This is a genomic window from Candidatus Clostridium stratigraminis (assembly GCF_045310675.1).
Classification (GTDB): domain Bacteria; phylum Bacillota; class Clostridia; order Clostridiales; family Clostridiaceae; genus Clostridium_AT; species Clostridium_AT stratigraminis.
The window spans coordinates 173015-230685 of sequence record NZ_JBJHZZ010000003.1; the positions used below are offsets into that span (position 1 = coordinate 173015).

Sequence of the window (57671 nt, forward strand, 5' to 3'; positions counted from 1 at the left end):
AGCTTTTAAGGTTTGGTTCTTGTCAGCACCCATGGAAACTTGTGCAACATAAACATAACCATAGCTCATAGCCATCATTCCAAGATCTTTCTTCTTAGTGTTCTTTCCGCTTGCAGCGAATTTAGCTATAGCAGCTGTTGGAGTAGCCTTTGAAGATTGTCCCCCAGTATTGGAGTAAACTTCTGTATCAAATACAAATACATTTACATCTTCTCCTGATGCTAGGACGTGGTCTAATCCGCCGTATCCAATATCGTAAGCCCAACCGTCTCCACCAAAGATCCAGTTTGATCTCTTAATAAAGAAGTCTTTATTCTCATATAAATCATTTAATAATGAACAATCGCCTTTTTCAGCTTCAAGTAAAGCAGTTAATTTATCAGCTCTTTCTCTTGTTCCTTCTCCATTTTCAAGATTTGCTATAAAGTCTTCTAAAGCTGCCTTAAGTTCTGCACTAATGCTTCCTTTAATTGCTTCAGCTGCTGTATTAGCCAATCTGTCTCTTACTTGTTTTACACCAAGATACATTCCAAGACCAAACTCAGCATTATCTTCAAATAGTGAATTTGCCCATGCAGGACCATGTCCTAAATGGTTCTTAGTATATGGAGTTGCAGGTGCTGATGCTCCCCAAATTGATGAACATCCAGTAGCATTAGCTATCATCATTCTGTCACCAAATAATTGAGTTACAAGTCTAGCATAACCTGTTTCTAAGCATCCAGCACAAGCTCCTGAGAATTCAAGTAATGGCTGTTCGAATTGACTGCCTTTTACAGTTAACTTATTCATTGGGTTTTTCTTAGGTGATACTCCCATAGCAAAATCCCATGCTTCTACTTTATCTAATTGAGTGTCTAGCGGCTTCATAATAAGAGCCTTCTCTTTTGCTGGGCATATATCAGCACAGTTTCCACAGCCTGTACAATCAAGTGGTGATACAGATATATTGAATTTAAGTCCCTTTGCTCCAGTTGCATCTTTTGCATTAAATTCAGCTGGTGCTGCTGCCATTTCTTCATCATTAACAAGTACTGGCCTTATTGCAGCATGAGGACATACAAAGGCACATTGATTACATTGAATACAATTGTCAATTTGCCATTCTGGAACGCTAATAGCAATTCCTCTCTTTTCATAAGCAGCAGTACCCATTGGGAAAGTACCATCTTCCATTCCTATGAAAGCACTTACAGGAAGCTTGTCTCCATCTTGTCTATTCATTGGATTTACAATTTTGCTTATAAATTCAGGAACTTTAGCAGTTGCAGCTGCTTCTTCTTGCGCCTCAGCCCAGGAAGCAGGAACATCTATTTTAACGATTGATAGAGCGCCCTTATCAATAGCAGCGTTGTTCATATCAACAACTTTTTGTCCTTTCTTACCATAGGAAGTTACAACAGCATCTTTTAAATATTTTATAGCATCATCTACTGGAATTACATTAGCAATTTTAAAGAAAGCTGATTGCATTATCATGTTAATTCTTCCGCCAAGACCTATTTCTTGTGCTATCTTAACAGCATTTAGTGTATAGAATTCAATGTTGTTTTCAGCTATGAACTTCTTATAGGAAGCAGGTAAATGCTCTTCTATTTCTTCTGGGGTCCAGATAGTATTTAATAAGAATTTACCGCCTTTTTTAAGTCCTTCTAAAACGTTATATTTAAACACATAGGATTGATTATGACAAGCAACGAAATCAGCTTTGTTTATTAAGTATGGGGACTTGATTGGTGTCTTACCAAATCTTAAGTGTGATACTGTTATACCGCCTGATTTCTTTGAGTCATATGCAAAGTATCCTTGTGCATACATGTCAGTATGGTCTCCAATGATCTTAATAGCACTCTTGTTAGCTCCGACAGTACCGTCTGATCCAAGGCCCCAGAATTTACAAGCCTTTGTCCCTGCTGGAGTTGTATCGATGTCTTCAGCAACTGGTAAAGAAGTGTTAGTTACATCATCAATTATACCAATTGTAAATCTATCCTTTGGAGCAGCTAATTTTAAGTTTTCAAATACAGGAAGTATTTGTGAAGGAACAGGATCCTTTGAACCTAAACCATATCTGCCTCCAACTATTACTGGCTGGAACTCTTTTCCATAATATGCGTTTTTAACATCTAGGTATAATGGTTCTCCTATTGAACCTGGTTCCTTAGTTCTATCAAGAACAGCAATACTCTTAACTGTGCTTGGTATATATTTGAAGAAATGCTCTAATGAGAATGGTCTATATAAATGAACATTTAATAAACCTACTTTTTCTCCTTTAGCTATTAAGTAATCAATTGTTTCTTCAATAGTATCGCAAACAGAACCCATTGCTATTATCATTCTTTCAGCATCTGGTGCTCCATAATAGTTAAATAGGTGATATTCTCTTCCTGTAAGCTTTGTCATTTCTGCCATATAGCTTTCTACTATTTCTGGAAGTTCTTCATAAAACTTGTTTGAAACTTCTCTTTCCTGGAAGTAAATATCTGGGTTTTGAGCAGTACCACGAGTTACTGGATGATCTGGATTTAATGCTCTTCTTCTAAATGCATTTACAGCATCCATATCAACTAAACCTTTTAAATCATCATACTCAAGCATTTCAATTTTTTGTACTTCATGAGAGGTTCTAAAACCATCAAAGAAGTTTACGAATGGCACTCTTCCTTTTATAGCTGATAAATGAGCTACTGCTGATAAATCCATAACTTGTTGTACTGAACTTTCTGCAAGTAGAGCAAAGCCAGTTTGTCTTGCAGCCATAACGTCTTGATGATCTCCAAATATATTAAGTGAATTAGCGGCTAAAGCTCTTGCTGAAACGTGTAAAACTCCAGGTAAAAGTTCACCAGCCATCTTGTACATATTTGGTATCATAAGTAATAGACCTTGTGATGCAGTATATGTAGTTGTTAAGGCACCTGCTTGTAAGGAACCATGAACAGCACCAGCTGCTCCTGCCTCAGATTGCATCTCCATAATCTTTACAGTTTGTCCAAAAATATTCTTTCTTCCTTGTGCTGCCCATTCATCAACATGTTCAGCCATTGGAGATGATGGAGTAATTGGATAAATAGCTGCTACATCAGTAAATGCATAGGAAATATGAGCTGCAGCAGTGTTTCCATCCATAGTCTTCATTTTTTTCATTAAAATACCTTCTTTCTATGTAAATTTTTGAAAGGTGACAAAATAAATTACTCACATCTTTATTATATACTTTTATTTCAATAATTCAACATGAATTGTTTCTATTTTTGCGTCTTTTAATTTCTATTAATTTTCTTAGTAAACTAAAGGACTCTCTAACAGATACAGAGAGTCCTTTAATAAATTATTTTTACCTGTATTAACTTTTTTTGTTTGTCTGTATTAATTTATTAATATTATCTTCTTATAAATTCCTGAGTCCAATATATTACTCCACTAGAAGTTTTAGCTACTCCAACACCTATTTCGTTAAATTGTGGGTTTAATATATTTGCTCTATGGCCAGTGGAATTCATCCATGCATTCATTACTGCCTGAGGAGTAGGCTGACCCATTGCTATATTTTCACCGGCAGCATAGAAGCTTATTCCAAAATCGTGCATCATTTTAAAAGGATCTCCATAGGTTGGGGAATAATGTGAAAAATATTTATTATCCCTCATATCTGCCGATTTATATCTAGCAACCCTTGACAATTGCCAATCTGCTGTTAGATGCCCTAGACCATATTTACTCCTCTCTATATTTACTAATCTAATAACCTCATTTTCTAGAGCCTTAATATCAGTTATATTAGGTACACTTATCTTTTGACCTGGGTATATTAGATTTGGGTTGGTAATACCTTTGTTAGCATCAATTATTTCAGACACTCCAATTTCAAACTTAACTGCAATTTTCCACATACTATCACCTGGCTGAACAGTATAAGTAATATTCTGTGCATGAATAGCGGTTTTTGTGCAAATTAAAATACCAAACGTAAATAGAAAGATGTAAAATTTTTTCATAGTTTCTCACCTCTCTATTTATTCTGTAAGATTTTACGTTAATTATTTTTAATTCTATTGGTTTGTTAGAGAATAGTTACCAAAATGCTTATAAGCTTGCTGTATCTATAACCTTAACAATCAAGTCCACTGCATTTGATAAATTACTTTGGGACATATTATTAATGTATTTATTTTTGTTACTATTAAGCTCATATATTTTTTTAATAAATAATTCATCTTTTAAATTTTCTTCTTTAATTACTAAGCTAAAGCCATTTTTTTCAAAAGATTCAGCATTAAGAATTTGATCTCCTCTACTAGACTTAGATGATAGAGGTATTAATAAATTTGGTTTTTTTATAGCTAGAAATTCAAATATAGAATTAGCGCCTGCCCTAGAAACGATAATATCCGATGCAGCCATTAAATGAGGTAAATCCTCATTTACATATTCAAATTGCCTATAATTTTCTATAGCTTTATAATTATTATCTATATTACCTTTTCCGCAAATATGCAAAATATTAAATGATAATAATAAATCGTTTAGATTTCTTCTTATTAAATCATTTATGTTTTTAGAACCAAGACTTCCACCCATTATGAACAAAATAGGCTTTTCATTGCTAAAATTACATAGTTTTAGTCCTTTTATTCTGCTTCCTTCTAATAATTCCTTTCTTATTGGAGTTCCTGTAAGTACAACCTTCTTTTTACCTATTTTATTAACAGACTCCGGAAAGGTTACACAAATTTTAGTACAATATGGAGCAGAAAGCTTATTGGCAAGTCCAGGGGTAATATCAGATTCATGGGCTATTACAGGAATTTTATTTAAATAAGCTCCTAGCACAACTGGTACTGCCACAAAACCACCTTTTGAAAATATAATATTTGGTTTTTGTCTTTTTATAATATCATAGGCCTCAAAAATTCCCTTAATTACTTTAAATGGATCTGTAAAATTCTTTATATCAAAATATCTTCTTAACTTCCCACTGGAAATGGAATGATACTCTATATTGTTTTCTTCAATTATCCTTCTTTCAATCCCTTCTTTTGTTCCTATATATTGCACTTCATATCCTAACTCTTTTAGTTTTGGGATAAGAGCAAGGTTTGGAGTTACATGCCCTGCAGAACCTCCACCTGTCATAATTATCCTTTTGCTACTCAAAATACCATCTCCTATAATGAATTAATTAATTCAGCTAATATTATAATATACATGAGGTATATTTTTGAATATAATTATTAAAAAATAATTGTGAAAAGTTAACATTGATATATAAACTTAACTTTTACACCTCTAATCTACTAATATAATTATAACCTTATTGGACAATATAATAACATAAAACAAATAAGGAGGTCATACATTATGGCAAGAAATAAAGCATTAGTTCCAGAGGCTAAGGCAGGACTTGATAGATTTAAGATGGAAGCTGCTAAAGAAGTTGGGGTTCCATTGACTGATGGTTATAATGGTGATCTAACTTCAAGAGAAAATGGCTCAGTAGGCGGACAAATGGTTAAGAAAATGGTTGAAGCTTATGAAAAAGGATTAACTCGATAGTTTATTATAGGAAGGCTTACTTGTAAGCCTTCTTCTTTTTTTATATTTATAAAATCCTTAATAATCAAGATAAGATAGAAAATTGCTAAAATATTCTTTATAATCTTATAAAAGATAATCTATATTTTTCCTTCACTTCCTACAAAACTCTATAATATTCTATACCGCTTTGGATAAGCTATTATTACAAAGATATAAGGAGGTGAATATAAATGGCAAGAAATAAAGCATTAGTTCCACAGGCAAAGGCTGGGCTTGATAGGTTTAAGATGGAAGCTGCTAGAGAAGTTGGGGTTACATTAAATGAAGGCTACAACGGAGACCTTACTTCAAGAGAAAATGGGTCAGTAGGCGGCCAAATGGTTAAAAGAATGGTTGAAGCTTACGAAAAGAATCTATAATATACTTAAAGACAAGTAGGAATTTCCCTACTTGTTTTTTAAATTAATAGACGTTGCTGCAGTAATAGCTTTAATAAAATATTTTATATCTTTAGCTATTTTTCATATTGCGATTTTTACATTTGAGATAAATTTGCATATTAAAATAAATAAAAAGGAGAAAACTCTCCTTTTTATTACTTTTGAGATAGTCCTGATACAATTCCTTCAAAATCTTGAAGGCAGTTATCTATATGACCAATCTCTCTTTCTATTTTTTCTTTTATGGTTCCATTTTCTGCATTTCCTGATGCTATAGATAGACACTGTCTAACATCTTTTAAACTTAATAATGCTCTATCCATATGTTTTCTAGCTTCATCATTCATTTTCATCACCTCAAATAATATTATGTGCAGAAGTGAGGAAATTTAACTAAATTTTATGCCAATCTAAAAGCAATAATTTTAATTTGAATAGTTTGTACACCATTAAAGCTATTTAAGTTTGGATAATAGATTAAATCAAATTTAAGCTTCTCATTATTATAATTATAATTTTCTAAAATATCTAAATAGGATTCCCCGTAATAGGATTTCAGAAGATCCCTAAACTCATCTATTTTGCCAAAACATATTCCATCCATTTTAAAATTTGTATTATCTATTTTGAGACTTAATTTAAGAACATTGCTTTCCTTGCCTACAATAAATATTTTATCTGCAATTACGTTCTTTTCTGCAAAGACTGGTGTTTCATTTCCTTTGCCAAAGGGTTCTAACTTTTCTAAATTGTAAATAAAATTTTCAGAAAGTTTATTTACAGGTATTCTCTTATCAATTCTAAGCTTTGGCATTATATCTTCATCATTTAATTTACAATTCTTATTTAATTCATTCCTAAGTAATTCAATATTTTCTTTCTTTATAGATAAACCTGCTGCCATTGGATGCCCGCCAAATTTTTCTATTAAATCTTTACATTTTAAGAGTTCTTCAAAAAGATTGTACCCCTCAATTGATCTTCCAGACCCCTTTGGCATTTCTTTACCGGAGGTTATTACTATTGTAGGAACATTATATTTTTCTTTAATTTTACCAGCTACAATTCCAGCAATACTTTCGTGCACATCTTCTTTGTAAATAACTATAACCTTATCATTTTTTATATTAGTACTTTCAATTTGTTCTATTATTTCTTCAACATTTTTAGTTGTCATGCTTTGTCTCTTCTTATTTAAATCACTTAGCTTAATAGCAAGTTCTTTTGCTTTTTCCATATCCTCACTAAGCAGTAATTCTACAGATAAGGCCGCAGTCTCCAGCCTACCTGTAGCATTAATGCATGGACCAATTTGAAAACCAATGGTTCCAGCATTTAATTTTCTGTCCTTTATACCTAAAACCTCCATTAATGCATCTAGTCCAATATTTTTTGTTGAGTTTAGACTTATTAAGGCATTTTTTGCTATTATTCTATTTTCATCTACTAAATCTACCACATCACATATAGTACCAATACCTGCGATTTCAATTAACTCAGTTAATTTACTTAAATTAATATTCATTTTGTAAAATAATGCAGTGGAAAACTTTAATGCTATTCCTGCACCACACAGAAGTTTAAAGGGATAACTACAATCCTTCTGCTTTGGATTTATAACTGCATCTGCCTCAGGTATGATATATTCCCTATTTCCATCCTTATCCTGCACGAAAGTAACCTCGTGATGATCTGTTATTACAACCTTTAGACCTAATTGTTTTGCTAAAGCTATTTGCTCTATGGCTGATATTCCATTATCACAAGTTATAATTACTTCTGCTCCTTCTTCCTTTAAACTTTTAATTCTTTCATTATTAATTCCATAACCTTCATTTTCTCTATGGGGAACATAATAACGTACCTTTGCATTACATTTTAATAAAGCCTTATACAAAATTACAGTACTTGTAACTCCATCTACATCATAATCCCCATATACAACTATATTATTTTCATTTCTGATTGCTTCAATGATGATTTCAATACCCTTGTCCATATCTTTCATAAGAAAGGGGTCGTATAAATCATCAAGTGATGCATTTATAAACTTAATCACATCTTTTTCAGTTTTAATTCCTCTGTTTGCAAGTATTGCTGCTATATTTACATCTATACCTGCTGTTTTTGAAATATCAATAATTGGTGCTTTTGTTTGTCTTAATAGCCATTTCTCCTTCAAAATTCCCACCTCACCAATTCATTATAGCATAATTAATTTTACATAATAAATACAAGTTAATATCCTAATATTTCCCAGATAATATATGTATATAAAAAGACTGTTTCAAAATATTTAAGTAATTCAATTTAATATTCCGAAACAGTCACATGATTTTACTTTTCTTTAAAGATTTCAGTTGATCTTGGAAGAATACCATTTAAATAAGCCAAGATTACACCATAATTTGTTATACTAACATTTTTTTCTTGGCACAAATCAACACGAGTCTGCATTATTTTCTTATTAAGCATACATGAGCCGCAGTGAATTATAAGGTCATAATCTTCTAGATTCTCAGGAAAATCTTGACCCATTCTAAATTCATAATTAAGCTGTTTTCCAGTGAATTTATTTAATAGCTTTGGTATTTTAACTCTGCCAATATCCTCATGGGAATGATTATGGGTACAGCTTTCTGAAATTAGTATTTTAGAACTCTCATTTAACTCTTTTATCTTTGAAGTACCTTGTGTGAAGGCATCTAAATCTCCTTTATATCGGGCAAAAAGTATTGAAAAACTAGTCAGCTTAATATCTCTAGGAACAATTTCATTGACCTTTTTAAAGGCTTGCGAATCAGTTACAACAACGTCAATATCCTTTAAATCCAAAAGTGCATCCTTCAGCTCAATATCTCTAACTACATAGCTTTTAATACCATGATCTAGGCAATCTCTTATAAGCTGAACCTGAGGCAGAATTATTCTTCCTTTGGGAGCTTCAGAATCCACAGGAACCACCATTACAACTTTTCCATTATAAGGGACTACATCTCCAATAATAGTTTCTTCTACTTCACCTTCACTAAGCCTTTTTATTAGTTCTTCTTTTAATGTAAGGATATTTTTATTATCCTTAGCAGATACAAACATCCCATCTTTAAACTTTTCTTTTATTTTAAATAAGTCTTTTTCAGCTATTAAATCTATTTTGTTTATAACAAGCATGTAAGGTATATTATATTTTTTAAATTGCTTAATAAAATTAGTATAAGAAATTTCATCTATATCCTCGGCTTCTATAACATAAATGGCGAAATCAGTCTGCTGCAGTACCTTTAAAGTCCTTTTTGTTCTTAGTTCCCCAAGCTCCGTTGCATCATTTAGCCCTGCTGTGTCAATAAAAACAACAGGTCCATAGGGGATCAGCTCCATAGCTTTATTTACCGGGTCCGTTGTAGTTCCCTTCACTGAAGAAACTAGGGAAATCTCCTGACCAATTATTGAATTTAATAGTGAGGATTTGCCGGAATTTGTTTTTCCAAATATAGCAATGTGCTTTCTATTTGCATTTGGCGTTTCGTTCATGGCTATCTCCTTTAATAGTTTTTTTCTGCAAAAGCAAAGATTAATTTCTACTAATCATATATTTATTTTCTTATCCAATTAATATTGTCCCCTCTGCCCATATCTAATTCAAAGCCTGCACTTTTTATTCTTCCTTCAATACACATTCTGCATTCAGCTGCTTCATCCCCTGTACAAATCTTACCATCATATAGGGAATATTTTTTTCTTACAGAGGTTGGTGATAAATTAGGCATAACTACATTAGCACCTGCTTTTATACCTTCCTCCCTGCCCTTAGGATTAATAGTACCCAGTGCAGTGGTAGCCGGAATTAATGCAGCTGGTAATAGCAGCCTTGTTAAGGCTACCATCAATATTGTCTGATCAAGAGTCCCCCCTTTTTCTTTTGATAGCGGAGTGTCCTTATGCGGAATAAAAGGGCCTATTCCAACCATTTCTGGATTTAATTTTTTTAGAAATAGTAAGTCTTTAACAAGATCCTCATTGTTTTGGTTTGGTAAACCTACCATAAAGCCAGAACCTACTTGATAGCCTATTTCTTTTAAATCCCACAAACAATTAATTCTATTATCAAAGCTAGTACTAGGATGTAATCTTTCATATAAAGCCTTCGAAGCTGTTTCATGTCTCATTAAATATCTGTCTGCGCCAGCTTCGTAATATTTTTTATAGGAATAATAGTTTTTCTCTCCTATTGAAAGCGTTACAGCACAGTCAGAATGTCTTTCCTTAATCTCCGTTATAAGTTTAACAATTTTATTATCTGTAAAGTAATCATCTTCCCCACCTTGAAGTACAAAGGTTCTATAGCCAAGGCTGTAGCCGGATTCACAGGCAGAAAGTATTTCCTCAGTAGTTAATCTATATCTGTCTGTATTTTTATTTAAGGCTCTAATGCCGCAATATAGGCAGTTTCTTTTGCAATAATTGGTGAATTCAATTAACCCTCTCATGAAAACCTTATTGCCATAATATTTCATCCTTGTTTCATGAGATTTTTGTAATAAATATATTTTATTTTCCTCATCTAAATTATTTAATAAATATAAAAGCTCTTCACTTTCTAAACTGTTGTTTTCATAGAGTTTGTCTATAATTGACTTCATAAACTAAATCTCCTCCGTAGAAATAATAGTTATGACTTATTCAAGTTCAATATTATTTCTTAGAACTTAACCTCAAAATAAAAAAAGCTTTCTTAGAAAGAAAAGCTTAAGTCATCAAACATAGCCCTTGTAGGATATAATGGGCTATATAAAAGCATTCTTCCTTTCAGATTAGATAACTCTTCTCTGTTAGGTTAAATTCCAAAGAAATATATTGCAGTACTTCTTAATGTTTTTTATGTTAATATTTTATCAATTTCTATTAACCTTTGTCAATTATTTTTAATTATTTTTTGGAAAAAGAAGCAGTTTTGATTTTGATATACGTGATTACTATTAATTTATGACTTTATTATTTGTATGGATGGTTTGTCTAGCACCCTTCTGATTACATTGACAATGTCTACCTCGATAATATCATCAAAATCATCAAGTTCCTCATAAAATGTTCCTTGAGAACCATACATTATTTCGTTTACAGCTAGGGATTTACAACGTTCAATAGACTTTTCTAGTTTTAATTCTCTTTTAAGCCTTAGGGATTTAATACTTTTCTTAATAAGCTCCTCTGTAAAGGAATTAGTACTGCTTTTTACCTTTTCTAATAATTCATTTATTAGTTGTAACACTATATCTATATTTTTTTCTGATGTGGATAAATCTATATTAAATATTTTTATACCATTTTCATTATTAATCCTACTTCCAATATCATAAACAAGTCCATTCTTAGTTCTAATTAAATCAAATAACAAGCAGCTAGTTCCTTCTCCAAATATACAATTAAATACCTTAAGAGCATTGACTTCATTTTCATTAAGATCATGAATAGTATATATATATTTTATCTTAGCTCCATTAATTCCATCTTTATGCTTTAAGTAAACTCCACTTTTATTTCTTTCATAAAGCTTTATATTTTTACTAATATATTCTTTATCCCACTTTCCATATAAATCTTCTATCAAATTTAGTATCTCCTCAAATTTCAAGGAGGATATGACTGAAATAACGCAGTTACTAGGCCTATAATATACATCATAAAAACGTTTTATTTCTTCTAAAGAAATTCTTTTTAAGCTTTCTTCATTTCCAATAATAAGTTCTTTTAACCTTCTATGTGAAAATGAATTATAAAAAAGTTCATCCTCACAATATTGTACTAAATCATCCTTCCAGTCTTTAAGTTCCTCATTAATTATTGACATTTCCTCTTTAAAACCCTCTGTTCTAAAAGCTGGATTTAATATAATATCTGAATAAAGTTTAAAGCCTCTGTGAAAGTCATAACTTAAGGTTGTTCCATAGTAGATACAGTAAGGGTAATTAGTCATGGCATTGTTAAACCCAAAAATTTCATCACTAAGCTTATTTATTTCCAGTTCATTTAAGGAATTAGTACCCTTAAATAGCATATGTTCAACTGCATGGGCGGTTCCTAAGTTATAATCAGTTTCCATATTAGCCCCTGCTTCAAAACCAATGCAGAAGGAACTTATATTCGAAGGTTTATATTCATAAATTACTTTTATTCCATTACTCAATATTCTTTTATCCATCTAAATCAACCCCTCTTATTTCTCCTAATGAAAAATCTATGGAGAATGTTTTTACTTGCAAAAAATTCCTAGAAAGGCTTCTAGGAATTTAATTTATTCTTCAATAATATAAGGCACTGTAACTACAACTATATTTCTCTTTTTATAAAGCATATTCTTTATAAATAAAGATGTTTGATTATGAAGCACATTATGCCACCATTTAGTAATTACAAATTGTGTAAGTACAACGGTAACTATATCGCCAGGTTTAGAATCATGTTCCTCAGAATCAATAAAGTTTACTAATGGCTCATAGATATCTCTATAAGGTGAACGCTTAATAACTAGTGGCACACCTACATTGTAGTCCTCCCACTTTTTCTTTAGCTTCTCAGTTGCATCAGTATCAACAGAAACATGAAAGGCAACTATATTGCTTGATATAGTTTTTGCATAATTAAGGGCTTTTAAAAAGGATCTATTTAAAGTATCTACCAAAATAACTACGTGCTGTTTATCCTCAGAAGGAGTAATATCCTTTGGTCTAATATTTAATGGAAGCTTAAGTTGTTCTGCAACCTTTCCATAATGCCTTCTGATTCTTAACATTACGATAACAAAAGTAGGTATTAATATGAATACTAGCCAAGCCCCATGAACAAACTTTGTAACACCAATAATTACAACTGTAACAAAGGTTACTAAAGCACCCAATCCATTAATAAAGGCCTTATGTCTCCAACCTGACTGCTTACCCTTTATCCATTTAGTAAACATACCTGTTTGAGATAATGTAAAGGAAATAAATACACCTACAGCATATAGAGGCATAAGTAAATGTGTATCCCCTTTAAATAATATTATTAATATTGCTGCTGCTGTATAAAGCATTATAATTCCGTTTGAAAAGCTGAGTCTATTTCCTCTTTTAGTAAATTGTTTTGGTGCAAAGCCGTCTCTAGATATAAAAGACAGCAAAAGCGGAAAATCAGCAAATGCTGTATTTGCAGCCATTATAAGAATCAAGGCCGTTGTTGCCTGCAGGGCATAAAACATAATATTATTATTGCCAAATACCTGCCATCCAATTTGTGCAATTACTGTATACTTTTCACTTGGAACAGCATGATAAATAGTTGAAAGATAAGATAATCCTCCAAAAATAAATAACACTGTTACTGCCAAAAGTCCAAGAACTATTTTTGCATGTTTTTGGGCTGGTGCTTTGAAATTTGGAATTCCATCACTTACCGCCTCAACCCCTGTTAACGCTGTACAACCAGATGCAAATGCCCTAAGAAATAATACTAACGTTATACTATTTAAAGGATTAACAGGTTCAATAGGTATTATGGGCGCTGGATTATAATTAAGAATAAAATGCCTAATAACACCAGTAATAATAAGTACAGCTACCGTAACCATAAAGAGATAGGTTGGCACTCCAAATAGCTTAGCAGAGTCCCTCAATCCTCTTAAATTACCTATTGTAAGAAATGTTATAATAATCAAGGTAATTATTACTTTATAATTTAGCAAGAAAGGCAAAGCAGAGGTAATTGCTGCTGTTCCCGCGCAAGTACTAACTGCCACAGTTAAAATATAGTCAATACATAAGGCAGCTGCAGCCGTCAAGGAAGGTATTGTTCCAAGGTTATCCTTAGAAACAATGTATGATCCTCCTCCTAAAGGATAATTGTCTATTGTCTGTCTATATGAAAAAACCAATAAGAACAGTAAAAATACAATACACAATGCGGCATAAAACATATATTTATATGACATTACTCCAATTACAGGTATAAGAACCCACAAAATTTCCTCGCCAGCATATGCTACTGAGGAAATAGCATCACTTGATAGTACTGGAAGGCCCCAAAGTACGCTAAATTTTTCGTGTTTTAATTGATCAGTTGTTAATGATTTACCGATTAATAATTTTTTTAATTTTGAAAACATAGTTTATCTCCTGCTTACTTTTTAACATTCTTAAATTATATAGTAGGTAAAGAGTATGTACAAACCCTTATCTAGCCATTTTTTCATTAAAAAACCTTATTATCAGCAAATTATTCATATAAATTTTACATTTAGTTTGATTTTCGTTAAGAATCTCCTGTTATATACGTTTTCCAATTTATTTTATTACATTAGTTTTACTTCTTTTACAAATTCATCAAATATTACCAGCATAAGACTTACTCCCCTGCCAGCTCTGTTTTGCCTTCTTAATTCGCTAAGTTTTACATTTTTCTTATTTTTTTTATTGCTGACTAACATTATTTCTTTATCTTTTAAACTTGATACTGCAATTTCATCTGAATTATTAAATATAATTTGTCCATGTGTTGAGAATATTACCTCATCTTCGTCCTTAAGACTTATTCCAATTACCCCTGATGCTAGCTTTCCCATATACGGTATATCTTCACTGCTTATTTTTATTGCAAAGGCCTTTTGGGTTACTATCAAAATTTCATCAGAAACCACTTCAGAAATAAAATCAATTGCTATTAGCCTATCCTCTGAAGACTTAAATTTATAGCCTTGGGTAATTTGATAATCTCCAACAAATTCATCAAGTTTAGTTTTCTTAACTAGTCCTTTTTTACTAATAAAAATAACACTTAGCCTAGCAAATGAATTTACGTAATTATAAATGTTCAAGATCTTTGTCTGTTTATTTAAAGCCTCACCAAATAATGTATTTAAATTGATACCCTCTTCACCTACATTAGCAAATAGTGCACTTGAAAGGTTCAATACACTACCATTACTTAAGAACATTAACATTTTTTCCTGAGAATTTGTAAATATATGTTTATCCTTTTTGCTAATAATATGATTATTAGCACTGCTTCTTATTAAACCATCTGAGCTTATGGATAGAAAAAACTCCTTAAATTCTCCTTCAGCTGAAAGCCTAACTGTACTAATTTCATCATTGATTGGCAAGCTTATTAGTGCTGATGCAGAAAGGTTTCTATCAAGATTTTCAAGTTTTGGCTCCATTATTGTAAAATTTAGTCCCTGCATAGTAGTAATTTCGATAAACTCTTCTCGCCTGTCTTTTGACACTAAACTTATATTGATTAAAAACTCAGAATCTTTAAGTTTTATAGCCTGAAGTTTTGAGTAATTAGTAGTGAATTTATCCAAAGAAGTTTTCTTAATATTTCCTTTATTGGTTATAAAAATAAGTTCCTTTTCATTAGAAAAATTATTCAGAGAATATGCTGTTAATAATTTTTCTTTTGAAAGATCTACTGTTTTTATAATTTCATCTAATCTAATGCCCTTATCCTTCCACTTAAATTCAGGAACATTATTTCCCTTTAATTGATACATATTTCCCTTATCTGTAAAAAATATAACTACATCTGTTGTATTTGATTCAAAAACAAGATTTATAGAATCCCCTTCTCTATATTCAATATCAGCTGCATCTAAGTTTGATCGATTATAGGATTTAAGCGGTACTCTTTTTATAAACCCATCTTTAGATAGGGTAATTATAGTATCTTCTACAATAATTAGTTCTTCTACATCTATTTTAGCTTCTTCATCATCTTCTATAATAGTTGTCTTTCTATCATTGCTATATTTTTCTTTAATTTCAAGTAGTTCTTTCTTTATTACCTTATAGAGTTCTTTTTCACTATCGAGTATTCTTTTAAGGCCTTTTATTAGTTTTTCTAATTCCTTATATTCCTTTTCAAAGGTTATTATTTCAAGTCCTGTAAGCTTATAAAGCATAAGTTCCACAATTGCCTCTGCTTGAAGCTCAGTAAAGCCAAAGGTTTTCATTAAATTAGTTTCAGCATCTCTCTTAGATTTTGATGCTCTTATTAAAGCTATAATTTCGTCTAAAATTCCTATAGCCTTAATAAATCCTTCTACAATGTGAAATCTTTTTTCTGCTATCTGAAGTTCCTTTTTAGTTCTTCTTGTTATAACTTCCTTTTGATGATTTACATAATGCATTAAAATTGCTTTAAGTCCTAAGGTTTCTGGCTTTCCATTAGCAAGGGCCACCATGTTAAAACTAATATTGCTCTGCAGGTCGGTCTTTTTAAATAAATATTTAAGGAGCTTTTCCGCTGCCTCTGCATCTACAGACTTTTTCAGTTCTATTACTGCTCTGATACCATTTCTATCTGATTCATCCCTTATATCAATTATTCCTTCTAATGCTTTCGTATGCTTTTTGTCTTCAGTCATTTCAGATATGGTTTGAAGCAGCCTAGCTTTTGATTTTCTAAAAGGGAATTCTGTTATTACTATTCCCAGCTTTCCGCTTTCCAGCTTTTCTACCTTTGTTTTTGCTCTTAAGGTTACCTTTCCCTCACCAGTTTCATAAGCAGATTTAAGTGAGTTTTTGCCTATAATAATGCCACCGGTTGGAAGATCAGGACCTTTAATAAATTTTAAAAGTTCACTAGTTGTTATTTCATTATTTTCTATGTAAGCTAATGTACCATCTATAACTTCATTTAAATTATGCGGTGGTATGTTTGTTGCAAGTCCAACTGCTATACCGAAGGCACCATTTACAAGCAGATTAGGATATCTTCCTGGTAAAACCTTAGGCTCTAATTCAGTATTCGAATAATTATCTTCCATGTCCACAATATCTTTATCAATATCTTTTAGCATTTCCATAGCAAGTGGAGTAAGCCTAGCTTCTGTATAACGCATAGCAGCAGCGCTGTCTCCATCCTGGCTTCCCCAGTTACCATGTCCATCTATTAAAGGCATCCTGGTTGAAAAATCCTGGGCCAATATGACCATTGACTCATAAACAGAGGAATCACCATGAGGGTGATATTTACCTAGAATATCTCCAACTATTCTTGCTGATTTAAAATAAGGTTTATCCGGATATGCTCTTAGGCTATAGGCTCCGTATAAAATTCTTCTATGTACAGGTTTAAGGCCGTCCCTTACATCTGGGAGAGCTCTATCCTTTGCTACTTCAACTGCATATGGAAGATAATTATCCGGCATAGCCTCTTCTAATGGGATTTTAATTATATTATTATCCTTTGGAATATCATTCTTCTTAGCCATGTAATTCAACCTTTCTTCTAAAATTCTGCATACTTATACATGTAGTTTTTTCGAGGTTCAACTACATCACCCATAAGTAATGACACCATTTTTTCTGCCTTTGCTGCATCATCAATTGTAACCTGCTGAAGGGTTCTTGTTACCGGGTTAAGTGTGGTTTCCCAAAGCTGATCTGCATTCATTTCTCCTAAACCCTTATATCTTTGAAGCAGTGCACCTTTTCCTACTTCCTTTTTAACTTTTTCAAGTTCCTCATCACTATAGGCGTATCGAATTAACTCTCCTTTTTTATCATTTTTATATACCTTGTAAAGAGGTGGCAGCGCAATAAATAAATGTCCATTTGCTATTAAGGATTTCATATACCTATATATATAAGTCATCCATAAAGTTCTTATGTGATATCCATCTACATCAGCATCTGACATAATTATTATTTTACCATACTTTAAATCTTCCTCTCTATAATTTTCAAGTACTCCAGTGCCTATAGCTGCATTAAAAATTTTTAATTCCTCACTGCCAAGTACGTTTTCAAGCTTTTGTTTTTCTGTATTCATAATTTTACCTTTAGAAGGCATAATGGTTTGAAATCTTCTGTCTCTAGCTTGCTTAGCACTTCCTCCAGCAGAATCACCTTCTACAACTATAAATTCACAAAGAGAGGTTTCCTTTAAGGTACATACAGCTATTTTACCAGCAAGAGGCGCTGTTCCTTTTCCTATTTTTTTCTTTTCAGCTTCATTTATTTTTTTTATTTTTTCTCTTCTTTGAGCTGCATCTATGGCATTATTAATAAAAATTGAGGCTGTCTCTTTATTATCTTCTATCCATTCGCTAAACCTTGTATAGCATAATTCATTCATCATGGTGTAGGCTTCATTGTTGCCTAGTTTATTTTTAGTTTGACCTTCGAATACAGGATTGCTTATTTTTATTCTAACAATTGCTGTTAATCCTTCTCTTAAGTCATCACCTTCAAATTCCTTATCCTTTTCTTTAAGTAAATTAAGCTTTTTAGCCCATTCTTTAAATGCTCTAGTCATTCCAGTTTTAAAACCACTTTCATGTGTGCCTGCATCCCTTGTAGGAATATTGTTTACATAACTTGCAATATATTCACTAGTAGAATCAGTAAACTGCATACATACTTCGCCATACATACTAATTCCGTTTATATCTCTTTCACCCTCAAAAGTAATTGGTTCTTGGTGAAGCACACTTTTACTTTCATTTAAGTAGTCAATAAAATCTAAGAGTCCTCTATCTGAATGGTATTCTTTAATAATAGTTTCTGGGTTTCTCTCATCTTTTAGAACCAAGGTTATTCCTTTATTTTGAAAAGCCAGTTCCTGAAGCCTTTCATCTATAACCTCAAATTTAAATTCCGTAGTAGAAAATACCTCTTTATCAGCCATGAAGGTTACCTTAGTTCCGGTTTCCTTAGTTTTACCTATTGCTTTTAATGGAGTAACAGGTGTACCTGGCATTTTCTTTTTCAGCTTACTATCATAAGCATACTCAAATCTTTGTTTATAAATCTCTCCATTTTGATATACCTCTACTTCAAGCCATTCCGATAGTGAATTCACTACAGCTGCACCTACACCATGTAATCCGCCAGAGGTTTTATAATTTTTATTATCGAATTTTCCTCCAGTATGTAGTTCAGTAAATACCATTTCTACTCCAGATTTCTTTTTTACTGGGTGAATGCCTGTTGGTATTCCTCTTCCATTATCAATTACTGAAACACTTCTATCTTTATTTAAACTTATTATTATTTTATTTCCAAACCCATTTGAAAGTTCATCTATTGAATTATCTAATACTTCCCATAGGCAGTGATGAAGCCCTTTGGAACCTGTAGAGCCAATATACATACCTGGCCTCACACGCACAGGTTCTAATTTTTCTAAGGATGTTAAATCTGTAACATCATAGGTACCTTTCACCTTGTTCTCATTTTCCATCCATACCCCTCCTGTATTTCTATATTGTACGTAACAATATTAATTGCTGCGCCTCCTGTTTTTCTCCGTAGCATATAAGTATTCTTAATCTTTATGCCTCCTGAATTCCTATTAACGCTAATTACTTTACTAATTAATTGTATATCATTTTTATAAAATGTAAAGTAATGTGCTTAGAACATTTGTTCTATTTTAATACACAATTGCTTATAAATCAATAGGCAACCAGCTTCCTTTATGCTGATTGCCTATTCTTTATGCATATCAATATTATTCCCAAGTACTCCAAATTTCTGGCTCATACCCTACTGTTGCTATTTTTCCATTACGAACTATGGGCATCTTATAAAGCTTTGGGTTATTAAGTAAAAGTTCTTCTTTAACACTATCACTTCTAATATTTACTATGTTCAGTTTTACATATTCTTTAGATTTTTCATCAATTAAATTCTTTAATCCAACTGCTGCTCGTACACTTTCTAACTCCCTTTTACTTAGTGTCTTTTCATTTAAATCTATAAATTGATACTTAATTTTTCTCTCCTTAAAATAACGTTCAGCCTTTTGTGTATCAAAGGACTTTTTAACTCCGAATATTTGTATGTTCATTTAACATTTCTCCTTACAAATAATAATTAACATTATTATTTTACACCAAATGTGTTGTGCATAAAGATGAACTTATTAAAAAAACTAAATAACTTCAACTTTATTCATTTTTGCAATTGTAAATATTATCAATAAAGCAGATAGAGCTAAAACAAATATAATTGAGGTACTACAATCTTGAAAAGTAAATTTATTGGCTGCGTTTATTAAGTTATAGGGTATAAATTTACTTATTGATTTTATTCCTGCAAGAGGTATAGTTAAGAAATTTACTGCAAACGTAGTAATTCCTGCTATTAGTCCCTTCTTAGACAGTGAGCTAAAGAATAATGTAAGGGCTATATTAAATATAAAATAGATAAATACTAAGGTAATTGCTGGTATCAATTTGGAAAAAGTTACTGTATCATTAGTAAATAAAATAGTTACATAATAGTAATTAACTAAGAAACCTAAAATAGTAAATATAAGCACTGCCATTAAGTAACTTATAAACTTAGCTAACACCATATTTTCCGGGCATGCACCTTTCGAATATGGGAAAACCAGCTTTTGGTTATTTATTTCATCGCTGAGTGTACCGCTAAATACAAACACAACAAATAGAAGTCCTATTTGATTTAAATCCTTAATATAGCTTTGAAGCGCAGTTTTTTGTGTAGTTATTAATAATGAACTTATATCAGCAGGAAGCTGATTTTTTAAAATATTAGGCAGAAGCTTAAGCATAATTGGATCCAGTAAAGCAAATAATAGTATTCCTGCCGCTAGCATTATGAATTTATATTGCCTAATTGATTCCATAAACTCTTTTTTAAAGAATGCTTTAAAGGTCCACATTATTACTCACCATCCTTAAAAATATATCCTCTAAGTTGCTTTTTCTTAAATTAAAAGAAACAATAGGATTTTCAAAGCTATCTAAGTACTTTAAAAGATATTTCTTAGCCATATTTAAATCGCTTACATAAACTGTGAGTTCATTTCTATGCACTACTGCGTTTTGAATCCAGTCAAAAGTAAGAAGTTTTTCTTTTATACTTAAACAATCCTGTTCAAATTCCACATCATAAATAGGCTGAATATATTTATTCCTTAGTTCTTCAAGGCCTTCTGATATTATTATCTTACCCTGGTGAAGAATACTGACTTCATCGCAGACTCTTTCTACATCATTTAGAATATGAGTTGAAAGAAATACAGTTGTACCATTTTTTTTCAGGTCTTGAATAAGTTCAAGTATTTCCATTCTTCCTTCTGGGTCTAATGCAGAGGTTGGTTCATCTAAAATTAATATCTCAGGCATGTTAAACATAGCAACAGCAATACCAAAGCGCTGAATCATACCGCCTGAGTATGTCCCTATCTTTCTTCTAGAAGCATCCTTTAGCTTTACTATATTAAGTACCTCTTCGCTTCTTTCATTTATTTTTTTACCAGACATTTTATTAATGGTACCTATAAAATTTAAGTATTCAAGGGCTGTCATATACCCATAGAAAACTGGATTTTGAGGCAGATATCCAACTGCCCGAAGTAGTTCTCTTTTATTTTCTTTCATCAGCTTTCCATTTAGGTATATTTCCCCGCTATTATACCCTATTAACCCAGTTAAGATATTCATAGTCGTAGTTTTTCCAGCTCCATTTTGTCCTAAAAAGCCATATATCATTCCTTTCTTTATTTCAAAGGATATGCCTTTTAATACTTCAAGGCTGCCATAGTTTTTTGTAAGATTTATAACCTTTAGCATTTTAATCCCTCTCTCTTCCTATAAGTAAATAGAAAATGGGGCCAACCAGATTGATGAAAATAATAATAAGTGCCCAAGCCCATTTGGGTAGAAATTTAACCTTGTCTTTTGTTAATCTGTAAAGGCAGAAAGCCATAAGACAAACTTCAAATATAACTAGTGGAAGTAAAAGCTTAATTATTTCCATGTTACTCATTCCTTGAAACATGATATCTCTCCTTTTCAATTTCAAAAGGGACGGTTCCTTTTGATTTTAAATAAATTTTAGATAGTTTCTTTTGATTTTCGAGATGGTTCCTTTTGATTTTTAATCATAAGGAACCGTCCCTTTTAGTTTTTAGTTTTTGTCTTTTTTTAGTATAATTCTAGTAACGATTAAGTAAATTATAAGGGACTGGGGACAATTAATAAGTCCAAATAACCCCCACAACCAATAGGCTCTTTCTTTCCTTTTTCTAGCATCTAAAAAAATCCAAGTCGCTTGTGCTATTAATAGTGGAATTACAAATAGTAATATTATTAATATTTTATTTCTTGTCATTGCAGTCCCTCCTTTGCTTTTAAATGTTTAGAAATTGGTATAAGTATAAATGGCATAAGTATATAAATAATTATTTCTATAACTAAAATGAGCCTAGGATTTAAATTAATAGCAACAACAGTAACAGTGAGTAAAATTGAAAGACACAGTGAAATAAATCCTAAGATTTCTAATTTTACTTTTCTTTTGTCCTCTTTAATTGCTTCTGCTTTTGCTATGACTTCTAAAATATTTACTTCAATAGGAACGTCAAAATCCATTAAAATATCCATTTTCTTTAAAGCTTTTTTATATTTATCTGGATAATCACCTTTTCCAAAATCCATTATATTAAACCCCTTTCTTCAAATTCTGAAGCAATTTGCTTTATAGCGTTATTAAGTCTTGACCGGACAGTTCCAACGGGACATTTCATTATTTGTGCAATTTCTTCATATTTGTAACCATAATAATGCTTTAATATAAATACTGCTCTTTTTTCATAGGATATGTTAAGCAGGATATTCATGACTTCCTCATATTCCAGGCTATTTATAACGCTGTCTTCTAAACTTATTGACCCAATGTCAATATTATCATTAATTTCTTCAGAAACCTTATTTTTTCTTAAGTAATCAATGTACACATTAGTTGATATTTTAATTATCCAAGTTGAAAACTTATACTCTGGCTTAAATTTATGAATGTTTAAAACAGCTTTAAGCATACTTTCTTGAATTATGTCCTCTGAAAGCACTTTATTTCCTGTCATTTTAATAATATAACCCTTAAGTACGTTAAAGTTGTTTGTAAGTAGAGTGTTAAGTGCACTCTTATTTCCCTGTTTTGCTTTATTTACAAGATCTAATTCCTCCAACACTCTGCCTCCCTTCACATATAGTTTAACGAAATAATAAGCAAAAAGTTCATTAAACTGTAAAAAAATAAAAGGTATACAAAAATTATTTATAATTCAAGTATACCTTCTCTTATAACCAAATATTTTCTAAATTTAAAGTTAAAGTTCTATAGCTTATCAGTCTTTAAAGCTCTCATTGAGTTTAATACTGCAAGTAATGCTACACCAACATCTCCAAATACAGCTTCCCACATAGTTCCAAGCCCTAATGCTATGATTACTAATAAAATAAATTTAATTCCTAAGGCGAAGATTATATTTTGCATTACTATTTTTTTTGTTTTCTTTGCTATTTTTATAGCTTTTACTATTTTTGATGGTTCATCTGTCATAATAACAACATCAGAGGCTTCAATTGCTGCATCAGAACCTACTCCTCCCATTGCTATTCCTATATCTGCTCTTGCAAGTACCGGGGCATCATTTATTCCATCACCTACAAACATTAATTTGCCCTTTCTTGATTTTTCTTTATTTAATAATTCTAGTTTTTCCACCTTCTGATCTGGAAGTAATTCAGTATAAGCTTCATCAACATTAAGTGTTTTTGCAATTTCTGTTCCAACAATTTTATTGTCTCCTGAAAGCATTACTGTTTTCTTTATTCCTATTGCCTTTAAATCCTTAATGGCTACTAAGGAGTCTTCCTTAATCTCATCAGATATTACAATATAACCAGCATATATTCTATCCACTGCAAGATGAACTACAGTGCCTACAGCAATTACATTTTTATAATTTATATTTTCCTTATCCATCAGTTTGTAATTTCCTGCAAGTATCTCTTTACCATACACTGTGGCCTTTATCCCATAGCCTGATAGTTCATCATAAGTATCAATTTTATCTTTATCTATATCATCATCATAGGCCTTTAATATTGAAGCAGCTATTGGATGGTTAGAATAACTTTCTGCAAATGCAGCAAGCTTTATAATTTCTTTATTTGTAAAATTATCTTCTGGTACTATATTAGTTACTTGAAATACGCCTTTTGTCAGGGTACCTGTTTTATCAAACACTGCGATTTCTACATTGTTTAATGCTTCAAGATAATTTCCTCCTTTAACAAGTATTCCATTTTTTGAAGCCCCTCCAATTCCACCAAAGAAACCAAGAGGTATAGATATGACTAAAGCACAAGGACAAGACACTACTAAGAATGATAATGCCCTATACAGCCATTGTGAGAAAGAAGTACCTTCAATAAATAAAGGAGGTATTATAGCTAGAATTACAGCAGTAAACACCACAATTGATGTGTAAATTCTTGCGAATTTTGTTATAAAATTTTCTGTTGGAGCTTTCTTACTGCTGGCATTTTGAACTAAATCCAGAATCTTAGAAACAGTGGAGTCCTTAAATTTCTTTTCTACTTTAATTGTTAATAGTCCATTTTTATTAATTACCCCGCCCAGAACATTGTCTCCTGCTAAAACCTTCTTTGGAACTGATTCACCAGTTAAAGCTGAGGCATCCACCATAGAATTACCTTCTATCACTGTGCCATCAAGAGGAACCTTTTCTCCTGGCTTAACAATTATAATATCACCTACTAGAACTTCCTCTGGTGATACTTTTTTTATATCTTCATTTACCTTTAAATTAGCAAAGTCAGGTCTTATATCCATAAGTGCAGTTATAGATTTTCTGGAATGATCTACAGCCATGTCTTGAAATAATTCTCCTACCTCATAAAACAGCATAACCGCAACTCCCTCTGGGTACTGTCCAATTGTAAATGCACCTATAGTGGCTATTGACATAAGAAAATTTTCATCAAATACTTGACCTTTTCTTATATTCTTAACTGCTTTTAGAATTACTTCTCCACCAATAAGCAAATAACTAATGAGGTATAATAAAGGCAGCTTAAATGCAGCTGCAGTAGCAAAGAAAGCTGCACCAACCACTAATTTAATAAGTTTACCTTTATTACTTTCATTATCAATTTCTTGTTCCTTCTTATCATCCTTTAAGCTATTAACAACCATAACGTCTGGTTCAATTCTCTTAACAATTTCATTAACTTTCTCTATAATAAAATCATCATTGGTTTTATTATCCATTTCTAGAAAAAGCTTTGTTGATACAAAATCTACTACAGCAGCTTTTACGCCTTCAATTTTACTAATCTCTCTTTCAATCTTCGCTGCACAACTAGCGCAGTCTAATCCTTTTAAAAGAAACTCTTTCTTTAGACTAGAATTAGAATTATTTAAGCTAATATTAGTTTTATTTTTTATCTCCGTTTTTATGATAACATTATTTGCTTTTTTAATTGCCTTGTCCATAATTTTCCATCCCCTTTAAGTCTAATATTATTCAGCTATATGGGCCATGCCTTGATCAAAAATACTTTTTATATGATCATCATCTAAGGAATAGTAAACTACTTTACCATCTTTTCTGTTTTTTACAATTCTTCCTTGTTTTAATACTCTCAATTGGTGTGATATAGCTGATTGAGTCATTCCAAGCAGTGCTGCTATATCGCAAACGCACATTTCAGCTTGAAATAAGGCACATAATATTTTAACCCTTGTTGAGTCTCCAAGAACCTTAAACAAATCTGCCAAATCATAAAGTGTTTCTTCCTTTGGAATATTCTCTTTTACTTTATTAACTACTTCTTCATGTATAACTATTGAGCTGCAACTTTCTATATTTTTTTCTTCCATATTCTCATTTCCTTCTTAGTAAAATATATGAATGTATGAATATCTGTTCATATATTCATTATATATAAAACTACCTAATTGTGTCAATAAAATACTAAAAATTATTTAACTAATATATATGTTTTCTATTTTAATTGATAAATATTTAAAAAAGCAGTGAAAAGTTTTGGAATTTAAACTGGTGTATTTTATATATATTGACAGAAAAATAAGCTGCTTGTAAACTGATTTAAGTGGAAAAGATAAATATAAAATTCTAAACAGGTAAAAAATTATCTTAAAATAGAGAGGTTATGCATGAAAAGCTTAAATAAAAATATAGCTCTAATAGGTTTATCTGGCTGCGGAAAAACCACTATTGGGGAAATAGTAGCAGAAAGGTTGTTTCTGCCCTTTTATGATGTGGATGATTATGTTGAAAAAAAAGAAAATAAGTTGATTAAAAATATTTTCCTATTAGGAGAGGATTATTTCAGAAAGTTGGAAACTGAGGCTATAGAAGAAATCAGTAAAAAATGTCCTATAGTCATCTCCACTGGTGGAGGCGTAGTTAAAGCTCAATGCAATATGGAAACACTTCAAAAAAACTCTATTATTTTCTTTATAAATCGTCCAATAGAAAATATTATTAAGGATATTGATATTTCAAACCGTCCTCTATTAGCAGATGATATTTCAAAAATCTATAAGCTTTATGAGGAAAGATATTATCTTTATAAAAAATATTCCAATTTTGAAGTTTTAAATGATAATAAGCTAGAAGACGTAGTAAATAAAATAATAAAATTAATTTAAATCCTATGAATTAATTGTAGTGCATTATGCAGATCTTCTAACTTTAACTGACCAGGTGCAGAAGTTTTATTATAACCACCAAAAGTCACTGCAGATCCAAATATTTCACCTGTAATACGACTCAGGGTACCCATATCTGACATGGATACTGTAATAAGTGGCCTGTCAGCATATTTTTCTGACATAATAGCAGTTGCTTCTAATAATTTTAAAACATCTATTTTATTTTTTGGCATAACAGCAATCTTTAATATATCAGCTCCCAAATCCTGCATTTTTCTTAAGCGCTTTATTATTTCTTTTTTAGAAGGTGTCCCTTCAAAATCATGATTTGAGGCAACGACCTTTACATTTGCCCCATGAGCGCTTTCAATAATTTCTTTTACGATCTCATCACCTGTAAATAGTTCAACATCTATGAGGTCAACTAAGCCAGTTTCTGCTGCAGTTTTATTAAGTTCAACATAGTTTTCAGACTCTATTGCTTTTCCTCCGCCTTCTTTAGATGTACGATATGTAAATAGTAACGGAATGTTATTCAATGCAGGCACCAAATCTTTTAAAACAGCCTTTACTTTTTCAGTATCAAAAGCATCTTCAAAAACATCTACGCGCCATTCTACAATATCCACGTGTATATTAGAAAAGATTACTGCTTCTGCTATTATATCTTCTTTAGTCTTTTCAATAATAGGCACACAAACCTTTGGAATACCTTCACCTATTATTACATCTTTTATTTTTACTGTATTCATGTTAACCGCCTTAAATATCCAAATACAAATTTGGTTTTTATTAAACTATTATATCATTTTCTATGATGCTGTACTTATAGTCTTATTATCTTTTACTTGCTTTCTCATTGATTCCTAATGGAATAGAAACTATCTTTTACATATAAGTAAAGGGCCTTTAACAACTTTTGAAAGAAATGCTGTTAAAGGCCCTTAATTATTTCATAATTTTGCAGATATTGTTTGTAAATTCTACTGGATCATTTATTGGTAAGCCTTCAATTAAAAGAGCCTGATTATACAGTAAATTTGTGTAAAGCTCAAGTTTTTCTTTATCATGCTCAAAAGCATCTTTTAGTGCCTTGTAAATATCATGATTTATATTTATTTCTAAAACTTTATCTGCTTTTATATTTTGATTATTTGGCATGGAATTTAATACCTTTTCCATCTCAATTGATAGTTCGCCCTCGTTTGATAAACAAACTGGATGTTCTCTTAATCTTTTTGATGCTTTTACTGCTTTGACTTTATCAGATAAAATGTTATTCATGCTGTTAAAAAGTTCCTTGCTGGCTTCTTCTTCAGACTTTGATAAGTTATTATTTTCGTCTGCCTCAATACCTAAGTCTCCGCTGGACACTGATTTAAATTCCTTTTCCTTGTAATTCATTATCATTTTAATTGCAAACTCATCAATATCATCTGTAAAGTAAAGAATTTCATAGCCTTTGTCTGATACAAGCTCTGTTTGAGGAAGTTTTTCAATTCTTTCCTTTGACTCACCTGCAGCATAATAGATGTACTTTTGTACTTCGGGCATTCTTGAAATATATTCACTTAAGGTAACCATTTTCTTTTCTTTAGAGGAATAAAACAATAATAAATCCTGAAGCACATCTTTTTCACTTCCGAAATCACTATATACACCGTACTTTAACTGTCTTCCGAAGGAAGTATAAAAAGCCTCATATTTTTCTCTATCATTCTTAAGCATGCTTTCTAGCTCATTCTTTATTTTGGTTTTTATATTTTTTGCAATAAGCTTTAACTGCCTATCGTGCTGCAGCACCTCTCTTGATATGTTTAGTGATAGATCCTCAGAATCAACTATGCCCTTTACAAAGCCAAAATAATCAGGCAGTAAATCAGCACATTTATTCATTATCATAACGCCATTTGAATAAAGCTCTAAGCCTTTTTCATATTCTTTTGTATAATAATCATAAGGAATACTTTCAGGTAAATACAAAATTGCATTATAGTTTACAGCGCCATCAACACTTGTATGAATATATCTTAGTGGCTTATCAAAGCCATAGTGTTTTTCTGAATAAAAGTTATCATAATCTTCTTTAGTAAGTTCATTTTTATTTTTTCTCCAAATAGGAACCATGCTGTTTATGACTTTTTCTACACTAATGTCTTCATATTCTTCTTCGCTGCCCTCTTTAAGCCTGCTTTCGGTTACATCCATCTTAATAGGGTATCTAATAAAGTCAGAATACTTCTTTATAATTGATTTTAGTCTATACTCATCGAGGAACTCATCATAATTTTCTTCTTCTGTATTAGCTTTAATTTTTAATATGATGTCAGTACCTACAGAAGCTTTTTCACACTCTTCAATGGTATAACATTCTATACCCTTAGATTCCCATCTATATGCCTTATCACTTCCTAAGGCTCTACTTATAACTGTAACTGTATCTGCCACCATAAATGCAGAATAGAACCCTACTCCAAATTGTCCAATTATATCATAGCCATCTTTTATTTCATTTTCTTTTTTAAATTGTAAGGATCCACTTTTTGCGATTACTCCAAGGTTTTCATCAAGTTCTTCTTTAGTCATTCCAATACCTGTATCAGAAATTTTTAAAATTCTGTTTTCCTTATCTAGCGCTACTTTAATAAAGAAATTTTCTTTATCAAAAGTCATTGATTCATCGGTTAATGCCTTGTAATAAATTTTATCAATAGCATCACTGGCATTTGATACAAGCTCCCTTAGAAAAATCTCCTTATTTGTGTAAATTGAGTTAATCATTAGGTCTAATAGTCTTTGAGACTCAGCTTTAAATTGTTTTGTTTCCATGAAAATCTCCCCTTCTATTATAAAAAGTGCATGGCTATTGCTATTATTCTTAATAACATAATTCGTTATTAAGATATAGTCATGTAATTTTTGTTAGCACTCTCGTCTAGCGAGTGCTAATATATAATTGTTATATACCACTTTTCAAAAATAATGTCAATACCTCAAATATGATTTAAGCAACTGACACTTCTATGTTAGCGGATATTTATATGCTGAAATTTTTTATAATAATTAATAGAAAAGAAGCATCAACCGTATTGATACTTCTTTTCTTTTTAATTATTTATTTTAAATTTTCTTTCTTAGCTTTATTTTCAGCATTATTGAGGCTTTAATAATTATTTAAAATCTAAAATCACGTTTTCCATCTTGTAATTCAGTAAGATGCTCTTTTGCTATTGCTTTAACCTTCTCATTTGGTATCTTTTCAACTTCCTCAGCAATTAATGCTTCTCCTTTTTTCTTTGTATCTAAAGAAGCATAGTCCTCTAAATATTCTTTGAGTGTCATCAAAGCATTTGGATGACAGCAGTTAGCAATTTGGCCTGATTTTACTAGCTGCATAAATCTGTCACCAGTTCTTCCTTCTCGATAGCAAGCTGTGCAAAAACTAGGTATAAATTTCATTTCTAAAAGCCAATTTACTATTTCATCAAGTGTACGTGTATCATTTAATTCAAATTGAGCAGAATTATCTTCCTCGGCTTCATGTTCAACATACCCGCCAACACTTGTACTTGAGCCTCCACTGATTTGAGATATACCAAGTTCAAGTACACGTTCACGGGTTTTTTGAGACTCACGAGTGGACACTATCATACCTGTATAAGGTACAGCAATCCGCAGTACAGCAACTATTTTTGCAAAAATATCATCTGCTATAGCATTTGAAAAGTTATCAGGGTCTATATCATCTGCAGGTCTAATACGAGGAACACTTATTGTATGAGGTCCTACTCCCATAGCAGCTTCTAAATGCTCTGCATGCATTAATAATCCTACAAAATCATATTTATACATGTTAAGTCCAAATAAAACCCCTAGGCCTACATCGTCTATACCGCCTTCCATAGCACGATCCATCGCCTCAGTATGATAAGCGTAATTATGCTTTGGACCTGAAGGGTGAAGCTCTTCATAACTTTTCTTATTATAGGTTTCTTGAAAAAGTATATAAGTTCCTATGCCTGCTTCCTTTAACTTTCTATAATTTTCAACTGTAGTAGCAGCAATATTAACATTTACACGCCTTATTACACCATTTTTATGTTTTATGCTATAGATAGTTTTAATGCTTTCAAGAATATATTCAATAGGATTATTTTCAGGGTCTTCACCTGCTTCTAAAGCTAACCGCTTATGCCCCATATCCTGAAGTGCAATTACTTCTCTTTTGATTTCATCCTGTGATAATTTTTTTCTTGAAATATGTTTATTTTTATAGTGATATGGACAATAAACGCAGCCATTTATGCAATAATTAGAAAGATATAAAGGCGCAAACATAACAATACGATTTCCGTAAAATTTCTGTTTTATTTCCTTAGCTAGCTTATACATTTCTTCATTTTTATCTTCTAAGTCACATTCTAGTAAAACAGCTGCTTCCCTATGAGTTAAACCTTTTAAGGCCTTTGCCTTCTCAATAATGCTATCAATAAGCTCAGCATTGCTTTTATTACTTTTCGCATAGTTAAGAGTATCATTAATTTCGACCTCATCAATAAATTCAGTTGCAACTTTAGACATACTGTTATACATTAAAACCCCTCCTATTTTACTTATTTTCAGCTTCAGATATTTTAGAATAAACTGTTTTTGTACTTACATTTGGTAACATGCCTAATTTTCCAGAAAGAGCGCTTATAACGTCATTTGGAGCATCCATAATAATACTTATAACCTGTATATGCCGTTTTCGATATGGGATTCCCATTCTGCCTATTATATAATCGCTATATTCATGCAGTATATAATTTAATTTTTCAACTGATCCAGCATTTTCAACAATAATTCCAATAATAGCCACCCTTGTTTCCATTACTAAAATCTCCCTTTCAAAAAAATCCTTGTACCTGGAAGGCACAAGGATAAATAATAAACCGCAGAAATTCCAAAAACATGGGCTTCTGCAATTAATAACTAATATTCTCTCGCCTTCTCATTGGGGACTAGCCCTTATGCATTCAGCACGATACTTTTTACAATTTACATTTATGGTTAACTACAAGAAAATATAGCACAAGCTAAATATCTCATAGTGTACCTGAACATTGTTTATTTTATCACAATCTTTTGTAGAATTCAATGCCTTATTGAAATGATATTTTCCAAAGATATATAGACGCTACAGAACCATAAGGTGAATATATACTTTTATACTCATTAAATTGTTCTTTTGTAAGCTCAGAAAGACTATATAGCTTCATGATACCCCGCCTTATTGCAATATCTCCATAACTTACTATATCTGGTCTTTCCATTGAATTAATTAGAAGCATTTCAGCTGTCCATTTACCAATTCCAGGCATTGATGACAACCTCTTTATTACTTCTTTATCCGGGAGTTCGTAGAGCTCATTCAAAATAAAGTTACCCTGCATAATTTCATTTGAAATACTATTAATGTATCCTGCTTTTCGGGTTGTCATTCCACATTTTTGGACATCAGTTATTGAAATTTTTAATAGGTTTTCTGCGGTGATTTCACCAAACCTTTCCTGCATTCTTTGCCAAATAGTATGAGCAGCTTTTATAGATATTTGCTGACCTACTATGGCAAAAATAAGGGCCTGGAAAAGGTCAGGAATTATCTCACGTTCTACCTTGCCAAGCCTATCTATAGCCATACCTAGAGTTTTATCTGCTTTCTTTAAATAGGTAATTTCTCTTAAGCCATACTCAAAAAACTTAGTTTTGACTGTTTGCATATCATTTTCCTTTTCTAAAAGTTGATTACTTCTCATCCTTCAAGTTAAGATTAAAGCCCTGTTTACGAATAACATTTATCATTTTCTGACGCTTTGGAATAACATTTTTAAATTGGGTAGCCACTTGATCACTAAATGAATCAACTCGTCTGTTGGAATCTCTTAGATCATAGTAAGCATTCATTTCTTTGTCATAATCTTTTATTTCATCTAAATAATTATTAAAGGAACTATATTTATTTTCAAAAATCCTGAGGCTCATATCCATTCTTGGCTTTAACTGTGGATTTTGATTTGGATATCCTATTCCAAGACCAATAGCAGGAAATGTTAATTGAGGTAAGTTCAAAATTTCACAAACTTTTTCTGAATCATTTAAAATACTTCCAAGATATACTGTTCCTAAATTCATTGACTCAGCAGCATTTACAACATTTTGGGCTGTAATACATGCATCTGTAAACGCTGAGAAAAAACGATCTAAGTCTTTAGCACTTTCATTAAAGCTATTCTTTTCACCAGCTATTTTATAATTTCTGTATTGATCAACAATAAAGATTAAAAGCTCTGGTGCTTTAGCAACATACTCCTGGCCGCATATAGCAGCAATTTCCTTTTTTATAGCTGGGTCTGTAACTCGAATAATAGAACAAGTCTGCATTCCATTTGAGCTGGCAGTTCTTCTGGCAACTTCCATCAAATCGTTAAGTTTCTCAGCAGGAAGACTTTCCTCCTTAAATTCTCTTATAGTACGATGTTCTAGCTGCTTTTGAAGCATTATATTTAATTCATTCATTTTATATCTCCTCTGTATTGAAAACTTTGTATTATTATAACTATTATAGCACTTTAATTACAAACATATAAATGCTTCACTATATATTTATTACTTTACCGATTAATTATGAGTAAAAATAATCCCTTGCAGTTTTTAAGTAAAGGATTATTTTATAATTTTATATTTGTGTTTCCTTATTAAAATTAGCTCCAAGTAAGTTTCTCCAAGGCAATGTGACTGCGATACCAATCATCATTTTCTAAAAGCACCTCAGGAGAACCTGCATTTTTAACTCTGCCATTTTCCAATATGACTATAGTATCGCTGGTAATCATAGAGGATAAGCGATGAGATATAGATAATATTGTATGGGCATCACTTGCCTTTTGTAGTACAGTTACTATTTTCTCCTCAGTAACAGAATCAAGATTTGCAGTAATCTCATCTAATAGAAGTATAGGTGGATTTGTAACAATAGCTCTTGCAATGGCTAAAAGCTGCTTTTGTCCTTGAGAAAAGAGAGTATCGCTATTTACCATAGTATCAAAACCATTTTCTAATGAATTTATATAGTCTGTTAATCCAACAAATTCTATGGCCTTTTCTATTTCATCTCTTGTAATGCTTTCATCCTGCAGGCTTACTTGGTCTGCAACTGTTCCCTTTATTATATGAAAGCTCTGATTAACATAGCCGAATATTTTACGCTTTTCTGAATTTGGTATATCGTAGACATCCATACCATTAATTGTAATGCTGCCCTTTGTAGGTTTCAAGATACCCATAATAAGTTTAAATAATGTAGTTTTTCCTACGCCAGTTCTTCCAACAAAGGTAACCTTCTCATTTGGTTTTAAGCTAAGATTAATATTTTGAAGAACATCAGGACCACTTTCATATCGAAAGGCAATATTATTAAAACAAAGCCTTAAATCTTCACCTGCTGGAATTACATCTTCTCCCCTTAGTTTTCCATTTTTGAAGTCATCTTCCATTTCACCATAGAAATCATTTACCCTTTTAATTCCCGAAGCTGCCTCTTGTATATCTTGAAGCTCCATTCCAAGGTTTTCAATTGGGTCAAACAAGTTAGATATTAATTCTATAGAAGCTGCAACCATGCCTAGGGAAATACCCAAGTAATTCAGCTGCTTGGAGGATAATATTACGATAAAAGCAATAACCACTGCACGAATAAGCTGAATTATAGGTGAGTATATAGAATCATAGAAATTTACCTTTTCAACTGTTTTGTAATTATCCAGTAAATAATTCTTGTAATTATTCTCCATATACTTTTCCTTACTATAGGCCTTAATCATCTGGAGATTTTTTAAGCTTTCAGAAATATGATTATTTACCTTGCCAGTGAGTATTCGATTTTCTATCTGTGCCTTAAGCATTCTTTTTTGAAAAAGTCGTGTAATACTATAAATTGTAGGCAGAAGCAGCAATGTTACAATTCCAAGTTTGCTGCTAAAGGTCCAAATTGAAATTACAATGCCTATAATCTTAAAACAGTCAACCATCATTCCAATAATACCGCTTGAAAACAGTGAATTAATTGCATCAACATCGTTTGTGAATCTGGAAACAACTGCTCCCGAACCGTTTGCCGAAAAGAATGTTGCATTTATTCTACTTAGCTTTTCCATCATTTCTATTCTTATTTCTTTAGTAATCTTCTGTCCCAGTATTGTAATGATAGCCTCTTTTACAAAGTCAAATATTCCAATGAATAGTTGAACTCCAATATATGTAATTGCTAAGCTAAGCAATTTGTCAGGATTTCTTGGCACAAGGTTATAATCCACAATATATTTTAAAATCTGAGGAGGAATTAAACTTGTAACAACAAAGCCAGCAATAGCAAAGACAAGCAATAAACTTGTTCCAATATTGCTTTTAATTACTTTAATGATGGATTTTTTTGTTAAACTATTCCTCATCATGGTCTCCCCCCTCCGTGAACTGTAAATTAAATATTTCGGCATAAACCTCAGAGTTTTTTATTAGTTCACTATGTGGTCCAAATTCTGAGCTCTTATCCTTGTTAAGCAATAAAATATTATTTATCTTACTGAAAATAGCTAAACGATGGGAAATTATAATAATTAAGCTATTTTTATAATTGTTTTTTAAGTTCTCAATTATTTTCTCTTCTGTCTTCATATCTACAGCAGAAAAAGGATCATCTAAAATTATAATTTTATTTTTATTAAGAAGAGCTCTTGCAAGGGATATTCTTGCCTGCTGACCACCGCTTAACTTAACTCCACTGTTTCCAACTAAGGTATTTTCTCCATTTGGCATAGCCCTAAGGTCTTTCTCGAAGCAAACATCCTTTAAAACAGGGATAATATCTTGTTTACTCCCCAAGGTTATATTGTTGTATATTGTATCTGTAAGCAGCTCAGGTTTATGACCTAAATATGAAATCATCTGGCTTCGTTCAAATTCTGAATAATCCTTTAGCTCCTTGCCATCTATTTCAATACTTCCCATATATGGATACAGACCTAGTAAGGATAATCCAAGGGTGGATTTACCAGTGGCAATAGCTCCTGTAATACCTATTATTTCCCCCTGCTTTCCATGAAAACTAATATTTTCAATTATATTTTCCCTATTCTCTTCAAAAGTGAAGCTTAAGTTTTGCGCAGAAAGTGCTGCCGCAGTCTTATTAATATTTACTGAAGTATCTTTAGTTTTGTATTCTGTCAGATAGGGCCTAATTCGATTCCATGAAATCTGTGACTTTTGAACTGAGTTAAATAATTTTGCTGCTTTACTTGCCTTAACTGCCATAGCTGTAAACATAGTTGCATAAGTTGAAAAAACACCAACGGTCCAGCCATTATTTATAACCTTTAAGCCGCCAAGATAAATTACCATAATTATTCCAAGCATTGCTATGACATTGTATATAGGCTGCATAGAATTTTCTAATATATTGGCTTTAATAGCTTTATTCTGCAAATCTTCCAATTCATTACTGTACTTAGCTGAATTTTTAGCTTCCATTCCATTTACACGATATACCATGGAATTTTCTATAATGTCATAAGTGATATCTGCAACCTCACTGCTTTTTTTGCGAAATTCAATTGAATACTTATAGATAATACTTTTTAATTTTTCAGCAATAAATATTGCAACTGGAATAAACAAAATTGAAACCATAGTAATCTTTACATCATAAACAAGCATAGATATTAAATATGAAGCCATGAGAACACCAGTATCAAATATTTCAGTAGTAAACTTTCTCATTCCCTCAGTGCATAGATCAACATCAGATATCGCCCTTGTCATTAAGTTGCCAGTATTTTCATTGTTAAGCTCATAGGTGCTTTTATTTATTATGTTATTATATATCATAAGTCTCATGGTGGAACTTGTACTGTTTGCAAACCGCCTTATATAAAATCGCTTAAAGTAACGCAGGAACTGTGTAACTCCTATAAGTAAAACAAATACAACAGCAAGTGCTAATACAGAAGATAGTTTTTTCCCCTGCGCAATGGAGTCTATAAGCTTTCCTTGATATATAGGCCCTAAAATAACTGCTATATTGCAGGATATTCCAAATATTATAATGCAGGCCACAACAAATTTTTCTTTTTTCCAATAATTAATAATTTTATTTGGCTGCTTCATTGGTTCTATTTTTAATTTTGACATTACTAATATCATCCCCATATATTACTACTTTTAACTTAACAATAAATATTATTTAGTATTTAATGAAGTTCCATTTACAAAATTAACGCTCTAAGAACAATAATACTCCAATTTGATGTTTAACTCAATCATTTATACATTATTTTCATTTATAATTACACTAACATACTATTAAATATCTATTTCATTGACCATAGAAATCTTTTAAGCTATAATTTAAATAAATAGTCTAAACTGCCAGTGCTCACCGCAGAAGGAGGAAATACTGTGGATAGTGATATTTTGAATCTAGAACAAGCCTGTGACTTTTTAGGTGTAGGAGAAAGAACTTTAATAAAACTACTCAGAGAAGAGCATATTCCTGGCAGAAAAATAGGAAGGGAATGGAGATTTAGCAGATCCTCGCTTATGGATTGGGTTGCATCTGGAGACTCCTATGAATATGCAAATAAAGAAGAAATTTATGAGGCTGTTAAAGATATAACCGGTAATTACCGTACAATGTTAAATAGCATTTTTCAGCAAGTTGCAGATATTAAAGAAAATCCAAAAATATGCACCATATTGAAGGATGTTCCAGTTGAAATAGAAATTCCAGATAATGCTACTCTGAGGGTTAGTTATAAACAAAAAAGAGAAATAGAAAAATTACAATTTAAGTTATTCTGGCCCCTTAGAGAAGAGCATAAAATGATTTCAAGAGAAAAATAAGCTTGATATTTTTCAACGTCCACTAAAAGCTACGAATACGTTAGTTTTGAACCATAAAATAACCGGTTAATTAAGCAATTAACCGGTATACTTTCTTTTTTCTACTTATTTATTATTTCTATTACTTCTACATTATATTTTTCTTCAGGAGCATCAACTTCAACAATATCATGAGCCTTTTTGCCTAACAATGCCTTTCCTAGATCCGATTCAATACTAATTAGCATTTTATCAGGATCCCTATCCATAGTTGTTACTAAAGTTACAATAGTTTCAAAATCATCTTCAATAAATTTAATTTTAGCTCTACCATTAATTCCTAAGAATGATTTGTCTATATCTTCATCAGCTATTACTGTTGCTGTTGAGATCATAGTTAATAGATATTGAATTCTATTATCATTTTCTCTATAGTTTGCACAAGCTTCTTTATACTCTGCATTTTCAGACCTGTCGCCATGAGCAGCTGCAATTAATTTCTCCTTTGCTATTTCAGCTCTTTTTACTGTCATTCTATAATCTAATTCTTCTCTTAATTTTTTAATATTTTCTTCAGTTAATCTATTATTCATGATAATAATCCTCCATTATTAAAGCCTACATATAATATATTAAGTTATAAAACTATTTATTTCTCACCTATATTCTGTTAATAAACGTATATTAATATTATATATGAAAAATTAGTAATTCCAATAGTTTTTAGATTTTTTCTCCAAATAGTAAAAAGGTCTGCAAATGCAAACCTTTTTATTTGAAGTATCATAATTTTATGTTACCTGTATTGTCTATGTTTCACAAATAAGCTGCCATCCTATTCCATATCTGTCCGTTACATATCCATAGCACTTGCTCCAAAAAGTTTCTTGAAGTTCCATTCCCACATTACCCTCAGCTTTGAGCTGATTATATACTGATTTAATTTCATCCATATCATTACTGCTAAAAATTAGACTGATATTATCACCAATAGTAAAAGGCATTCCTGGAGGAACATCTGAAAACATAATAGTACTATCTTTTATCTTAATCTCAGCATGCATTACTAGATTTTTTGTTTCCTCAGTAATAAGGAACCCATCACTTGATGGCATATCACCAAATAACATAATTTCAGGCTTTTCGGTTTGAAAAACCTTAGCATAAAATTCAACTGCTTCACGACAGTTACCATTAAAATTTATATATGCTTTAATTGACATTTCCTTCACTCCTTTATTGGTTTTAATTATTATTGTTCTACATACTTTTTAAAATTATCTAAAATTGCCTGCCAACCATTTTGCTGCATTTCAATTGGATTACTGCTTTCAGCTTCGAATGTCTCAGATATCTCTGTATAGTTATCTTTCGCTGTAAAATATATTCTAACTTTTCTTCCATCGCCTAAAGTATAAGCTATAGCCTTATGTTGTTCTACCTCATCATAAATTCCGCCAAAATCAAAGCCGATACTTCCATCCTTAGCTTCCATTCGTGAATGAAATTTACCTCCTACTCTTAAATCATTTTCTGCATATGGCGTATGCCATTCCTCAGAGGCGCTGTTCCATTTTTTTATTTGTTCTGGTTCCGTCCAATACTGCCAAACCTTTTCAATAGGTGAATTTACGTTAGTTCTTATAGTTATCATTTGTATGTCTTTCATAATGTTCACTCCTTCATTTAACTTATTCTTAAAGTTTATTTATAATAGCTCTAATGTCTTTGCTCTAAAAATCTATCTTATTGTTTCCTTTATTGGTTTCAATATACTAGAGTAAATAAACTATGTCAATATCTTTTATTTTAAGATAATTATTATTTATAAATAAGCTTTTTATTAAACTCGCAAATTTCAGTATAACTGATTATTTCTAATGCACTGTGAGATAGCCTACAGCTCTAAAGAAATAATATTCGTAAACTATACCTTAAACATTAGTTGACAATACTTTTTATTTCATATATACTTCTTATGTGCACAACATTATTAATTAAAACGGAGAAAAAATTATGGAAAAGAAATCTAAAACATTTGAAATTGTATATATTGGACTCATGGCTGCAATCATATGTATTCTTGGACCTTTATCAATCCCTATAGGAGTTATCCCAATTTCCTTTACAAATCTAGCAGTTTATATAGTTATTTATTCACTAGGCATGAAAAAAGGATCTATCAGCTACATAATATATATGTTATTGGGTTTTGTTGGACTTCCAGTGTTTTCAAACTTTAGCGGTGGTCCCTCTAAACTCTTCGGACCAACCGGTGGATATATTATAGGATTTTTCTTTATGACACTAATTGCGGGATTCTTCATTGATAAATACTTTGAAAAGTGGTATCTATGTATTTCTGGCATGGTAGTAGGAACCGCAGTGTGCTATATCTTTGGTTCCTTCTGGCTGGCTTATCAGGCCCATCTAACAGCTAGTAATGCCTTAGCAATTGGAGTAATTCCATTTATACCAGGAGATATTGCTAAAATTTTAATTGCTTCTATTGTAGGTCCTCAAATTCGCCAAAGATTAATTAAATCAAATTTATATAAGTCGTAATTTATTTAAGGCATGTACAGTTTTCAATTCTTCATGAGTATTAGAAAGTCATATGGCATCTATATAACTTTCTAATTACAAATAAGTAATAAATCATATGGATGCCATTTATTTTTATACATTATTTATTTAAAAAATCCAGAGCAAATTGTACATGCAGTGCTGTACCATATTTCATGTAGTCTTCATCAATGTTGAATTTCTCATGGTGTGGGAAGTAAATTGTTCCTTTTCCTCATTTCTATATCCCATAAATGCATAAACTCCCTTTGCATGCTGAAAATAGTATGGCATATCTTCTGATCCCATATATTTAGGCAAAGATTTATTTTTCCCTTCTCCAAAGACTTTTATAGCTGACTTATCTGCAAGTCCTGCTAATTCATCGTCATTGTAAAGACTAAGGGCGCTTTCTTCTATAACTACATCAACCTTAATCTCGTAGGCGTCTGCAATTGCCTTAGCATGTCTTTTTATTGCTTCATGAGCTATTTCTCTAACCTTTGGGTCAAAATATCTCATAGAAGTGTCAATTTCAGTATATTTTGCAACTACATTAGCCTTTGTACCTCCAATGAACTTTCCCACAGAAATCACAATTGGATCCTGAGCATTAATATTTTTAGTAACTATCCCTTGAACATCTGTAACAAAAATACATGCAGGATGGATTGTGTCCTTTGCTAGATGTGGAACAGATCCATGACCTGATACTCCTTCAAACTTAACATAAATAGTATCACAACCTGCCATTCTATATCCTGGCTCAATATTTACATATCCTGTTTCTAAATCCGGCATTCCGTGCATACCAAGGCAGGCATCGACACCCTCCATACCACCTGCTTCAATTATTTTTTTCGCACCTGAGAAGGTTTCCTCACCTTGCTGGAAGAAGAATCTAACTTCACCTTTAATCTCACCTTTCATTTCAGACAGAATTTTTGCTGCACCTAGCAGCATGGCCGCATGAGCATCGTGACCGCAAGCATGCATGACTCCTGGATTTTCAGAGGCGAATTTCATACCAGATTCCTCTTTTATTGGAAGTGCATCTATATCTGCTCTAAGAGCTACGGTTTTACCACTTTTTCCTCCCTTTAATGTAGCTATTAAAGAAGTGTCCCCTGCCTTCTTATAAGGTATTCCAAGCTTATCTAATTCTTTCATAATCTTTTCTTGGGTTTTAAATTCCTGACCACTAAGTTCGGGGTTTTCATGTAAGTTTCTTCTAAAACTTATTATAAAATCTTCAATTGATTTAGCCTTTTCTAATATATTTAACATTTGAAAAACGCCCTTCTATTATTTAATCACTTATATTTTAACCAAGTTCAAAAAATTACAATAATTATAAATGCTATTGTAAGCTATTTATCAAAAATATTAAGCTGCTGCCTTTTGAATATTTTCATTTTTATTTTCTTAGGTACTAGTACTAAAGCTTCCAGCTAGTACGCTGAACCAGTTTAATAAATCAAATAAGTAATAAGTCATATGAATGCCATTAGAACCATATAATTAACATAAAAGGGGGTGTAATAGTAAATATAATAGTCAATGAGCATAATTCTGTAAAAGGTGGGGGGTATTAAAATGAAGTTAAGAAATCTTCGTATATTGGCAATTGCAGCAACAATGACCTTAGGTTTAACAACAATTGCCAATGCTGAACCGAAAGTTGATGGAAGTATTAATAAAGACCCGGGCTTTATACAAAAAGAGGATAACCGCCCCGATCCATTAACTACAAAACAACTTGAGTTAAAAGAACAAGCTCTTAATGCGAAACTTAATGGTAAGGCAAAAGGCAAAACTCACGAAGTAGCAAAAGGCCAATATGTTGAATTGGAGCGTACTGGTGAAGGCGCTATTTGGACTGTACTAGGAGAATTTCAAGATCTTAAGCATAACACTATTCCTAAACCAGACCGTAATGCTGACAATTCAACAATCTGGACATCTGATTTTAGCAAAGATTATTATATGAATATGCTGTTCAATGATACATCAGGCGCAAACTCCATGAGCAACTTTTATAAAGAACAATCATCCAATAGCTATACTGTCAATGGAGATGTTACTGACTGGATTTTAGTTCCAGGTAATGCGGCCAATTATGATGACAATGCCAGCAATGATATTTGGAAATTCCTACAGGATGAGGTTAATGGATGGTATAAACAACAAAAGGATGCAGGCAAGACTGATGCAGAGTTAAATGCATACCTTAGTCAATTTGATAAAAGAGACCGTTACGATTATGATGGTGACGGAAACTTTAATGAACCAGATGGTTATATAGATACCTTCCAATCTGTACATGCCGGCGAGGGTGAAGAAGCTGGCGCACCACCTTGGACAATATGGAGTCACAGCTGGTATGCTTATCAAAATTTGGCCGGAATTGCAGGTCCTTCTTTCAATAAGCTTGGTGGTATCCAGATTGGAAATAGTAATTACTGGGTTGGAAAATATACTGTTCAGCCTGAGAACGGTGGAGTAGGAGTATTTACTCATGAGTACGGCCATGATCTTGGCCTTCCTGACCTATACGACACTAGTGGTGGTGAAAATAGTACTGCTTTCTGGACACTTATGTCCTCAGGCTCCTGGCTGAGCGATGGTACTCAAGATATTGGTTCTTTGCCAAGCCACATGGGTGCATGGGAAAAATACCAAATGGGCTGGTTAAATTATGAGGTAGCAGATCCTTCAAAAAATAATTCAGCATTCCGATTGGGGCCTGTAGAGTTCAACACCAAACAAGCTCAGGCTGTGATTGTTCCACTTCCAAAGAAATCAGTATCTTTGAAGATCAGTTCGCCTTATGCTGGTTCTAATTTTTACTACAGCGGCCAAGGTGATAACTTGGACAATTTTATGTATAAGTCCCTCAATTTACCTTCAGGCGCAGCCCTCAATGCTAAAGTAAAGTATGATATTGAGAAAGATTGGGATTATGCTTATCTTGTTTACTCAACAGATAACGGAACTACATGGAAGAGCCTAGAAACTAACCGCTCTTCAAACATAGATCCTAACGGTCAGAACAAGGGCTTTGGCATTACAGGCTCCTCCAGCAATCAATGGGTTGATTTGACTGCTAATCTTCCATCTGGCAATATCCTTCTTGGCTTCCGCTACTGGACAGATGCAAATACTGGAGGAAACGGCTTAATGGTTGATGACATAAAAATTACCTCTTTAGCAACAGATGGTGCAGAATCAGAAGCTGGCTGGACATTTAAGGGTTTCAAAGTTTCCACTGGTACCGAAAATAAACTTTATGATAACTACTACATTGCAGAGTACAGGACTTACAAAGGCTATGATTCCTCGCTGCAGACTGGCCCATATTTCTTTGGATATACCAGTGAGAAGGCAAACTATGTTGACCATTTCCCTTATCAGGATGGTCTCCTTATAAACTATTGGGATACTTCTCAAAAGAATAATAACACAAAGCAACATCCTGGAGCAGGCTTGATTCTTCCTATCGATTCACATTACAAAGCAGTTACAAACGTTAATGGTGCTGTATGGCGTAATAGAGTTCAGTCCTATGATGCTACATTTTCACTTTATCCAACAGACAAACTTAATCTACATGTCGGTAATATTTTGTCACCTATTCTCAGCCAACCAGCAGTCAAGGTATTTGACGATAGTATCCAATACTGGGATTCCGCTAATCCACAAGGAAGCGTAAAAAACCCAAATACTGGTACCATTATTCAAGTACGCCAACAGAATGATGGGAATCAACCACCTTTCATGGAAATACAGGTGCGCTTTGCAAAATAACACATCATTAAATTTTTAATCATACTGAAAAAAAGCCTATGCTTTAAATTTAGTTTTAGCATAAGCTTTTTTTCTTAAATCATATGTCGGCCATTATTTAAGATATTTATTTTTTTTCACCAGTTACTCAAGCCAATTAGTGTGAAAAACACCCTGTCGATCTATTCTCTCATAAGTATGTGCTCCAAAATAATCGCGCTGTGCCTGTAATAAATTAGCTGGTAAAACCGCTGTACGGTAACTGTCATAATATGATAAAGCAGATGCAAAACATGGAACAGGAACACCCAATTGCACTGACTGAGCAACAACGTCCCGGAGGGCTTGCTGATAGTTTTCAATAATTTCTTTGAAATATGGATCCAGCAGCAGATTTTTTAAACCTGGCTCCCTGTCATATGCATCTTTGATACGTTGTAAAAATTGAGCCCTAATAATACAGCCACCGCGGAAAATCATAGCTATATCACCATACTTAAGATTCCAATTATAAGCTTCAGAAGCTGCCCTCATTTGTGCAAAGCCTTGGGCATATGAGCAAATCTTACTCATATATAAAGCCTTTCGAAGGTCTTCAATAAAGATCTTATTATCACCTGAAAAAGGTTTTTCTGCTGGCCCCTTAAGGATTTTGCTTGCAGCTGTGCGTTCTTCTTTCATTGCAGAAATAAAACGAGCAAAGACTGATTCAGTAATCAGTGAAAGAGGAATACCAAGATCAAGGGCATTCTGACTAGCCCACTTGCCTGTTCCCTTTTGCCCAGCAGTGTCTAGAATCATATCAATAAGTGGCTTCCCAGTTTCATCATCTTTTTTTGAAAAAATATTAGACGTAATTTCAATAAGGTAACTATCTAACTCTCCTTTATTCCATTCAGAAAATACTTCATGAATCTTCTCTGCATCTAAACCCAGCACTTGCTTTAGTAGAAAATATGCCTCACCGATTATCTGCATATCACCGTATTCAATACCGTTATGAACCATTTTTACATAATGCCCAGCACCATCAGGGCCAATATAAGTTGTGCAGGGATCACCGTTTACTTTTGCAGAAATATCTTTAAATATCGGAGCAATCAAATCATAAGCTTCCTTCTGTCCACCTGGCATGATGGAAGGACCCTTTAAAGCCCCTTCTTCTCCACCTGAAACACCTGTACCTATAAAGTGAAAGCCCAGCTCACTTAATTCTTTATTACGTCGCTGTGTATCAGCAAAGAAAGTATTTCCTCCATCAATTAATATATCGCCTTTATCCAAATAAGGAATTAATTGCTCAATGGTAGCATCTGTGGGAGCACCTGCCTTCACCATCATCATTATTTTGCGTGGTTTCTCTAGAAAATTTACAAACTCTTCTACAGAATATGTACCTGTAATATTTCGGCCCTTTGTTTCATGAGCAAGCTGCTCAGTCTTTTCTTTGGAACGGTTGTATACTGATACAGTATATCCTCTAGACTCTATATTCATGGCTAGGTTTTTACCCATAACAGCTAAACCAATTATACCAAACTGTTGTTTTGTCATTTTTGCAATCCTCCTTTAAGGCATTTCATTATTCTCCTTTTATCTTTTATATTTTCTCTTCTAAGTCTATTTTATATTATTTTTTTATTTATTAGAGTTATATTTTATAAATAAGGAAGTCATAAAAACAAATGAATTCTATTAAGTCTTTCATCAAGCATTTTATCTCATAATCCTACGCTTTAATGTAATAACTCATAAGTCATGTGGCTACCATTCTAATTTTTTCATATGTTGTTTTTCTTCTATAGGCAATGAATCTATCAAATAATTATGGTTTTCTCCTTGCATTTTCTCATATTCCTGCTTTATGTTTTCATTAGCCCTTTTCATCTCATTCTTAAGTTCCCTTGCGGATAAAAGATACGAACCTGCTCCCCTGATAATTACCTGCTGCAGGCCGTCAGAGGTTGCAACTGTAATGCTGTATTTTTTTTGATTATCATGTGCAAATTTCTCAATATACTGATCAGCAGTTTGTGCTTCTTTCGTATATACCATATGAATATTATGATAGTCGATAAGTTCCTCAATATGACCTTTAACACGATAAGCATCAAAAACAGCAATTATATGACAATTCCTAATACCTTGATAATTGCTTAATAAATCAAGCAATTTCATCCTGGCAATCTCCATATTCTCATCTGCAAGTTCTTTAAGCTCTGGCCATGCATAGATTATGTTGTAGCCATCCACAAGAAGATATTCCTCCTTAGGTTCTGTCTGTTCACTGATATGGCTAATTGGTTCAGAATAACCTTTATGAACTGGATGACTTCTTTTCCAAGCAGATTTCTTTCCTTTGTTAGCATAAAAGGTCTTACTTATAATTTCATCAATCTCCTCTAGGCTTATTAACTGTTCCTTATTATATATACTCTGGTTTTTAACTGCCGCTTCCTCTAGTTCATCTTTCTTTTGAAAATAGCTTTCAACATGCATATGGTCCTTAACTTCATCCCAATTTACTATAAAGCTTGCTCCATGTGTACAAAATACGGAACCCGTTGGATTTACTAGGTCTCTTTCCGAGTCATATCCTATACTTTCAATTACCTCTTCAGTATTATGACATGATTCATAGCCTTTTAAACTGCAAAAAAGTCTCCCAAGACCCTTGGTATAAGCTACCACCTCTTTATGATAATTTTTCATAGTAATAACAGGAGCACTTCCTACAAGGATTGCCATATCATCATTTGTCTGTTTTATTTCGCAGGTCCCATTCATTTTCTCGATATCAGTCATAGCTCTTCCAACCATCTTCTCAGGTAATTCCAGATTGAATGTATAATATGGCTCAAGTAGTATTGACTCTGCTTCCTTTAAACCTTGGCGAAGGGCACGATATGTAGCCTCTCTAAAGTCACCGCCTTCAGTATGCTTAATATGAGCTTTGCCGGAAACTAAAGTAATTTTCATGTCTGTAATTGCTGACCTTGTTAAAACTCCTCTATGAACTTTTTCTTCTAGATGGGTTAAAACAAGTCTCTGCCAGCTTTTAGCGAGCACATCCTCACTGCATTCAGCGGCAAACTTAAGCCCGCTGCCTCTCTCCTCCGGCTCAAGCAGCAGATGAACCTCAGCGTAATGACGCAAGGGTTCAAAGTGACCTACTCCTTCTACCACATTAACAACAGTCTCTTTATATACAATCTTTCCTGCATCAAAGGACACCTGGATATTAAATCGGCTTTGAATAAGACTTTGCAGAATTTCTAGCTGAACTTCTCCCATAATCTGTACCTGAATTTCCTGTAGCTCTTCATCCCAGATAATACGAAGCTCTGGTTCCTCTTCCTCAATCTGACGAAGTTTAGGAAGCATTGCCCTAGGGTCACAGCCTTCTGGTAGAATAATTTGATAAGAGAGAACAGATTCAAGTACTGGCGCAGTTAAAGCTTCCTCAATACCTAAACTCTCCCCAGCCCTAGTTTGATTAAGTCCTGTTACTGCACATACAGTTCCTGCTTCTATCTCATTAACCGTCTGATATTTTTGTCCTGAATATATTCTAATTTGATTAATTTTCTCTTCCCAGCTATTATACCTAAGAGTGTCTCTAACCTTAAGCTTTCCTCCAGTAAGTTTAATATGAGTAAGACGGTTTCCTTGTTCATCTCTTGTTATTTTAAATATCTTTGCTCCAAATTCACTAGGATAAGCAGGAATAATAGAATAATTAACAAGTCCCTGCATAAATTGCTCAATACCTTCTAATTTTAGAGCTGAGCCAAAAAAACTGGGGAATACTTTGCGCTCTATAACAGCTTTTCTTATCTCTATTTCTCCAATTTTGCCTGTTTCCAGATAAGTTTCCATCATTTGCTCATCACACATAGCAAGCTCATCATAAAGGCTATCAGTCTTATCTAGTTCAAACTCAATACAGCCCTCATTTAGCTGCTTTTTTATCTCTTTTATTAGCTTGCCTTTATTCGTTCCTATCTGATCCATTTTATTAACAAATAGAAAAGTAGGTATTTTATTCATATCAAGCAGCCGCCATAAGGTTTTGGTATGACCCTGCACCCCATCAGCTCCGCTTATCACTAAAATAGCATAATCCAGTACTTGTAGTGTTCTCTCCATTTCAGCGGAAAAATCCACATGTCCTGGGGTATCAAGTAAGGTAATCTGAGTATCCCCTAGATTAAAGATGGCCTGCTTAGAGAAAATTGTAATTCCTCTTGCCTTCTCTAACTCATGAGTATCTAAATATGCATCCTTATTATCTACTCTTCCGAGCTTTCCAATTTTACCACTCGTATAAAGCATACTCTCCGATAATGTTGTCTTGCCTGCATCTACATGGGCTAATATTCCAATTATTAGTTTCCTCATAATGTATTTCAAATCCTTCGTTATTAGATGTTTTATATTTCTGTTTTTTATAACTTAACTTCCATATTCTATTAATATCATACTAGTAAGTTTAATATTTTACAATTTTATAATTATATTTTAATTAACTAAAATTATCTATTGACAATATAAAAACAAAATTGTACCATTGTATTAATCACTTAGTACAATAGTACAATTTTTTGAAAGGAGTGATTTTGTGGCTTGGGAGCTAAAATCTGACAGACCTATTTATTTACAGCTAATTGAGCAAATTGAGATTCAAATTTTTTCTGGGATATATGAACCAGGCTCCAGACTACCTTCTGTAAGGGAACTTGCTCAGGAGGCTGGTGTAAACTCAAATACCATGCAAAAGGCCCTATCTATGCTAGAGGAAAATGGACTACTTTATACTAACCGCACAAGTGGAAGATATATAACGGAGGATACTAAAATGATTCAACTGATAAAAGAAAAGTTAGCTAAAGAACAGATATCGGAATTCCTTGAAAAAATGAAGAGCCTTGGTTTTGCTGAAACAGAAATTCTTTCTGCGATTACGTCGATACTTAAGGAGGTAAAATAATGAGTTCTATCTTAACCTGTAATAACCTAAGTAAAGCATTTGGGAATAAAAAAGCTTTGAATAACATTAATTTAGACATAGAGAGAGGAAGAATAATAGGACTTCTAGGACCTAATGGTAGTGGTAAGAGCACCTTTATTAAGCTTTGTAACGAACTTCTCACCCCAACTAGCGGCGAGATTAAAATTATGGGAAAAGTACCAGGAGTAGAAACAAAGAAAGTTGTTTCATACCTTCCCGAGAGAACCTATTTAAACGATTGGATGAAAGTATCTGAAATCATTCAAATGTTTCAGGACTTTTACAAGGATTTCAAAGTAGAAAAAGCTAATGACATGCTGAAGAGATTAAATATTAGTCCTGATGAAAGATTAAAGACATTGTCAAAGGGAACAAAAGAAAAAGTACAACTAATTTTAGTTATGAGCCGAGAAGCAGAGCTATATCTGCTGGATGAGCCTATTGGCGGTGTTGATCCTGCAGCAAGGGACTATATTTTAGATACTATATTAAGAAACTATCGAGAAACCGCAACCATTATATTATCTACCCATCTAATATCTGATATTGAAAAGATCTTAGATGATGTAATTTTTTTAAAGGACGGTCAGGTGGTACTGACTAAGTCAGTAGATGAAATCCGTGCTGAAAACGGAAAATCTATTGACACCTTATTTAGGGAGGTTTTTAAATGTTAAGAAAACTTTTAAAATATGAAATAAAGGCTACAGCTCGTCTGTTTTTACCTCTATATCTAACAATTATAATTTTTGCTGTGATAAATCACTTTTTCCTTGCTAATCCAAATGCAATTGAAAAATCTTTATCTATTTATAATTTGGCTATGTCCATAAGTATGATTGTGTTTGTGTTTTTGATGATAGGCTTGGTGGTAATGACATTATTTGTTCTTATCCAGCGATTCTATAAAAACCTTTTATGCGATGAAGGCTATCTGATGTTTACATTACCAGTTGAATCTTGGAATCATATTTTCTGCAAATTAATCACCTCAATGCTTTGGGTTATGGCCAGCAGTATTGTAGCTTTTGGTTCAATCTTACTAATTTCATCAAATCAAATAAATATTGGGGAGATTCTTAGTAGATTCACAATGTTCTTTAGTCAGGTAAATAATGAAGTTGGTGCATTTTCTTATCTATTTACACTTGAAGGTATAATACTTATACTAATAATCATTGCTTCTTTAATATTAACCATATTTTCTGCAATAGCATTAGGACAACTTTTCAACAAACATAAACTTTTAGCTTCCTTTGGAATGTATATTTTATTGCATACAGTTAGCCAAATAATTCTGGTTCTTTCATCCTATATATTCTTTAAGTCTCCTATATTTAGACCAGAAAGTCCCTTTATGCCAAGCACTACCCTTATAAATGAGATTATGCTCATAACAATCTTCTACTTTGGAGCCTTTGCTGCAGCATATTTCTATTTAACAAATTACCTTCTAAAAAGAAAATTAAATTTAGAGTAAAATATAGGCAAGGAATAATTTTAAATTTAAAGCTAAAGAGGATTCAACCCATACAATTGAATCCTCTTTAATTATTATATAATTAATTCAAATTAAAACAATATTTATAAAGTTATTTGTTAGCTAGTAGGTCCATTATCAACTTTGGTCTCTAATGTATTTTGGATACTAGAAGGTACTGAAGAAAGAAAATCATAGCCGGTAAGTGACTCAATATTATCTACACTAGTTCGATAGTATCCCCATGCTTGACTATTACATGTCTGATCATTTGGCATCAAAACAGCTATTACTCTAGTTGAAGTTGTTACCCTGCTAACATCATTGTTGCCGTTAGGCAGCACTACAATTATCTTCCAGGTCTTTGCAGGTACTACAACACCATTTCCTACAGTGGTTTTGTATCCATTGGATCCGGTGCCTCCGCTTCCGTAACCTCCGGATATGATATATAACTCATTACCAGCCGATACAAGAGTGCGAGCATAGTTTTCTAGATTTGCCCAAGTAATCTGGTTATTATTTGGAGCTTGAGGAAGCATATTATCCATTAGGAAGGTTGCTGAATTGTCGGCAATAGTAGCTGTATGGTCTGCAGATGGGCACATATGTCCCCTATCAAATCCCGAACCCGAAAATTCATCTGCGGCAACTTCATACCAGCCTGCAGGGAGTGAAGTGTCTGGACGGAAATCATCCTGTCTCGGAGCACTTCCAAGATCACCTGAATCCAGATGCCAACTAGTCCAGTTAGGTTCATGTTTATTATTATTATAAGAGAAATCATATTGTGATTTAATCATCAAATAATTATTAGAATCAGATATATTAGTGGTTGCGCCGCTTGGATTCCCTAATGCAATATTTTCATCATCGCCAGTAGGTGGTGGTGTTGATGGTTCCGCTTGGTTTGAGGAATTCTGGGGATTTATGCTACTAGTAATATACAAATCACTTGCATTATTATTAGTGTCCCACCCATTTCCCTGTCCGGCAGCTGTACCGCCGTTGTTATCTTTACGTTCTGCACTTGTAGTATTTGAAAGTGTACCTATAGGAGAAGTTTCTGAAGCATTAGCAGCACCGAAGCCAACAAAATCCACAACATTTGAATCTGTTGGACCAGATACTGCTGCAGTGACTTTTGCCAATGCAACTTTTCCGCTGCTGGCACTTAAGTTTATATTACCTGTAACATCAGCAGTCGGCAGGTTTACAGTCCCGCCTCCACCACTTGCTTCTTGAATTAAATAGTATTTATGAGAGCCAATGCTACCCGACAAATTTGTAATATTGTTAAAGGAACCGGTTGAAGAAGCATACTGAATAGACCATCCGGATAAGTTAATGCTGGAGCTTGTAGGATTATAGAGCTCAATAAAGTCATTTTTGTAAGATGCACCACTGTTCCCACCACCGCCATAAATTTCGCTAATAACTACATGGGTTGTAGCTGCTGCTTTTGTGTGTAGTGTGGGAGAAGTACCTAAGAAGCTGAGAAATAGTACACACACACTTAAAAAAACAGAAATCCTTTTTTTCACATTTTTCACTCCCTTTTTTAATAAGTTTGCTCAAATTATTTTATGTACAATATAATCTTTACTTATCGGAGCAAAAATGCGAAGGTTCATTTTGTTTCTAATTTTAGCACATATACTTTCTCTATATGTTTTTATTACATTAATATTTATATTAATAATGTTTCTTTTTAATGCAATTTTAAAAAAATTCCAATATACCTTTTACCCCTATTCTACTTTACCTAATATTAAACTTATCATAAGTATTATAAATACAGCAGATGTTATTTTAACATATAAAAAATCTTTTTCTTTAATAAATACTAAAATTGATACACCAACTCTAAATACAGGCGTTAGAATTAGTATTATTAGTCCAGTAAGAATTATGGCATATGACTTAAAGACGATTAATCCTTTTATTATTTCTGACGGTGTAGTAGGGAAGTAGTTTCCACTATACCCGCTGTTGCCAGTAACTAAAAATAGTAAAAGTCCAATAAACACAATAAAAGCGCTTAGAAGAACTCCAATTCTAAGAAAATTACTAATGATTATTTCCATCTCTTCTATTTTACTTTCATTTTTGTTTTCCATATAGTTTAAACATCCTTTCTTTATTATTTAGTAAATCCCTTAACTATCATTTGAATTGATACAAATGCAAGTACAGGTATAAATATCATTCGAATAGTTTTACTCTTTAGATTTTGCATTATTTTTGTACCTATTGTGGCACCTACAAGTACACCTAAAGCAACTGATGCGGCTATTTTAGGATCTATATTCCCTCTTAATAGATATACCCCTGCACTTGCAGCAGCAGTAACACCTATCATAAAATTACTTGTTGCACTAGATACTTTTAGTGGTAGTTTCATGAACAAATCCATTGCCATAACCTTAAATATTCCACTTCCAATTCCAAGAAGTCCTGATATTACTCCAGCAACGTACATCATACCAAAACCACCATAAACACCAGCTACGTTATAAGTTACATTTTGTTTTAGTACTTTGTCATAGTATTCACCATTTAGCTTTAACTTCTCTGCTACTGGGTGAGTAACTACATTTTTGGGCAGCTCCTGGCCCTTCTTTTTAAGCATAGCCAAAGCCGAGTAAAGAAGCAGAAAGCCAAATATTATATAAAGGTATTTTGAATTGATTAGACCACTAATAAATGCTCCCGTAATGGCTCCCACTGTTGTAGCAATTTCTAGGAACATTCCTATTCTTACATTGGTTATTTTATCTCTTATATATGCTACAGCTGCTCCACTCGAAGTTGCAATAACAGAAACAATGCTTGCACCTATAGCATATTTTATATCAATTCCAAATAATAAGGTTAATGCGGGTGTAATAATAATGCCACCACCTAATCCTAAAATAGAGCCAAATACTCCTGCTGCAATTGATAAAATTAGTATTTGTAAAGCCATTAAAGTCATTTTTCAATCCCCTTTCTATTGTTGATTTAAGGAATTTTCCACTACTAACGCTGCTGCACCTACAGCCATGGCATATTCCTTAAAAAATCCACCCTTGCTAAATTTTACACTTGCATTTTTTGAATTAACTTTTTTAAGTGCTGTCTCTGTTGAAATCATATAATAAAATTCTGAATTATTTATTATGGGGCCACTTAGTATTATTAACTGAGGATTTAGTAAGTTAATATAATTTGAAAGAGCTGTGCCAAAAACTAGCGCTGCATTTGCAATTACCTCTTTTGAAGTAGTATCTCCATGGCTGCAGGCATTAAATACATCCAAATAAGTAATTTCTTCTAAACTCTTATTTAATAAACTAAGCTTTCCTCTTATTAATTCCCCTTTAAACTCTTTAACTATAGATGGTATAGATGCATAACTTTCTACACAGCCCTTATTTCCACAGTAGCATCTCTTGCCATCTATATCTATAACCATATGTCCAAAAGCATCTTCACGATCATTTATAGTCCTAATTATCCTTCCTGAAGTTATTGTTCCAGTTCTAATACCAACTCCACAATTAATGTAAGCAATATTATCAAAGCCTTTTCCACTGCCATAATAATATTCTGCAAGTACTGCTGCGTTAGCTCCATTATCAATAGTTAAAGGAAGCTTATAAATGTCTTCTAACTCTTTCTTAAAAGAAATCTCATTCCAATTTTCTGCATTAAAATTAATGGGAATAAGCATTATTCCTTTTTCCCTATCTAAAGGTCCTACTAAACTAATACCTATTCCCAATACCTGTTCTTTACTTATACTAAGCTCATTAAAAAGTTTATCGATAACTTCAACAATATGATGTAATATTTTTTTAGAGGAATATCCTTCATCTGCAAAGAATCTGTTTTCTTTTAAAATCTGCATTCTTAAATTTGTGATAACAACTTGGGTGTAAGTTCTGGAAATATCAATTCCAAGGATATAGAACTTAGTGGAATTTACATTATATAATATAGGCTTTCTGCCTCCAGTCGATTCACCAAATGAATCCTCTATAATAAGTTCCTTAGATAATAAATCATTAATAATTCTATTTAAAGTAGTTAATTTAAAATTGGCTAAAAGCTGAATACCTTGCTTACTTAACGGCCCATTTTTTTGAATTATATTAAAGATCTTTTTCCTATCGTATAATAAATTTTCTAAAACTTTAGTCATTCTCACACCTCATTAAAAAAGATTAATAACTACTTATAACCAATTTGGTTATAAGTTATTAAAAAAAATTAATTCATTTATTTCACTTTATGTTAAAACTAATAATTTTAATACTCATATTATAAACTACATAATTAAAAATATCTACCGGAACATTTTCAAACTAAAGTTGTTTTGATAAAATTCTCTATTAATCTTTAATTAAAGGCTGTATCCTATATAGAATACAGCCTTAGTTTATTTCAATCCATATTTCCATCCAATGATTCCATGATTCATATGATATATCTGACTAAAATTATTCTTAAGTAAAACTCTCACAGCTGATGGACTTCTGCCACCAGATGCACAGTGAACTATAACGGGTTTGTCTTTATATTTCTCAAGTTGAGCTAAATTTGAAGTAATATTCGCTACAGGTAAGGACTTGGCTCCTTTAATATGGCCTGATTTAAATTCAGAAGATGTTCTCACATCAAGTATTAGAATATCTTTGTTCTCCTTAATAAGCTCATAGGCTTTTTCAGCTGATATGTTTTTTACATGTTTGTTACCGATAAAAGCAAACTTTTTGTAAAGAAAGTAAAATAATATAACCGCAGCTAATATATAATATGAATTTGACATTCATAAACCTCCTTTAAAATTTAGATTTATCTTTCTAATCTTCCTCTATATCTTCCTGTGCCTCCTAATACATTAACTATATTGAAACCATATTCTTTTAAAATACCACAGGTTCTTGAACTTCTTGCACCAGACTGGCATATAATATGGTATTCTTTTGTTTTATTAAGATATTTTTCAGGCGCTGATAAAATTGTACCCATAGGAATATTTTTTGCTGTTGGTAAATGACCATCCTCATATTCATAAGGCTCCCTAATATCTATTATTTCTGCTTTACCAAATAAATTATCCATCTCATTGACATCGATTGATTCTACTGTGTTTCTTTGCATAAACGAAAACATGTATTTTCCTCCTTCAATATAGCATGTGGTGGCCTTATTGTGCCAGTTTCCACTGGTTAGCCAGCCATTAAAGCTCAATTTGAGCTTTATCTACTCAATATTTATATTAGTAATTTCTTATATACTTATATTATATCTACACCTTTCTTTTGTCAATACTAAAAAATATAATTTAATATTTTATATGGAAATTATTTAAAAAACATATTATAATATCTGTCTATTTTACTGTTTAAGTCTTGTATGCATATATGCCTTGCCTCTCTGATAATCTCCTTGCCTTCAATATACACAAGTACAACGGGGATAGTAAATATATTATAGTATGCCGAAATTTCTAGGGATTTTTCTATATCTATCTTTACACTACTTATCTTAGGATAATTTTTAAGTATTGCTTCAACCTTTGGCTCAACGGCACTGCATACATTGCAGCTATAACTCCCAAAGTATAAAAGTACAAACTGATTATCTTTAACCAATTCTTCTATAGCATCTAACGAACTGATTATATTCATTTAAAATTCATCTCCAAGCTTTATTAATTTGATCTAATTGCAATAATTAGTCCTTAAGGTTTCTATTATATTTATTATTCTCTTATCCTTAATAAAATAAGTAATTGTTAGCCCACTTTTGTTAGAATCCAAAATTCTATTCATCTTGAGCATAGCTAAATGCTGTGATATAGCTGGTTGTGTCAAATTACCTATTTTTTCATGCAACTCGCTTACTGTCATTGGCTTTTCTATTAAATGACATACGATAGCTAATCTATTTTCATTTGAAAGTACCTTTAGCAGCTCAGAGATTTCCTTTAATTTATCTAGCATCATAAGTATTCTTCCTTTCATTTATATATTATTTACTTCTTAAAGACTCTTTATATATTAATATTAATAAAGCAGTTTATATAAGCATTTAATTATGTACTTATGATACTTATATATTTATTATTTGTCAACCTTCTTAATGCCTAGTGTCGCTTTTACCTTCTCCATAAAAAATTAATCTAAAAACTATTTTAGATTGATAAACATAAAAAATTAAGAAAGCTAGATGTATACAAATATAGCTAACTGTATCAATTTGGTACTAATAGAAAAGTTCTAATCATATTTTTATAAAAGAAAAGAATATGAAGGAGTGTAAAGTTAGTTGATAAAAAAAGTTAAAGTTGGTTTACGGCCCCTTGTTAGTAAAATTAATTTACCAACCGTTTTGAAAACAGCAATGCTCCCAGGTGACTCAATGGAAAGATTATTTATTGCAACCCAGGTAGGGGAAATCTTTTACATTGGAAAGGACGCTATAAGAACTTTTTTAGATATTAGCCCACGAATCATAAAGCTAGGGTTTTCTGGTGGTAAATATGACGAACGTGGATTAATAGGGCTAGCATTTCATCCGCAATTTTATTATAACGGCCTATTTTATCTTCATTATTCAGTAGCTGGAACACAAGGTCCAGGTGCTCTTCCTAGTTCGGAAGTTTCAAGACAAGGTCTTCCTGAATTTTTCAAGCCTAACCCATGTGATCCAAGAACCTTAAACCAAAAGTGGATAAATAGAGAAGTTAACTATGATCATATTGATACAGTTGAGGAATGGATTTTGGAGTCCAATGGTCAACCTCAAAAACGCAGAACAATACTTAATATAAGGAGACCATTTTTTAACCATAACGGTATTAATAGCTTAAACTTTTCACCTGAAACTGGAAAACTTGTTTTAACAGTAGGAGATGGTGGCTCAGGATATGATCCATTTAATTTAAGCCAGGATGATTTGGAAATCGCCGGCAAAATAATTGAAATTGAGGTAGCTAAGAATACATTTATCAATAATCCACCGATAGTCACACGTTTTAGCGAACTTCCGGTACCTATTCAAGAAACACTTACAGTAATAGCAAAGGGGACTCGCAACATACCTGGCATATCATATCAAAGATTTCATAATCAGTTTATCAAATATGTAGGAATTGTTGGGCAGGATCTAGTTGAGTCAATTTTTTCATTCATTAATTATAAACCAATACCAGTTCCTCAGCTTATTCAAGCTTCTTTAATGAAAGCTAATCCTGATCAAGAAGGATTTATTAACTTTGGCTGGCGAGGGTGGGAAGGTGCTTTCCCTACTACCATTATAAGGGGCTGCTCCGCAAATCCGACTTTGATTGAGGAAACAATTGCTTATTTCGACGATGCAGTAAAGACTTCAACGCATCGTATTCCGCCTCTAATTAGTTACTTCCATAAAGAGCCTAG

At 32.4% G+C, this 57671-nt stretch carries 52 protein-coding genes (2 of these 52 running past the window's edge); 10 read left to right on the top strand and 42 right to left on the bottom strand.

Features of this window, described 5'->3' with window-relative positions:
• The 3 genes from nifJ to ACJDUG_RS07545 form a co-directional block, all read right to left on the bottom strand.
• Positions 1-3150, bottom strand: the 5' portion of a protein-coding gene (gene nifJ / locus ACJDUG_RS07535; protein ID WP_406769280.1) for a pyruvate:ferredoxin (flavodoxin) oxidoreductase. 354 nt of this gene lie to the left of the window's left edge; only the first 3150 of its 3504 coding nucleotides appear in the window; it begins with the start codon at positions 3148-3150; its stop codon lies off the left edge, out of view.
• A gap of 236 nt (positions 3151-3386) precedes the next feature.
• Positions 3387-4001: a SafA/ExsA family spore coat assembly protein gene (safA, locus tag ACJDUG_RS07540; RefSeq protein ID WP_406769281.1), complete on the bottom strand. Its 615-nt coding sequence runs from the start codon at positions 3999-4001 to the stop codon at positions 3387-3389.
• Between the two features lie 88 nt (positions 4002-4089).
• The gene (locus tag ACJDUG_RS07545) at positions 4090-5160 is read right to left on the bottom strand and encodes an undecaprenyldiphospho-muramoylpentapeptide beta-N-acetylglucosaminyltransferase (RefSeq protein WP_406769282.1); all 1071 of its coding nucleotides are present in this window, start codon (positions 5158-5160) and stop codon (positions 4090-4092) included.
• Between the two features lie 204 nt (positions 5161-5364).
• On the opposite strand from ACJDUG_RS07545, the gene ACJDUG_RS07550 reads away from it, so the two are divergent.
• Complete coding sequence (locus tag ACJDUG_RS07550; RefSeq protein WP_406769283.1) at positions 5365-5559, top strand: alpha/beta-type small acid-soluble spore protein; 195 nt, start codon at positions 5365-5367, stop codon at positions 5557-5559.
• A gap of 212 nt (positions 5560-5771) precedes the next feature.
• The gene (locus ACJDUG_RS07555; protein ID WP_406769284.1) at positions 5772-5960 is read left to right on the top strand and encodes an alpha/beta-type small acid-soluble spore protein; all 189 of its coding nucleotides are present in this window, start codon (positions 5772-5774) and stop codon (positions 5958-5960) included.
• Positions 5961-6136: 176 nt separating this feature from the next.
• Here the strand turns inward: ACJDUG_RS07555 and ACJDUG_RS07560 are convergent, their stop codons facing one another.
• The 17 genes from ACJDUG_RS07560 to ACJDUG_RS07640 form a co-directional block, all read right to left on the bottom strand.
• On the bottom strand, positions 6137-6328 hold the full coding sequence (locus ACJDUG_RS07560; protein WP_406769285.1) for a hypothetical protein: 192 nt from the start codon (positions 6326-6328) through the stop codon (positions 6137-6139).
• Between the two features lie 53 nt (positions 6329-6381).
• Positions 6382-8163 carry a single-stranded-DNA-specific exonuclease RecJ gene (recJ, locus tag ACJDUG_RS07565; RefSeq protein WP_406769286.1) on the bottom strand — a complete coding sequence of 594 codons (1782 nt, stop codon included), beginning with the start codon at positions 8161-8163 and terminating at the stop codon, positions 6382-6384.
• Positions 8164-8318: 155 nt separating this feature from the next.
• Positions 8319-9512 (bottom strand): [FeFe] hydrogenase H-cluster maturation GTPase HydF, encoded by a 1194-nt coding sequence (gene hydF / locus ACJDUG_RS07570; RefSeq protein ID WP_406769287.1) that lies wholly within the window; start codon positions 9510-9512, stop codon positions 8319-8321.
• A gap of 62 nt (positions 9513-9574) precedes the next feature.
• On the bottom strand, positions 9575-10621 hold the full coding sequence (hydE, locus tag ACJDUG_RS07575; RefSeq protein WP_406769288.1) for a [FeFe] hydrogenase H-cluster radical SAM maturase HydE: 1047 nt from the start codon (positions 10619-10621) through the stop codon (positions 9575-9577).
• Positions 10622-10962: 341 nt separating this feature from the next.
• Positions 10963-12180 (bottom strand): M16 family metallopeptidase, encoded by a 1218-nt coding sequence (locus tag ACJDUG_RS07580; protein WP_406769289.1) that lies wholly within the window; start codon positions 12178-12180, stop codon positions 10963-10965.
• Between the two features lie 93 nt (positions 12181-12273).
• The gene (locus ACJDUG_RS07585; protein ID WP_406769290.1) at positions 12274-14121 is read right to left on the bottom strand and encodes an APC family permease; all 1848 of its coding nucleotides are present in this window, start codon (positions 14119-14121) and stop codon (positions 12274-12276) included.
• A gap of 186 nt (positions 14122-14307) precedes the next feature.
• Entirely contained in the window at positions 14308-17232 is a 2925-nt protein-coding gene (locus ACJDUG_RS07590; RefSeq protein WP_406769291.1) for a DNA topoisomerase IV subunit A, read from the bottom strand.
• 17 nt (positions 17233-17249) lie between these two features.
• A complete protein-coding gene (locus ACJDUG_RS07595; protein WP_406769292.1) occupies positions 17250-19205 on the bottom strand; it encodes a DNA gyrase/topoisomerase IV subunit B in 1956 nt (651 codons plus the stop codon).
• 270 nt (positions 19206-19475) lie between these two features.
• Positions 19476-19814, bottom strand: a complete 339-nt coding sequence (locus tag ACJDUG_RS07600) for an arsenate reductase family protein (RefSeq protein WP_406769293.1) — start codon at positions 19812-19814, stop codon at positions 19476-19478.
• 84 nt (positions 19815-19898) lie between these two features.
• Positions 19899-20654 carry a hypothetical protein gene (locus ACJDUG_RS07605; protein WP_406769294.1) on the bottom strand — a complete coding sequence of 252 codons (756 nt, stop codon included), beginning with the start codon at positions 20652-20654 and terminating at the stop codon, positions 19899-19901.
• Positions 20641-21567 (bottom strand): ABC transporter ATP-binding protein, encoded by a 927-nt coding sequence (locus ACJDUG_RS07610; RefSeq protein ID WP_406769295.1) that lies wholly within the window; start codon positions 21565-21567, stop codon positions 20641-20643. Before ACJDUG_RS07610 ends, ACJDUG_RS07605 begins: the two co-directional genes overlap by 14 nt.
• Position 21568: 1 nt before the next feature.
• The gene (locus tag ACJDUG_RS07615; protein WP_406769296.1) at positions 21569-21775 is read right to left on the bottom strand and encodes a PLD nuclease N-terminal domain-containing protein; all 207 of its coding nucleotides are present in this window, start codon (positions 21773-21775) and stop codon (positions 21569-21571) included.
• A 129-nt stretch (positions 21776-21904) separates the two neighbouring features.
• A complete protein-coding gene (locus ACJDUG_RS07620) occupies positions 21905-22108 on the bottom strand; it encodes a sigmaY antisigma factor component (protein ID WP_406769297.1) in 204 nt (67 codons plus the stop codon).
• Positions 22105-22434 carry a hypothetical protein gene (locus ACJDUG_RS07625; protein ID WP_406769298.1) on the bottom strand — a complete coding sequence of 110 codons (330 nt, stop codon included), beginning with the start codon at positions 22432-22434 and terminating at the stop codon, positions 22105-22107. Before ACJDUG_RS07625 ends, ACJDUG_RS07620 begins: the two co-directional genes overlap by 4 nt.
• Positions 22434-22967 (bottom strand): RNA polymerase sigma factor SigY, encoded by a 534-nt coding sequence (gene sigY / locus ACJDUG_RS07630; RefSeq protein ID WP_406769299.1) that lies wholly within the window; start codon positions 22965-22967, stop codon positions 22434-22436. The genes ACJDUG_RS07625 and sigY overlap by 1 nt, the downstream gene beginning before the upstream one ends.
• Positions 22968-23113: 146 nt before the next feature.
• On the bottom strand, positions 23114-25300 hold the full coding sequence (locus ACJDUG_RS07635) for a heavy metal translocating P-type ATPase (RefSeq protein ID WP_406769300.1): 2187 nt from the start codon (positions 25298-25300) through the stop codon (positions 23114-23116).
• A 27-nt stretch (positions 25301-25327) separates the two neighbouring features.
• Positions 25328-25687 (bottom strand): ArsR/SmtB family transcription factor, encoded by a 360-nt coding sequence (locus ACJDUG_RS07640; RefSeq protein ID WP_406769301.1) that lies wholly within the window; start codon positions 25685-25687, stop codon positions 25328-25330.
• Between the two features lie 297 nt (positions 25688-25984).
• Between ACJDUG_RS07640 and ACJDUG_RS07645 the strand changes: the two genes are divergently transcribed.
• Entirely contained in the window at positions 25985-26482 is a 498-nt protein-coding gene (locus ACJDUG_RS07645; protein WP_406769302.1) for a shikimate kinase, read from the top strand.
• Here the strand turns inward: ACJDUG_RS07645 and aroD are convergent.
• The 8 genes from aroD to ACJDUG_RS07685 form a co-directional block, all read right to left on the bottom strand.
• A complete protein-coding gene (aroD, locus tag ACJDUG_RS07650) occupies positions 26479-27237 on the bottom strand; it encodes a type I 3-dehydroquinate dehydratase (RefSeq protein WP_406769303.1) in 759 nt (252 codons plus the stop codon). The genes ACJDUG_RS07645 and aroD overlap by 4 nt on opposite strands.
• Before the next feature lie 196 nt (positions 27238-27433).
• A complete protein-coding gene (gene htpG / locus ACJDUG_RS07655) occupies positions 27434-29314 on the bottom strand; it encodes a molecular chaperone HtpG (RefSeq protein WP_406769304.1) in 1881 nt (626 codons plus the stop codon).
• A 345-nt stretch (positions 29315-29659) separates the two neighbouring features.
• Positions 29660-31078 carry a [FeFe] hydrogenase H-cluster radical SAM maturase HydG gene (hydG, locus tag ACJDUG_RS07660; protein WP_406769305.1) on the bottom strand — a complete coding sequence of 473 codons (1419 nt, stop codon included), beginning with the start codon at positions 31076-31078 and terminating at the stop codon, positions 29660-29662.
• A gap of 16 nt (positions 31079-31094) precedes the next feature.
• On the bottom strand, positions 31095-31358 hold the full coding sequence (locus ACJDUG_RS07665; protein ID WP_406769306.1) for a TM1266 family iron-only hydrogenase system putative regulator: 264 nt from the start codon (positions 31356-31358) through the stop codon (positions 31095-31097).
• Between the two features lie 271 nt (positions 31359-31629).
• Positions 31630-32283, bottom strand: coding sequence for a DNA-3-methyladenine glycosylase family protein (locus tag ACJDUG_RS07670; RefSeq protein ID WP_406769307.1), 654 nt, complete (start codon positions 32281-32283; stop codon positions 31630-31632).
• A complete protein-coding gene (locus ACJDUG_RS07675) occupies positions 32273-33043 on the bottom strand; it encodes an NADPH-dependent oxidoreductase (RefSeq protein ID WP_406769308.1) in 771 nt (256 codons plus the stop codon). Before ACJDUG_RS07675 ends, ACJDUG_RS07670 begins: the two co-directional genes overlap by 11 nt.
• A gap of 185 nt (positions 33044-33228) precedes the next feature.
• Positions 33229-34977 carry an ABC transporter ATP-binding protein gene (locus tag ACJDUG_RS07680; protein WP_406769309.1) on the bottom strand — a complete coding sequence of 583 codons (1749 nt, stop codon included), beginning with the start codon at positions 34975-34977 and terminating at the stop codon, positions 33229-33231.
• Positions 34964-36709, bottom strand: coding sequence for an ABC transporter ATP-binding protein (locus ACJDUG_RS07685; RefSeq protein WP_406769310.1), 1746 nt, complete (start codon positions 36707-36709; stop codon positions 34964-34966). The genes ACJDUG_RS07680 and ACJDUG_RS07685 overlap by 14 nt, the downstream gene beginning before the upstream one ends.
• A 267-nt stretch (positions 36710-36976) precedes the next feature.
• Here ACJDUG_RS07685 and ACJDUG_RS07690 point away from each other — a divergent pair, with 267 nt between their 5' ends.
• The gene (locus ACJDUG_RS07690) at positions 36977-37420 is read left to right on the top strand and encodes a helix-turn-helix domain-containing protein (RefSeq protein ID WP_406769311.1); all 444 of its coding nucleotides are present in this window, start codon (positions 36977-36979) and stop codon (positions 37418-37420) included.
• Between the two features lie 101 nt (positions 37421-37521).
• Here the strand turns inward: ACJDUG_RS07690 and ACJDUG_RS07695 are convergent, their stop codons facing one another.
• The 3 genes from ACJDUG_RS07695 to ACJDUG_RS07705 form a co-directional block, all read right to left on the bottom strand.
• Positions 37522-37992: a GreA/GreB family elongation factor gene (locus tag ACJDUG_RS07695; protein WP_406769312.1), complete on the bottom strand. Its 471-nt coding sequence runs from the start codon at positions 37990-37992 to the stop codon at positions 37522-37524.
• Between the two features lie 216 nt (positions 37993-38208).
• On the bottom strand, positions 38209-38622 hold the full coding sequence (locus tag ACJDUG_RS07700) for a VOC family protein (protein WP_406769313.1): 414 nt from the start codon (positions 38620-38622) through the stop codon (positions 38209-38211).
• A 29-nt stretch (positions 38623-38651) separates the two neighbouring features.
• On the bottom strand, positions 38652-39068 hold the full coding sequence (locus ACJDUG_RS07705; protein ID WP_406769314.1) for an SRPBCC family protein: 417 nt from the start codon (positions 39066-39068) through the stop codon (positions 38652-38654).
• A gap of 347 nt (positions 39069-39415) precedes the next feature.
• On the opposite strand from ACJDUG_RS07705, the gene ACJDUG_RS07710 reads away from it, so the two are divergent.
• The gene (locus ACJDUG_RS07710) at positions 39416-39964 is read left to right on the top strand and encodes a biotin transporter BioY (protein WP_406769315.1); all 549 of its coding nucleotides are present in this window, start codon (positions 39416-39418) and stop codon (positions 39962-39964) included.
• Between the two features lie 174 nt (positions 39965-40138).
• On the opposite strand, the gene ACJDUG_RS07715 is transcribed toward ACJDUG_RS07710, so the two are convergent.
• Positions 40139-41251: a M20 metallopeptidase family protein gene (locus tag ACJDUG_RS07715; protein ID WP_406769316.1), complete on the bottom strand. Its 1113-nt coding sequence runs from the start codon at positions 41249-41251 to the stop codon at positions 40139-40141.
• Positions 41252-41560: 309 nt separating this feature from the next.
• Between ACJDUG_RS07715 and ACJDUG_RS07720 the strand changes: the two genes are divergently transcribed.
• Positions 41561-43771, top strand: a complete 2211-nt coding sequence (locus ACJDUG_RS07720; protein WP_406769317.1) for an immune inhibitor A domain-containing protein — start codon at positions 41561-41563, stop codon at positions 43769-43771.
• Between the two features lie 123 nt (positions 43772-43894).
• On the opposite strand, the gene gndA is transcribed toward ACJDUG_RS07720, so the two are convergent.
• Together gndA and ACJDUG_RS07730 are read right to left on the bottom strand one after the other, a co-directional pair.
• Entirely contained in the window at positions 43895-45304 is a 1410-nt protein-coding gene (gene gndA / locus ACJDUG_RS07725) for an NADP-dependent phosphogluconate dehydrogenase (protein WP_406769318.1), read from the bottom strand.
• A 210-nt stretch (positions 45305-45514) separates the two neighbouring features.
• Positions 45515-48151, bottom strand: coding sequence for an NYN domain-containing protein (locus ACJDUG_RS07730; RefSeq protein WP_406769319.1), 2637 nt, complete (start codon positions 48149-48151; stop codon positions 45515-45517).
• A 220-nt stretch (positions 48152-48371) separates the two neighbouring features.
• Between ACJDUG_RS07730 and ACJDUG_RS07735 the strand changes: the two genes are divergently transcribed.
• The 3 genes from ACJDUG_RS07735 to ACJDUG_RS07745 are packed head-to-tail and all read left to right on the top strand — an operon-like array spanning position 48372 to position 50241.
• A complete protein-coding gene (locus ACJDUG_RS07735) occupies positions 48372-48740 on the top strand; it encodes a GntR family transcriptional regulator (protein ID WP_406769320.1) in 369 nt (122 codons plus the stop codon).
• Positions 48740-49438, top strand: coding sequence for an ABC transporter ATP-binding protein (locus tag ACJDUG_RS07740; RefSeq protein ID WP_406769321.1), 699 nt, complete (start codon positions 48740-48742; stop codon positions 49436-49438). Before ACJDUG_RS07735 ends, ACJDUG_RS07740 begins: the two co-directional genes overlap by 1 nt.
• Entirely contained in the window at positions 49432-50241 is an 810-nt protein-coding gene (locus ACJDUG_RS07745; RefSeq protein WP_406769322.1) for a hypothetical protein, read from the top strand. The genes ACJDUG_RS07740 and ACJDUG_RS07745 overlap by 7 nt, the downstream gene beginning before the upstream one ends.
• Positions 50242-50360: 119 nt before the next feature.
• On the opposite strand, the gene ACJDUG_RS07750 is transcribed toward ACJDUG_RS07745, so the two are convergent.
• The 8 genes from ACJDUG_RS07750 to ACJDUG_RS07785 form a co-directional block, all read right to left on the bottom strand.
• A complete protein-coding gene (locus tag ACJDUG_RS07750) occupies positions 50361-51785 on the bottom strand; it encodes a DNA/RNA non-specific endonuclease (RefSeq protein WP_406769323.1) in 1425 nt (474 codons plus the stop codon).
• Positions 51786-51992: 207 nt separating this feature from the next.
• Entirely contained in the window at positions 51993-52361 is a 369-nt protein-coding gene (locus ACJDUG_RS07755) for a DUF1634 domain-containing protein (RefSeq protein WP_406769324.1), read from the bottom strand.
• Between the two features lie 23 nt (positions 52362-52384).
• Positions 52385-53218, bottom strand: coding sequence for a sulfite exporter TauE/SafE family protein (locus ACJDUG_RS07760; protein ID WP_406769325.1), 834 nt, complete (start codon positions 53216-53218; stop codon positions 52385-52387).
• A gap of 15 nt (positions 53219-53233) precedes the next feature.
• Complete coding sequence (locus ACJDUG_RS07765) at positions 53234-54427, bottom strand: ROK family protein (protein WP_406769326.1); 1194 nt, start codon at positions 54425-54427, stop codon at positions 53234-53236.
• Positions 54428-54664: 237 nt separating this feature from the next.
• Positions 54665-55054, bottom strand: coding sequence for a rhodanese-like domain-containing protein (locus ACJDUG_RS07770; protein ID WP_406769327.1), 390 nt, complete (start codon positions 55052-55054; stop codon positions 54665-54667).
• Positions 55055-55080: 26 nt separating this feature from the next.
• On the bottom strand, positions 55081-55401 hold the full coding sequence (locus ACJDUG_RS07775) for a rhodanese-like domain-containing protein (protein WP_406769328.1): 321 nt from the start codon (positions 55399-55401) through the stop codon (positions 55081-55083).
• A 191-nt stretch (positions 55402-55592) separates the two neighbouring features.
• Positions 55593-55919, bottom strand: coding sequence for a thioredoxin family protein (locus ACJDUG_RS07780; protein WP_406769329.1), 327 nt, complete (start codon positions 55917-55919; stop codon positions 55593-55595).
• Positions 55920-55952: 33 nt separating this feature from the next.
• Entirely contained in the window at positions 55953-56237 is a 285-nt protein-coding gene (locus ACJDUG_RS07785; RefSeq protein WP_406769330.1) for an ArsR/SmtB family transcription factor, read from the bottom strand.
• A 325-nt stretch (positions 56238-56562) separates the two neighbouring features.
• On the opposite strand from ACJDUG_RS07785, the gene ACJDUG_RS07790 reads away from it, so the two are divergent.
• Positions 56563-57671 carry the 5' portion of a PQQ-dependent sugar dehydrogenase gene (locus tag ACJDUG_RS07790; RefSeq protein ID WP_406769382.1) on the top strand. 337 nt of this gene lie beyond the right edge of the window, so 1109 of the gene's 1446 nt are visible here — the first part of the coding sequence; the start codon lies at positions 56563-56565; the stop codon falls past the right edge of the window.

Bases quoted from the DNA above. Each gene is read 5' to 3' on its own strand.
- safA (WP_406769281.1), bottom strand. From the start codon at position 4,001: ATGAAAAAATTTTACATCTTTCTATTTACGTTTGGTATTTTAATTTGC.
- ACJDUG_RS07550 (WP_406769283.1), top strand. From the start codon at position 5,365: ATGGCAAGAAATAAAGCATTAGTTCCAGAGGCTAAGGCAGGACTTGAT.
- ACJDUG_RS07555 (WP_406769284.1), top strand. From the start codon at position 5,772: ATGGCAAGAAATAAAGCATTAGTTCCACAGGCAAAGGCTGGGCTTGAT.
- ACJDUG_RS07560 (WP_406769285.1), bottom strand. From the start codon at position 6,328: ATGAATGATGAAGCTAGAAAACATATGGATAGAGCATTATTAAGTTTA.
- hydF (WP_406769287.1), bottom strand. From the start codon at position 9,512: ATGAACGAAACGCCAAATGCAAATAGAAAGCACATTGCTATATTTGGA.
- hydE (WP_406769288.1), bottom strand. From the start codon at position 10,621: ATGAAGTCAATTATAGACAAACTCTATGAAAACAACAGTTTAGAAAGT.
- ACJDUG_RS07580 (WP_406769289.1), bottom strand. From the start codon at position 12,180: ATGGATAAAAGAATATTGAGTAATGGAATAAAAGTAATTTATGAATAT.
- ACJDUG_RS07585 (WP_406769290.1), bottom strand. From the start codon at position 14,121: ATGTTTTCAAAATTAAAAAAATTATTAATCGGTAAATCATTAACAACT.
- ACJDUG_RS07590 (WP_406769291.1), bottom strand. From the start codon at position 17,232: ATGGCTAAGAAGAATGATATTCCAAAGGATAATAATATAATTAAAATC.
- ACJDUG_RS07595 (WP_406769292.1), bottom strand. From the start codon at position 19,205: ATGGAAAATGAGAACAAGGTGAAAGGTACCTATGATGTTACAGATTTA.
- ACJDUG_RS07600 (WP_406769293.1), bottom strand. From the start codon at position 19,814: ATGAACATACAAATATTCGGAGTTAAAAAGTCCTTTGATACACAAAAG.
- ACJDUG_RS07605 (WP_406769294.1), bottom strand. From the start codon at position 20,654: ATGTGGACCTTTAAAGCATTCTTTAAAAAAGAGTTTATGGAATCAATT.
- ACJDUG_RS07610 (WP_406769295.1), bottom strand. From the start codon at position 21,567: ATGCTAAAGGTTATAAATCTTACAAAAAACTATGGCAGCCTTGAAGTA.
- ACJDUG_RS07615 (WP_406769296.1), bottom strand. From the start codon at position 21,775: ATGTTTCAAGGAATGAGTAACATGGAAATAATTAAGCTTTTACTTCCA.
- ACJDUG_RS07620 (WP_406769297.1), bottom strand. From the start codon at position 22,108: ATGACAAGAAATAAAATATTAATAATATTACTATTTGTAATTCCACTA.
- ACJDUG_RS07625 (WP_406769298.1), bottom strand. From the start codon at position 22,434: ATGGATTTTGGAAAAGGTGATTATCCAGATAAATATAAAAAAGCTTTA.
- ACJDUG_RS07635 (WP_406769300.1), bottom strand. From the start codon at position 25,300: ATGGACAAGGCAATTAAAAAAGCAAATAATGTTATCATAAAAACGGAG.
- ACJDUG_RS07640 (WP_406769301.1), bottom strand. From the start codon at position 25,687: ATGGAAGAAAAAAATATAGAAAGTTGCAGCTCAATAGTTATACATGAA.
- ACJDUG_RS07645 (WP_406769302.1), top strand. From the start codon at position 25,985: ATGAAAAGCTTAAATAAAAATATAGCTCTAATAGGTTTATCTGGCTGC.
- aroD (WP_406769303.1), bottom strand. From the start codon at position 27,237: ATGAATACAGTAAAAATAAAAGATGTAATAATAGGTGAAGGTATTCCA.
- htpG (WP_406769304.1), bottom strand. From the start codon at position 29,314: ATGGAAACAAAACAATTTAAAGCTGAGTCTCAAAGACTATTAGACCTA.
- hydG (WP_406769305.1), bottom strand. From the start codon at position 31,078: ATGTATAACAGTATGTCTAAAGTTGCAACTGAATTTATTGATGAGGTC.
- ACJDUG_RS07665 (WP_406769306.1), bottom strand. From the start codon at position 31,358: ATGGAAACAAGGGTGGCTATTATTGGAATTATTGTTGAAAATGCTGGA.
- ACJDUG_RS07670 (WP_406769307.1), bottom strand. From the start codon at position 32,283: ATGAGAAGTAATCAACTTTTAGAAAAGGAAAATGATATGCAAACAGTC.
- ACJDUG_RS07675 (WP_406769308.1), bottom strand. From the start codon at position 33,043: ATGAATGAATTAAATATAATGCTTCAAAAGCAGCTAGAACATCGTACT.
- ACJDUG_RS07680 (WP_406769309.1), bottom strand. From the start codon at position 34,977: ATGATGAGGAATAGTTTAACAAAAAAATCCATCATTAAAGTAATTAAA.
- ACJDUG_RS07685 (WP_406769310.1), bottom strand. From the start codon at position 36,709: ATGTCAAAATTAAAAATAGAACCAATGAAGCAGCCAAATAAAATTATT.
- ACJDUG_RS07695 (WP_406769312.1), bottom strand. From the start codon at position 37,992: ATGAATAATAGATTAACTGAAGAAAATATTAAAAAATTAAGAGAAGAA.
- ACJDUG_RS07700 (WP_406769313.1), bottom strand. From the start codon at position 38,622: ATGTCAATTAAAGCATATATAAATTTTAATGGTAACTGTCGTGAAGCA.
- ACJDUG_RS07705 (WP_406769314.1), bottom strand. From the start codon at position 39,068: ATGAAAGACATACAAATGATAACTATAAGAACTAACGTAAATTCACCT.
- ACJDUG_RS07710 (WP_406769315.1), top strand. From the start codon at position 39,416: ATGGAAAAGAAATCTAAAACATTTGAAATTGTATATATTGGACTCATG.
- ACJDUG_RS07715 (WP_406769316.1), bottom strand. From the start codon at position 41,251: ATGTTAAATATATTAGAAAAGGCTAAATCAATTGAAGATTTTATAATA.
- ACJDUG_RS07720 (WP_406769317.1), top strand. From the start codon at position 41,561: ATGAAGTTAAGAAATCTTCGTATATTGGCAATTGCAGCAACAATGACC.
- gndA (WP_406769318.1), bottom strand. From the start codon at position 45,304: ATGACAAAACAACAGTTTGGTATAATTGGTTTAGCTGTTATGGGTAAA.
- ACJDUG_RS07730 (WP_406769319.1), bottom strand. From the start codon at position 48,151: ATGAGGAAACTAATAATTGGAATATTAGCCCATGTAGATGCAGGCAAG.
- ACJDUG_RS07740 (WP_406769321.1), top strand. From the start codon at position 48,740: ATGAGTTCTATCTTAACCTGTAATAACCTAAGTAAAGCATTTGGGAAT.
- ACJDUG_RS07745 (WP_406769322.1), top strand. From the start codon at position 49,432: ATGTTAAGAAAACTTTTAAAATATGAAATAAAGGCTACAGCTCGTCTG.
- ACJDUG_RS07755 (WP_406769324.1), bottom strand. From the start codon at position 52,361: ATGGAAAACAAAAATGAAAGTAAAATAGAAGAGATGGAAATAATCATT.
- ACJDUG_RS07760 (WP_406769325.1), bottom strand. From the start codon at position 53,218: ATGACTTTAATGGCTTTACAAATACTAATTTTATCAATTGCAGCAGGA.
- ACJDUG_RS07765 (WP_406769326.1), bottom strand. From the start codon at position 54,427: ATGACTAAAGTTTTAGAAAATTTATTATACGATAGGAAAAAGATCTTT.
- ACJDUG_RS07770 (WP_406769327.1), bottom strand. From the start codon at position 55,054: ATGTCAAATTCATATTATATATTAGCTGCGGTTATATTATTTTACTTT.
- ACJDUG_RS07775 (WP_406769328.1), bottom strand. From the start codon at position 55,401: ATGTTTTCGTTTATGCAAAGAAACACAGTAGAATCAATCGATGTCAAT.
- ACJDUG_RS07780 (WP_406769329.1), bottom strand. From the start codon at position 55,919: ATGAATATAATCAGTTCGTTAGATGCTATAGAAGAATTGGTTAAAGAT.
- ACJDUG_RS07785 (WP_406769330.1), bottom strand. From the start codon at position 56,237: ATGATGCTAGATAAATTAAAGGAAATCTCTGAGCTGCTAAAGGTACTT.